Raw genomic sequence first — 44514 nt, forward strand, 5'->3', positions numbered from 1 at the left:
CTCTACGTACAGGTTATTCTATGACACCATCAAAGGGGGTGACTATAGAGCAAGAGAGGCAAACGTTTACAGATTAGCTGAGGTTTCTGCTAATATTATCGACCAGTGTGTTTCTCAGGGAGTTCCTTTCGGCAGAGATTACGGCGGTCAGCTGGATAACCGTTCATTCGGTGGGGTTCAGGTAAAAAGAACTTTCTACGCAAAAGGACAAACAGGTCAGCAGTTATTATTAGGTGCCTATTCTTCAATGAGCCGTCAGATCGGTAAAGGTAGAATTAAAATGTACAACCGTCATGAAATGATGGAACTGGTAATTGTAGACGGAAAAGCAAGAGGTATCATCGCAAGAAACCTTGTAACAGGTGAAATCGAAAGACATTCTGCTCACGCGGTTGTTATTGCTTCCGGAGGTTACGGAAACGTATATTTCCTTTCTACAAACGCAATGGGATCCAACGTTTCTGCAGCATGGAAAATCCACAAAAAAGGAGCCTATTTTGCAAACCCTTGTTACGTACAGATTCACCCGACTTGTATTCCGGTTCACGGAACGCAGCAGTCTAAACTGACTTTGATGTCTGAGTCTCTCAGAAACTCGGGAAGAATCTGGGTTCCTAAGAATATCGAAGATTCTGTAGCCATCAGAGAAGGTAAATTAAGACCTGAAAATATTAAAGAAGAAGATAGAGATTATTATTTAGAGAGAAGATATCCTGCATTCGGAAACTTAGTGCCTAGAGACGTTGCGTCCAGAGCCGGTAAAGAAAGATGTGATGCTGGTTACGGAATCGAGAATAATGATACTAAAGAAGGGGTTTACCTGGATTTCTCTACAGAGATCATTAAAAAAGGTAAAGAAGCCGCTATCGAAAAACATATTCATAATCCTACAGATCAGCAGATCTATGATTTAGGAAAGGCCTGGGTTGAGGAAAAATATGGTAACTTATTCGTAATGTATGAAAAGATTACAGCTGATGATCCTTACAAAACGCCAATGAAAATTTATCCTGCTGTACACTACACAATGGGTGGTGTTTGGGTAGACTATAATTTACAATCTACAATTCCGGGATGTTTCGTAATTGGTGAAGCTAACTTCTCAGATCACGGAGCCAACAGATTGGGAGCTTCTGCTTTGATGCAAGGTTTGGCAGACGGATATTTCGTACTTCCTTATACGATTGCAGATTATCTTTCAGCAGACATCAGAACAGGGACAATTCCTACCGCTTCCGGTGAATTTGATCAGGCTGAAAAAGCAATTAAAGATAAAATAGATTTCTTCTTAAATAATAAAGGAACGCATTCGGTAGATCATTTCCACAAAAAATTAGGACACATCATGTGGAATAAGGTGGGAATGGGAAGAACTCCTGAAGGTTTAAAAGAAGCTATTGCTGAAATTGCTCAGGTGAAAAAAGAATTCTGGGCAGATGTGAAAGTTCCGGGTGATGCAGATGGAATGAACACTGAACTTGAAAAAGCTTTCAGAGTAGCAGATTTCATTGAACTGGGACAATTAATGGCAATTGATGCTCTACACAGAAACGAATCTTGTGGAGGACACTTCAGAGAAGACCATGCTACTCCGGAAGGGGAAGCAGAAAGAGATGATGTTAACTTCAAATATGTGGGAGCGTGGGAATATCAGACAGATGATATTACAACAGAAGTTCTGCATAAAGAAGACCTGATCTACGAAAACATTGAAGTTAAAGCAAGAAGTTACAAATAATCTCCAACCTATAAATAAATAATTATGAGTGCAAAAAAAGGCCTTCATCTTACCTTAAAAATTTGGAGACAAAAAAATAGCAAAACAAAAGGTCAATTCGAGACCTACAAAATATCAGATGTTTCTACAGATTCTTCTTTCCTGGAAATGCTGGATATTTTGAACGAAAATATTATTAACGAAGGAAAAGAACCTATCGCTTTTGACCACGACTGTCGTGAAGGAATCTGCGGAATGTGTTCCCTGTATATCAACGGTAGAGCACACGGTCCGGATACGGGAATTACGACCTGCCAGCTTCACATGAGAATGTTCAAAGACGGTGAAACCATCGTGATTGAACCTTGGAGAAGTGCTGCGTTCCCTGTAATTAAAGACTTAATGGTAGACAGAAGCGCATTTGACCGCGTAATGGCTGCCGGAGGTTTCATTTCCGTAAACACTTCAGGAAATACGCTGGATGCCAACGCAATTCCGGTTCCTAAAGAAGATGCAGACAAGGCAATGGATGCTGCAGCATGTATCGGATGTGGAGCTTGTGTGGCTACCTGTAAAAACGGTTCTGCAATGTTATTCGTTGGAGCTAAAGTGTCTCAGTATGCTCTTTTACCCCAAGGTAGAGTAGAAGCGAAGCGAAGAGTTCTGAACATGGTGAAAGCTATGGACGAAGAAGGATTCGGAAACTGTTCAAACACGGGTGCTTGTGAAGTAGAATGTCCGAAAGGAATTTCTCTGGAAAACATTGCCAGAATGAATAGAGAATATATGGCAGCTCTTGCGGATAGAGGATAAAGCCTGTCTTAAATAAAGAAAAAATCGTCTTCATAATGGAGACGATTTTTTTATGTATGGTACCCGTTTGTTAAATTTTGTTAAGGTATGTACGGGATAGCAGGATGTTTTATTTAATAATTCTATATTTGATGAAATCAGTTTTTTTGAAAAGAAAAAAATAAGACGGTCAGAAGGGGTTCAATCTCCCTTTCAACAGGTTTTATAAAATTTTCAAAAAAAATAAATAGTGTTAATCAACAAGCCGTAAAAAACGTATTTTTGCGTAATATTAAAATTGAAATGAAAAAATATCTTTTATTGTTTATCATCACAGCTTTTGTGATGTCTTGTTCAAAAAAAGTTGAGGTAAAAGGAAAAATTACCGGAAGTTCACCACTTGAAAGAATTGAGTTTGTGGAAGCCTCCGGTGTAGCAACTCTTCCGCTTGCAAATATTGGTTTAGATAAAAACGGAAATTTTACAGGAAGCTTTGAAGCGCCTAAGGATGGAATGTACGTGATCAACTATGCAGGAAAACAAAATCTTATTTATCTGGAAGGCGGACAGAAATTAAATATTTCAGGTAACTCCATGACTTTCCCTAATGAATTTGTAGTGACAGGAGATGCCAAGAAAAATAACGATTTCCTTCAGGCCAGCCAGAAGTTCCTTGGAGAATACGGAAGCAAAATCAATATCCAGCAGCTGATGTCAGGGGATGAAAAAGAATTCCTGAAAAGTGCTCAGAAGATTGAGGCTGATATCAACAAAAATGTAGAAGATGTTGCTCAAAAAAATAACCCTAGCAAAGGGATCCTTGAATGGAAGAAGAACGATGTGAAAGTAACCATCCTTAACCTTCTTGCCAATTATGAAATGACTCAGCGTCAGATGTCCGGAAATCCTTCATTTAAAGTTTCCAAAGCTTTCAAGGATTATGAAACCAAACTGGAAGGAAATAAAGATGAGATGGTAAAAACCATTCCGTTATACAGACAGTACCTGCTTGTAAAACTGAGCCCTGATTTCCAGAAATACGCTGAAGCCAAAACCAAAGGAAAAACGGATGTGATCACTTCTGAAATTTTTGCTCAGTTCCTGAAAGACAAAAAAGATATTTCGCAGACGGCTAAAGATTATCTTCTGGCATTTGTAGTAGCTCAGGATATTCACCCGGGTGCTCCTGCAAAGAATACGGAGAAAGTAAAAAAGATCATTGATACAGATATTAAAGATGCCGGTGTTAAAGCGGATCTTAATAAAATGCAAATCGCAATCAATGGCCTAAAAGTAGGAGATGCAGCTCCTGAAGCAGCATTGGTAAAAGCAGACGGTAAATCTTACCAGCTTTCAGAAAATAAAGGAAAGCCTTATATGTTGTTCTTCTATGCATCATGGAATCCTTACATCAGCGAAGCTACTGTTCCTGTATTGAAAGAAGTGGTGAATTTCTATAAATCAAAAATGAGTTTCGTTTTTGTAAACGTAGATGATACCAAAGATCAGTTCGTAAAAACCAGCAGTGCCTTACTAAAAGGAATTCCTGGAACTAATGTATACGGAGAAAAAGGCCTGGAGTCTGATATCGCTAAAAAATACGGAGTATACGGATTCAAACTTCCTTGCTTTGTGATTGTAGATAAAGACGGTAAAATTGCCAGCAGATCTTTTGTAAATCTTGGTGAGCAGGAAGTGGTAACCATCCTGGATAAGCAAACAGGACTTTCCGCACCGAAAGTACAGCCAAACCCTCAGATGATGCAGCCTGGAATCACTGTTGATCCTTCCGCTCAGCCTGCCAATCCGCAGCCTGCCCCAACAAAATAATAAACTTTAATATAGATGGAAACCTTATCTTCGGATAAGGTTTTTTTTATTGTATTTTTGCAGATTGGAACCGGATGTTTTCCGGCAGATTAGAAAAAATAGAAAATAGAATACACAGATGGAGCTGGAGAGCTTTATTTGTAAAGAAATTGAGTTACGGATGAGAAAAAAGAAGAAAGATATAGTTCTTGAAAATATTAAACTGTTCGGTGCAGGGGCAAAAGGAGTTGCCATAGGAAGAACGGAAGAAGGAAAAACAGTGCTTGTTTCCGGGGCGGTTCCGGGAGATATGGTAAATGCCAGGGTAAAGAAGTCCAAATCCAAATACTACGAAGCTGAAACCGTGGAAGTGGTTGAGAAATCTCCATTCAGGGTAGATCCCAAATGTATTCACTTCGGGACATGCGGCGGATGCAAATGGCAGAACATGAGCTATGAAAAGCAGCTTGATTTCAAACAGGAAGAAGTATATAACAATATCAAAAGAATCGGGGGAATTGATGATTTTGAAACCGTTCCTATTTTAGGCGCTGAAGAACAATATTTCTACAGAAACAAAATGGAATTCTCCTTTTCCAATGCGAGATGGCTTACCCAATACGAAATAAGCTCTGAAGAAAATTTTGGAAGCAAAGACGCCTTAGGTTTCCATATTCCGGGAATGTGGAGCAAAATTCTTGATCTTAAAGAGTGTTTCCTGCAGGAAGATCCTTCCAATGCCATTCGTCTCGCTGTGAAAAATTACGGGGTAGAGCATGGACTGGATTTCTTTGATGTAAGAAACCAGGAAGGCTTTTTGAGAACCCTGATGATGAGACAGAATTCCAAAGGAGAATGGATGGTTCTTTTCCAGCTGTACAGAGAAGAAAAAGAAAACAGGGAGAATCTTTTCAAATTCTTACTGGAGAAATTCCCGCAGATCAAAACACTCGTGTACGCCATCAATCCAAAACAGAACGATTCTATTTATGATCTGGATATCAATGTATATTCCGGTGAAGGATTCCTGATGGAAGAAATGGATGGGCTGAAGTTTAAAATCGGACCGAAATCATTCTTCCAGACCAATTACAAGCAGGCCCTTGAACTGTACAGAAAAACACTTGAATTTGCAGACCTGAAAGGGGATGAAGTGGTATATGACCTTTATACAGGAACCGGAACCATTGCCCAGTATGTCGCAAGAAATGCAAAACAGGTCATCGGGATAGAATCTGTTCAGGAGGCCATAGATGCTGCCATAGAGCATGCCGAACTGAACGGGCTTACCAATACTACCTTCTACTGTGGAGATATGAAAAATGTCTTTAATGATGAATTCCTTGAAAATCATCCTAAAGCAGATGTTCTGATTACCGATCCTCCAAGAGACGGAATGCACCAGAAAGTAGTAGAGCAGATCCTTAAGCTGGCTCCTGAAAAAGTAGTTTACGTAAGCTGTAATTCTGCGACGCAGGCAAGAGATCTCGCTTTGATGAAAGATCATTACACGCTGGTGAAAATCCTTCCGGTAGATATGTTCCCGCAAACCCATCACGTGGAGAATATTGCGCTGCTGATCAAAAAATAATTACTTAAATTTGAAAATACTAATCTGAAAATTTAAATGAAAAGAGTGAAAAACCTGGGTTCTGTACTTGTCCTGTTTGCGTTAGTATGGACGCAAAATCCACTGAAAGGACAGGAAAAAGATGCTGAAGCAGTAAAAACGGATACTGCTAAAGTAAAAAAAGATGACCTTAAAAAACCTGTTATAAAACCTTATAAAGAGGTTATTACCGATAAGGCCGTTTCGGATCAGGGGGTATTCACTGTTCATAAAATTGAAGATAAATATTATTTTGAAATTCCCGACGCAATGTTGAAAAAGGAATTTCTTCTGGTAACGAGACTCACAAAGGCTGCTGCAGGAATGCGTTCAGGAAGCACCGGATATGCCGGGGATCAGATCGGTCAGCAGGTTGTAGCTTTTGAGAAAGGGCCTAAAGATAAAATCCTTTTAAGATCTATTTCATTCGTAGACTATGCAAAAGATTCTACCTCAGATATGTATAATTCCGTGATCAGGAATAATGTGCAGCCTATCATCAAATCTTTTGATGTAAAAACGTATGGAATTAATAAGAAAACATCGGTAATTGATGTTACAGATCTTCTGAATTCCGATAATGAAACGGTTTCTTTCTCGGTAATGTATAAAGATGCATTCAAGGTAGGAACTTTCCAGAAAGATATGTCCTTCGTGAATTTTGTAAAATCCTTCCCGGGAAATATTGAGATCAATACCACCAAAACATTTGCCCGTACATTGGGAAAACCTCTTCCGGGTGCTACTCCCGCAAATACTCCTAAGATCAGCGGAAATTATACCGTGGAAATCAACTCCTCATTTGTGCTCCTTCCGGAAAACAAAATGCAGGCAAGATATTTTGATCCGAGAGTCGGGTATTTCACAGTAGGGTATACGGATTTTGATCTGGATCCTCAGGGGGTAAAAAGAATTTCTTTTGTTAAAAGATGGAGACTGGAACCAAAACCCCAGGACCTCGAAAAATATATAAAAGGAGAACTGGTAGAGCCTGCCAAACCAATCGTTTTCTATATAGATCCGGCCACACCAAAAAAATGGGTTCCTTATCTTATCCAGGGTGTGAATGACTGGCAGAAAGCTTTTGAAAAGGCGGGTTTCAAAAATGCAATTTATGCCAAAGTTCCGGACCCGAAAACAGATACGGAATGGAGCCTGGAAGATGCAAGATATTCGGCTATTGTTTATAAACCGTCAGATGTTCCCAATGCTTCGGGGCCTTCTATTTCAGATCCCAGAACGGGAGAAATTCTGGAAAGCCATATCAACTGGTATCACAACGTTATGATGCTTTTAAGAAACTGGTACTTTGTTCAGGCCTCACCAAACGATGAAAGGGCAAGAAAAGTAAAATTTGATGATAAGCTGATGGGCGAACTGATCCGTTTTGTTTCCTCTCACGAAGTAGGGCATACTTTAGGGTTGAGACATAATTTCGGCTCAAGTTCTACCGTACCTGTTGAAAAGCTGAGAGATAAAAAATGGCTGGAAAAAAATGGTCATACGCCTTCCATCATGGACTATGCAAGATTTAACTATGTGGCACAGCCTGAAGATCACATCGGTGACTCCGGAATCATGCCGAGAATCGGGGACTATGATGACTGGGCAATTGAATGGGGCTATAAGAGGTTCTATGACTACAAAACTCCGGATGCAGAAAAAGAATACCTGAATAAATGGGTTATCAAAAACCTTAAAAACGAAAGACTTTGGTTCGGAACAGAATCCAATCCCTTAGACCCGAGGTCCCAGAGCGAGCAGGTAGGAGATAATGCTATGGCTGCAAGTACCTACGGTATAAAAAACCTGAAGAGAATTTTGGATAACCTTGAAAAATGGACAGACACTCCCAACGAAGATTATGAAAATCTCGGAACAATGTATGATCAGGTAACCCAGCAGTTCAGAAGATATGCCGGACATGTTTCAAAATATATTGGAGGCCAGATGGAAACGCCTAAAACAGCGGAACAGTCAGGACCGGTGTATCAAGCTGTGGCTAAAAAAGATCAGCAGGAAGCGATGAATTTTTTAAATGAGAATATTTTTACCACTCCGCAATGGCTGATCAGAAAAGAAATATTTGAAAAAACAGGGAAAACTCCGGTAAAAACAATTGAAGAAATCCAGAACGCCGTTCTTTCAAGAATCCTTAGCCCTGTTGTGCTGCAGAATATGTATCAGATGGAAGCCGTGGAACAGGATACCTACACATTGGTAAATCTTTTCTCGGATCTGAATAATTACATTATGGTGAGAGAAAATCCTGATGTGTACGGAAGAAGCCTTCAGAGAAATTATGTGGAACAGATGATTAAACTTGTTGATGCAAAATCTCCGGATAAATCAGATGTTTCTGCCATTGTAAGAGGAAACCTGAATGAAATTAAAAATAGCCTTTCAGTAAAAGGGGTTTATAACAAAATGAACAAATACCATTACCAGGAGCTTACTTTTGAAATAGAAAAAGCGCTGGATCCAAAAAAATAAAATATGAAATATTGTACATATATTATAATCGCGTTATGCAGCCTCCTGATGATATGGTCATGTGGCGGAGACGATGATATCTGTGAGAGCGGTGAAGGAACACCCAGGATAAAAGTGGCATTCAAGTCCCAGACAACAGGAAAAGAAGTTACTCTGGATTCTTTATATGTGGCGGTAGATTATGGCTCCGGAAAAGTACAGCTGGGAAAACTTCAGAATATCAATTCCAGGCTGATCCCGTTGAGGGTCGATGATTCCCCTTACACAGACGTTTACTTCAGGTTTGCTGATAAAGGAGTGGAGTCTCACGTACGGGTGGGGTATACCACAAAAACCACCTATGTTTCTCCCGGATGCGGGATCAAGAAAACATACGAGAATTTAAGTTCACAATTAATACAATCTACGCCTGTGATATCAATTGAAGCAGGATTAAACCAAATAGAGAATGAAGACAAGACTAATCTTTTCCTTCTTTTTTAGCATGATAGTCATCCTGGGAATGGCTCAGGAGAAAAAAGAAACGAAAGAATCCAAAAAAGTTCAGGAGAAATACAAGCCTAATTTCATGGTAGGTTTTGATGTTCTCAATGCCGGTGTTTCATTCTTTTCGGACAGGGTGTTGTATCAGGGATTTATTTCTTCTAAGATAAAAGGAAACATTCATGCAGTGGCTGAAGCCGGTTTTGAGAAAAATGTATATCAGAAAAATGGCTATGATGCCAAAGCGAACGGTCCCTTTGTAAAACTGGGTGCATTCTATATGCTGGCAAAAGACCGCGAAAATGAATTCAACGGCTTTTATGCAGGTGGAAAGATAGGAGGTGCATTCTATAATCAGGAATATATGGCTATTCCCGTACGGGGATTTGGAGGAAGTTCTTCTTCCGTTGCATTTCCCTCGTCCTCTCAAACTTCCGCATGGATTGAAGGAACGCTCGGCGGAAGAGTTCAGCTGTTTGAATCTGATTTTTATATAGATGTTAATCTGCAGCCCAAATATCTGGTATATACTTCCAAGCAGGACAATATCACCCCTATGATTGTCCCTGGATTCGGCAGGAGTTCCGGTAAGTTCAATATGGGGTTTGCATGGAACATCGCCTATAAGTTTTAATAAAAATAATGCTGATTTACTGTTAATATAAAACCAGTTTTCATCAGAGAAAAAAAAATACTGACTATTCATCATGAATCCCGGGATCCCTATCCCGGGATTTTTCTGTTATTATTGCAGATTTACAAAATGAAAAAACAGTGTCTATTATTTATTGAAATTTAAAATTTAATGATTTTATTTCAATGAAAATATTATATTTGTGAAATAAATCCAATGTTTGTAAATTGATGAAGAAATTTTTACTTCAGTATTTACTGCATAAAGGTTCGGCACTGTTAGTAAATAACAGGAACTTTATTTAACATTGATGGGAAAGGAAAAGATTTGTTCTGTTCCAAAATAAAAACTGCACTCCTTGGGATTTGTATTTTTATATATTAATATGTGATTATTTTAAAACTTTAACAAAAATATATTCATATTGATATGTTTATACTTGAAAAATTATTAGATTTGTGTAATTATAAAAATATTGCGTATGAATTAAAAACTACTCTTTTCAATACAGACTGACTGTATCAATGGTGTTTCAAAAAAGTGTATTTGAACACCAAAAAAAATAAGAAACACTATACTTACTATCGTTATCATTTAAAATTTGAAAAAATATGAGTGTATTTTTACTCTGTAAGATGGGCAGGCCGTTCCGGATGTTCATTACATTGCTTTGCATGGTCTTTGGGCTGTTTGCACAAGCACAAACAGTTACTATTGGTACCGGAACCAGTACTCAGAGGTATCCTTTGGGTGCTTTTTATGGATTTGAAAGATCCGCATCACTCTATACAGCCGCAGAAATAAATACTCCGGGAGGAGGAGGGGTTGTATCAGTGGCGTGGAATTCTACAGCATCCATGAGCTTTTCCCTTCCGGTAAAAATTTATTTAAAACCCGTACCGGTTGGAACCACCACTATAGCAGCGCAAAGCTGGGCTACCGCAACTACAGGAGCTACTCTTGTATATAGCGGGAATCTTGCCAATCTGCCTACAGGATGGAATACGGTTACGTTACAAAACTATTTCTTTTATAACGGAACAGACAACCTGATGGTGTTGGTGGAAACCAACTATGGCGGAGGCGGAGGCGGTACTTCAGCAGGAAGTGCCATCACTTACTCTAATGCCCCATCACAGCATATGTATTTCCAGCAGGATACCACAGCTCCTACAGACAATGGAACTGTTACTGCAAACAGACCGAATCTTCGGATAACGCTTGCACCGCCACCATCCTGCATACCACCGTCAGGGGTAAGTTCAGGTACGGTAACACCAACAAGTGCCGTAATCAACTGGACTGCACCTTCACCTGCGCCGGCGGGAGGATATGATGTGTATTACAGTACATCTCCAACAGCACCTACCGCAGCTACCACACCATCACAAACGGTGACAACAGGAACTACTGCAACGATTTCTCCACTGGTAGCCAATACCACTTATTATGTATGGGTGAGATCAAGATGTAGTGCAACAGACCAAAGTGCATGGTCAGGTCCTGTTACAATTTTAACAGCTTACTGTACTCCAACCGGAGGTAGCAGTTCAACTTCATATTACCTGAAAACAATTACGACAACAGGGGGTATTTCAAATTTAAATTATACGGCTACGTCTTACAGTGCTTATGTGGATAACACAGCTACTGTCTTTTCAGGCTTGCCTACCAATACCATCACTATGAACTTAGCGGTGGGGACCAGTACATATAACTATTATGTATGGATTGACTGGAACAATAACATGAGCTTTAATGATCCGGGGGAAACTATTCTGGCAACACCTTCCTATGTAACGGCCGGAACAGCTACCATTACCATACCGGCTACACAGCCGCCAGGAAACTACAGGGTGAGAACAGCAACATCATTTATTGGTGCACTTACTAACTGCGGATCGGCTCCTTACGGTAACTTCGTAGATTTTACATTGAATGTTATCGCATTGCAACCATGTTCTACCGCACCTCCAACAGGGCTTAATGTTTCGACCATTACGCCTACAACGGCACAGGTGAACTGGATTCCTTCTACAGGAGCAACCTATGTTCTTCAGTACAGAACACTTCCTACAGGACCATGGATTCCGGTGAATATTACAACACCACTTGCAAGTACGTATACCATAACGGGGCTTACCGAACAAACACAGTACGAATTCCAGATAGCAACCATTTGTGGGGGCACACAAGGGCCATTCTCTACCCCGATGCCGTTTACTACACCAGCTATTGTGTATTGTCCATCAGGATCTACCAGTGCTACAATTGATGGGTTCATCAGTAAGGTTTCGGTAACGCCGAATGCTGCCACTCCAATGACCAGTACTTCAGATTTCAGTAACTATACAGATTATACTACAGATCCTGCGAGACTTGTTACTTTGGTAAGAGGTTTGGCAAATAATACCGTTACTGTTGAAAAAACTTGGCCGGGAACTCAGTGGTCATTCGGAACAGGAGTATGGATTGACTTTAACAGAAACGGAATTTTTGAAGCTTCTGAGCAGGTATTAAACTCACCAAGTAACACAACCACTCCGGTAACAGCTACTTTTGCGGTACCGAATGCTGCGGGTGGTGTGTATACAGGAAACCTTACAACTCGTATGCGTGTAGCATTAAGAGAAAGTGGGTCTCCTACAGCTTGTGGAACTTATACATGGGGAGAAACGGAAGATTATGCTGTGAAGCTTATTGATCAGCCGCCATGTACTACGGCTCCGCCTACAAATATTACCGTATCAAACCTTACGGCTACTACAGCTACAGTATATTGGTGGGGGGCAGCGAATGCTATTTACACCATCAGATGGAAATTAGCATCAGCACCAACGTATACTATTCCTCCTGTTACTTTAGGAGCGGGGGTAACAAGTTATACCATTCCGGGACTTACTGAGCAGACGCAGTATCATGTACAGATTTCCACTACCTGTGGAACAAGTACAGGAGCATATTCTACTGCGACAACATTTACAACTCCGCCATTGACTTATTGTCCGATGACTGGAACAGGAACTAACGACCACATTGCGAATGTAACCGTTACTTCTTCAAACCCAGGGGTGCCTGTAATGAGTAATACGACAGTACAGACTAACTATACCAGCTATACTACACCAGCGACACTGATCACCCTTGATGCAGGTTCTTCAAACAATAAGATCTCTGTAGCAAAAGGATGGACAGGTGCTACGGCCAACGTTGCAGTGTCTGCATGGATTGACTATAACAGAAACGGAGTTTTCGAAACTTCAGAGCAGATTATCAATTCTGCAGCGAATACAGCTACTCCTGTTACAAATAATAACTTCACAGTTCCGGCAACAGCTTATACAGGACCGTTTAATACAACCATGAGAGTTGTTGTTAAGCGTACAAGTGCTCCGGTATTGTGTCAGAACGCAGTGAATGGTGAAGTTGAAGATTATGCTGTAAAAATCAGACCATGTAGTAATGCTACTCCAAACTCACCTACCATTGTACCAACGCATAACTCTGCTACGGTTACTTTGACAGGAGCTGCAACGAATGTGACTTATCTGGTAAGATACAGAGTTCAGACAACTCCTCCGGGAACATGGATTGAAGTATATGCTTCTGCATTGCTGGGTAACCTTCCGCTTGTATTGACAGGTTTAACTCCGGCTACCATTTATGAACTGCAGGTTGCTTCCGTTTGTGGAGACGTGATAGGAGCATTTACACCAATCAAAACATTTGTAACAAGATGTGATCCTACACCTCCGAATGTTACCGTAAGTAATATTACAACAAACTCAGCACTGATTACATGGGCACCGCTTGCGGCAAGCTCCACGTATACACTGGAATGGAGAAAAGTAGGAACAACTACATGGACTCAGGTACCGAACATTGCACCTCCTACCAACACGCACCTGTTAACAGGTCTGGATCCATATACAAAATATGAAGTAAGAGTGGCCAACAAGTGCGTTGGAGAAACTACACTTAACCCGTACTCAAATCCAAAAGTATTTACTACGGAAAGAACATGTGAACTTGCTCCTCCGGGATTAACGATCACTCAGCTTACGCCTACATCGGCTGAAGTTATCTGGGATGGTTTCCCTGGTGCTACTTATATTCTGAGATATAGAAAAGTTGGTATTCCAAGTTGGACGAATGTTCCTTTAACAGTGCCTACTTACACAATTACAGGATTGCTGGAAGAAACGAAATACGAAATGCAGGTAGTGAATATCTGTAACGGTACACCGGGTACATACACGCCTCCGTATTATTTCACAACACCTACTGTAATGCATTGTGCGATGGGAGCTAACAATAATTCGGTAGAGCATATTTCTAAAATAACGGTGGTTCCGAACGGAAGACCTAAAATGGAAAATGCGTCCGGCGCTTCAAAATATACAGATTATACAAATGTTCCGGCTACGTTCATAGAAATGGTTCAGGGATCTACAGGAAATACCTTGACAATTGAAACAAAACTGAACGGAAGTGATCCTGTAGGCGTTGCTGTATGGATTGACTTCAATAGAAACGGATACTTTGACATTGATGAGAGAGTATTCACATCGCCTCCTGGAACAACAAGCCCACTTACCACAACGATCAATGTGCCTACAGATGCTTATGTAAGCATGACTGCTCACAAGTATGTTGTGATGAGAGTAGCGATGATGAAAGGAGGTATTCCGGTAAACTGTATGAATTTTGACAATGGGGAAGTAGAAGATTACTCTATCAGAATTGCTAAACCAGGAATAGCGAATTCTCTTAACCAGACTGATATCATGATTTACCCTAACCCGGTAAGCTCAGTATTGTATGTGAAAAACATTAGCAAAAAAGCTAAGTACAAGATCTACAATTCAGCAGGACAGGTTATTGGTGACGGTATCTTACTGAACAACCAAGTTAATGTGTCTAAATTAATCAACGGAGTTTATGTAATCGATATCGAAGACAATGGTATAACAGTTCAAAAGAAATTTATCAAAGAATAAAATTAAATTTCAAATAGACGAAGCCCTCAGAAATGAGGGCTTTTTTTTGTAATCCAGATTTGTAATCGATAAGAATATGGAATATTTTTAATTAATAATTCATTATTTGTTGAAATTTTTTCAATCAAATTACTCATTAGTTATTTTTTTTAATACGATGCATTTTTTTATTTAGTTGCTAATAAATTATTATAATTTTTTCTTTTCTATTAAAAAATATAGTAGATTTGTGAAATTATTACAAAATATCGAAAAAGTTATGAAAAAAACTTCTATTTCTTTCTTTTTCCTTTGTTTATTTGCAATGATCCATGCCCAATGGACGCCAGCTGTGTTTAATGGAAAAGGGATACATGACGGCTCAAAAACCGATCAGTATTTTTCTTTAAATATTTCGCAGTTAAAATCACAGCTAAGCAAAGCAGAGGAAACAGGTAAAAATGCAAAGCCTGTTATTATCTCCCTTCCCACAAAAGGAGGAAAAATTGAAAAATTTGCAGTCTACAGCTTTCCGGTTGTAGTGAAAGAACTGGCAGACCAGTACCAGCTGGGCTCTTATGTTGGAGTAGGGATAGATGATCCTTCCAAGTACCTAAGATTTAGTCTTGCTCCTAATGATTTTCAATCCATGATTATGCAGGATGGCGGTTATGAATTTATAGAGCCTGCCAATGCTGATAAAACGGTGTACAGGGTACATCCAAAAACCGGTAAAAATAAGACCGGTTTTGTGTGTTCTACTGAAGAAAGTGAAGGCGCCAGACATGATATTGAAGAGCTGAGCCAGCAAGGTAAAGCTTTTTATAATCAGCCGAACGATTTTGCAAAAAATTCGGATAAGAAATACAGAACGCTGAGGTTAGCCCTTTCAGTCTGCGGTGAATATACCCAGTATCATGGGGGGACTGTGGCCGGCGCGCTGGCTGCAATGAATGCAACCCTTACAAGAATCAACGGAGTATATGAAAAAGACTTTGCCCTTCACCTGAACCTCCAGAATTACCCTAGCTTAATTTATACCAATGCTGCTACAGATCCATATTCTGCGACTGAAGGAGGAGTAGCTAACGGGATCACAGGGTGGAACTCTCAGGTGCAGAACGTAATTACTGCAGCAGTGGGAAATGCAAACTATGATATAGGACATTTATTTTCTCCTCCGGGAGCTGGTGGAAATGCCGGATGCATCGGGTGTATCTGCCGGGATAATACGGTACCTACTTCCAATGATAAAGGTTCCGGATGGACATCTCCGGGCGGTAACCCCCCTGTAGGAGATAATTTTGATATAGATTATGTAGCTCATGAAATAGGACACCAGCTTGGAGGTGTTCACAGTTTTTCATATTCTGCTCCTCAGTTAGGCTCCCCTACAAGTGTGGAACCTGGTTCAGGATCAAGTATTATGGGATATGCAGGGATTACGGGACCAACTACGGATGTTCAGCCGCACTCGGATCCCTATTTTAATGTGACCAATATTACAGCTATTCAGGCTAATCTGATTGCTAAAACCTGTGATATAGAAACCGTAATTACTAACAACCCTCCGGTGATAGCACCACTGACTAGTTATAGTATTCCAAAAGGAACAGCCTTCGTCCTTACCGCATCTGCTACGGACGCTGAAAATGATCCTATGACTTTTAACTGGGAAGAAGTAGACATCGCCAATGAGGTGATCAATAATGCTAATTTAGGAAATACAGCTACCGGTCCTTCTTTCAGATCCGTAGCTCCAACTGCGAGCCCTACCCGTTATTTTCCAAGACTGTCTTCCGTATTGGCAGGCGTTTTAAATAATGCAAATGGCCTTTGGGAAGCAGTTTCTACTGTGGCAAGAACAACCAGATTCACGGTTACGGCAAGAGACAATAATCCTAATCCCCAGCAGCAGCAGACACAATCTGCGACCCAGACTATTACAGTAAGAAACGATGGTCCTTTTATCGTAAATCCTACTACGGTTTATAATAATGGACCGACCAATGTAACATGGAATGTGGTGAACACAAATGCTGCTCCTTATAATGCAGCTAATGTAAAAATAGATTTTACTACAGATAACGGTACTACATGGAATGTTGTAGCGGCCTCTACTCCTAATGACGGAAACCAGGCGGTGGATTTCACAGCTTTTCCTTTAACGGTAGGTGGTACTGCTAAAATCAGAGTAAGCGCTATCAATAATGTATTTTACGCCATTGGAACCGCTTCAATAGATATACTTCCCATCTGTACCACTAATGCCCCTGGAGGAATTACAGTGACAGCCATTACACAGACCCAGGCTACGGTAACCTGGAACGCTTCATTTGGTGCAACCTATGTTTTCCAATATCGTATTGCAGGAACAACTGCGTGGACCACTGTAACTCCGGCTCCTACAACAAATACAGTTAATCTTACAGGGCTGTTGGCAGGAACTCATTACGAATTCCAGATTGCTAACGTATGTTCAGGAACGCAGGGTACATTCTCTCCGGTTTCGACTTTTGTAACACTGTATTGTGCAGCTACCTCTACCAATACGGATAATGGATACATTTCCAATGTAACAGTAGCGGGAACCAACTCAAATACCATGAGTAATACCTCTGCGGCTGCCAACTACACAGATTATTCATCTGATGCAGCAAAACTGATCACTTTGGTTCGCGGATCAGCGAATAATAATATTTCGGTGGCTAAATCATGGCCGGCTGCTACCTCCAGTAAAGCGGTAGGGGTCTGGATAGATTTTAACAAGAACGGTACTTTTGAAACCACTGAAAGAATTCTGAACGGAGCCAATAATACAACCACTCCGGTAACAGGAACATTTACGGTACCGGCAACAGCTTATTCAGGGCCTTTGACTACCCGTATGCGTGTTGTACTCAGAGATCAGACGAACCCGGCCGCTTGCGGTAACTTTACTAATGGTGAAGTAGAAGATTATGCAGTGAAGTTAATAGATCAGCCGGCTTGTACTACTGCTGCTCCTGCAAGTATTACCGTGACCAACCTTACCCCTACATCGGCTAATGTTTCATGGATCGCAGCTACCGGTGCAACTTATGTGTTAAGATACAGAAGAGTAGGTACTACAGCCTGGACCACAGTTAACCCCGTTCCTGCTCCGGTAAATAATTACACGATTCCAAACTTAACTGAACAGACCCAATATGAAGTACAGGTAGCCACAATTTGTAACGGAAGCCAGGGAACATTCTCACCTTCCACACAATTTACGACGCCTCCAGTTACTTACTGTCCGATGACAGGTACAGGAACAAACGATCATATTTCGAATGTAACCGTTACTTCTGTAAATCCTGCACTTACCCCAATGAGTAATAACTCGGTACAAAACAATTATACCAGCTATAATACACCGGCTACACTGATTACCCTGGAAATTGGTTCAACAGGTAACAAAATCTCTGTGGCAAAAGGATGGACAGCAGCTACCGCCAATGTGGCAACAAGTGCATGGATTGATTTTAACAGAAACGGAACGTTTGAAACGTCAGAACAGATATTGACTTCTCCAGCGAACACCACAACTCCTGTTACTGCTAATTTTGCAGTTCCTGCAGGAGCTTACAATGGCCCGCTGACTACAACGATGAGAGTTGTGGTGAGACGTACAAGTGCTCCTGTGATGTGCCAGAATGCGGTAAACGGTGAAGTAGAAGATTATGTGGTAAAATTAAAACCATGTAGTACAGATACTCCAACGAATCCTACAATAGGAACCATTACCCATAACTCAGCGATTGTCAACTGGACCAGTGCAACGAATAACCTTACTTATCTTCTACAGTACAGAGTACAGGGAACAACTGCATGGACCTCAGTATACGTTACGGCAGTTCCGTATACATTAACCGGTCTGACTCCTTTTACTACGTATGAAGTACAGATTGCAGCCAACTGCGGAACTTCTGTTGGTAATTTTACGCCAATCAGGGTATTTAAAACCAAATGCGATCCTACAGCTCCGGGTGTTACAGTAACCAATATCACTACGAATTCAGGATTGGTTACCTGGACACCACTGGTAGCAGGATCCTCTTATGTGATGAGATGGAGAAAAGTAGGAGCACCTGCTTGGACTACCGTAAACCTGCCGGCTCCGCCTGCCAATACCTATCCTTTGACCAATCTGGATCCATACACAAAATATGAAGTGCAAGTTGCCAGCCAGTGTACGGGAGAAACGACTCCGAATCCATATTCAAATCCTGTTGTTTTCACAACATTGAGAACATGTGAGCTTGCCCCTCCGGGATTAACGATCAACCAGCTTACACCTACCACTGCAGAAGTAGTATGGGAAGGCTTTCCGGGAGCAACCTATATCCTGAGATACAGAAAAGTAGGTATTCCGGGATGGACGAATATTCCTACAGCAACCAATGCTCACACCATTACAGGGCTATTGGAAGACACGAAATATGAAATGCAGGTAGTGAATATCTGTAACGGTACACCGGGAACATATACGCCTCCGTATTATTTCACGACACCTACTGTGATGCATTGTGCAATGGAAGCTAACAATAATTCGGTAGATCATATTTCTAAAATAACAGTGGTTCCGAACGGAAGACCTAAAATGGAGAATGCTTCAGGAGCTTCGAGGTATACTGATTATACAGGTGTTCCGGCTACGTTCATAGAAATGGTTCAGGGATCTACCGGAAATACCCTTACGATTGAGACGAAGCTGAACGGGAGTGATCCTGCAGGCATTGCCGTATGGATAGATTTCAATAGAAACGGATATTTTGATATTGATGAAAGAGTGTTCACATCGGCTCCGGGTACAACAAGTCCTCTTACAGCAACGATCAATGTACCGACAGATGCTTATGTAAGTATGACTGCCCACAAATATGTTGTAATGAGAGTAGCGATGATGAGAGGCGGCATCCCTGTTAACTGTATGAAGTTTGATAATGGTGAAGTAGAGGATTATTCAATAAGAATTTCTAAACCTGCAACAGCCAATCCGGTTAACCAGACAGATATTATGATTTATCCTAACCCGGTAAGCTCAGTATTGTATGTGAAAAACATCAGCAAAAGAGCTAAGTATAAAATCTACAATGCGGCAGCGCAGATTATTGCTGAAGGTATCCTGCTGAACAACCAGATCAATGTATCTAAATTGATCAATGGGGTTTATGTAATTGATATCGAAGACAATGGAAAATCGGCCCAAAAGAAATTTATCAAAGAATAAGATTTAAATTTCAAATAAAAAAAGCCCTCAGAAATGAGGGCTTTTTTTATCCATTTATATATAGTTTTAAGGTATTTTATTCATTTAATATTCCATATTTGGTGAATTTTTTTAATTATAATATGATTTTATGTTTTATTTTTAATATTTTGTTATTTTTATTGATTATTAATTAAATATTTCGTATTGTTTTAATTATATTTGTCATTCTTATTGTTAAAATAGTGAGATATGTGTAAATAGAATAACGGACTTGTTTAAGGTTCATTATTTTTTAATAGCTCTGTCATTTGATAGTGATCACTTAGGGATATGTGTTTTTTGAAAGTAGTACAATCTTAAATGCAGATGTAATTAGGATATCCATATCCGTAGATCAGGAAGAGAAATAAATAACTGATACAATTTATATAAAAAACTATGACTAAAAACTACTCTTTACTAACCGCATTATTATGCTTTATCCTTATTGGATTCATAACACAATCATGCATTCCCACAGCTTCCCCCTTTCCATATAATGAGAGCTTTGCCACAAGTAACGGTAATTTTAATTTCGTTAATGGAACTCAAACCAATAAATGGTTTTACGGGAATGCATCAGGAAACCCACCTGGTGCCATTTACATATCCAATACCACCGCCACTGCAAATAATTATAATATAGCTGCTGCAAGTATTGTTCATGCACATAAGGATATTATTATTCCTGCAGGAACAACAGTCTGCAGTGTGTCTTTCGATTGGAAAGCGGCTGGGGAAAATGCTCAGGATTATTTAAGAATCTGGCTTGTTCCTACTACCTTCACTCCTGTGGCAGGAACACAAATTACTGCAGCAGCAGGAAGAATAAGAATAGGGACTGATTATAATCAGCAGGGTAACTGGCAGACTTATATCAATAACAACGTTAATTTAAGCAGTTTTGCAGGAGGCAATATGCGTCTGGTATTTGAATGGACCAATAATGCCGGTAATGGTACCCAGCCGCCTGCTACTGTAGATAATATTAAAATCAATGCCTGTTTTCCACCAACGGGCTTATCAGTACCTGTTGTCACACCTACCACCGCAAAACTTAACTGGACAGCGCCTGCCCAAGTACCGGGTAATGGATACGAATATTACCTTAGTACTACAAATACTCCTCCTAACAATACAACAGCTGCAACAGGAACTGCCAATGCAGCAGGAGCTTCACCTACTATCTCAGCAAGTTTATCACAACTGTCTGTAAACACTACTTACTTCTGGTGGGTACGTTCTGTTTGCAGCGCGGCGGATAAAAGTGTCTGGGTACCTGGACCTATGTTTAAAACGGGAATTTGCAGTACAGCTACGTCTGTAGTATCAATAACTAGTATTACACATAATTCAGCTGCTGTAACCTGGCCCCTGAATAATGGAGCGGATTCCTATGAGATAAGGTACAGAGCGGTAGGTACAACAGCCTGGACCACTACAAACCAACCGGTAGCACAACCCCCGGCAACCACCAATAGTATTAATCTAACCAACTTATCGCCGGATACTTTATATGAAGTAGAAGTAGCTGTTGTATGTGATGGTATAAGAGGAACCTATTCCCATACTGAATTTACAACGCAATGTGACCCTGCACCTCCCAATGTAACCATAAGTGCTATTACGGCCAATTCAGCTTTAATAGCCTGGTCGCCGATAGCTGCGAATCTCACCTATAAATTAAGATGGAGAGAGGTAGGAACCACTGTTTGGAACCAGGTTAATTTACCTGTTCCTCCGGCAAATACCTTTACGCTTACCGGTCTTGCTGCTAATAAGACCTATGAAGTTCAGGTAGCCAGCCAGTGTCCTCCTGAAACATATTCGAATCCAAAAGTATTTACAACGGAAAGAACATGCGACCAGCCCCCTTCAGGGCTGACGATGGTACAGCTTCTGCCGACATCAGCACAAATCACCTGGGATCCTTTTCCCGGTGCCACCTATGTGCTGAGGTACAGAAAAGTAGGTATTCCAAGCTGGACACAAATTCAGGTACCAACCAATGTCTATACCTTAACGGGATTATTAGAACTCACAAAATATGAACTTCAGGTGGCTAATATCTGTAATGGAGTATATGGCAGCTTTACACCTCCTTACTTTTTCACTACCCCAACAGTAGAGTATTGTGACATGACTTCTGAAAGTTCAACCGGCGAACATATCGCAAAAGTGACCGTTAAACCAAACGGAAGACCGGTTATGGAAAATGCTTCGGCAGCAACAGTTTATTCAGACTATACGGAAGTTCCGAAGACATTGATAGAACTGGTCCAGGGTTCTGTGGGTAATGAAATCATCATTGAAAAAAAATGGACAGGTACGAATTATTCCGAAGGAGTAGCAGTGTGGATAGATTTCAACAGAGACGGAGAATTCGATATTGATGAAAGAATATTGGCTTCAGGTCCGAATATGGATACGCCTGTAAAAGGAACATTCAATGTACCGGCCAATGCCTTTGTAAGCATGACTGATGGTAAGTATGTAGTGATGAGAGTTGCCATGAGAAGAGGTGATATTCCGGTAACGTGTACGGATTTTAAGGAGGGAGAAGTGGAAGATTATAAAGTGAGAATCTTTAAAAACGCTGTTTATAACCCGGTGAATCAGGGTGACTTCCTGTTTTATCCAAATCCGGTAAGCACCATTCTCAATGTGAAAAATATCAGTAAAACTGCCAATTATAAGCTGTATCACTTTGGTAAGCTGATAGCAAGTGGAGTAATTTTAAATAATAAGCTGGATGTGAGCCAGCTGGTGAGTGGAGTATATGTGCTGGATATCCAGGACCAGGGGAATTCCATTCAGGGGAAATTCATCAAAAGATAAATTTTAAATTCCAATAGACGAAGAGACTGTCCCAAAGTGGCAGTCTCTTTTATTTTGAAATGTGGCAATAAAAATCCCCGTCAGAGTTGTTTCTGAAGGGGATTTCTTTTATTCGATACTGAAGATAATCTGTTCGGTTTGTTCCTTAAGATCATCTAAGTTGGTGTTATTGTAGATAATACAGTCTGCCAGTTTGATCTTATCCTTTTCAGGCATCTGCTTTTCCATGACGGCCTCTACTTCCCGGTAGGTTTTTCCGTCCCGGTCCATCACCCTTTTCGCTCTGATATTATCTTCGGCGGTCACCAGGAGTGATTTGTAGCATTGTCTGTTCAGTCTTAATTCAAATAACAAAGCCGTTTCTTTAAAGACTAAATATTTGGTTTGTTTTTTCAGCCATTCTTCAAAATCAACCTTTACGGCAGGATGAATGATTTCGTTTAATTCATGAAGCAGTTCTTTGTTACTGAAAACTTTTTCAGCCACGAATTTCCTGTCATACATGCTATTTTCATCATAAGCTTCATTCCCTAACAAGGCTTTGATCTTTGTCTTTAAATCTTCGCTCTCATTCACAATGGCTTTTGCCCTGTCATCAGAATAATAAACCGGAAATCCGAACTCTTCAATGAAGCGGGCTACGGTAGTTTTTCCTGAACCAATTCCTCCGGTAAGTCCGATGATCTTGGGTGCGGGTTCCGGATCTGCCTTCTGTATTTCTGAATGTAATTCTTCCATAAACTAAAAATTAATATCCAAAAACATCATTAAAACTATGGATCTCGTCCAGCCTTACCCCTTTTTCAGTCATTTTAAGACTGGCCAGTTCGTTGTGGGCATCATGCTCAAAAAACAGAAGGTATTCATTGTCTACACACTGTTTCAGGAATTTTCCTTTCTCCTCCATGGTCAGCAGAGGTCTGGTGTCATATCCCATCACATACACCTGGTTGATGTGTCCCGCAGTAGGAATAAGATCCGCAGCAAATACAATCGTTTTTTCCTGGTACTGGATCACCGGAAGCATCTGTTTTTCCGTATGTCCGTCTACAAAGATGACATCCATTTTCAGGTCAGGTGCAAAACCGTAATTTCCTGTAGCGGGAAGCGGTAAGAAGTTCAGTTGCCCACTTTCCTGCATCGGAAGGATATTCTCTTTCAAAAAGCTTGCTTTCTCTCTTGGATTAGGCTCTGTAGCCCATTTCCAGTGGTTTTCATTCGTCCAGAACTGTGCATTTTTAAAGGCTGGTCTGTATCCTGTCTTGTCATCATTCCATTCAATAGCTCCTCCGCAATGGTCAAAGTGAAGATGTGTAAGGAATACATCTGTGATATCCTCTTTTACAAAACCGAATTTCTTTAAATTTTTATCAAGGCTGTCATCTCCCCAAAGAGAATAATGACCAAAGAATTTATCATCCTGTTTGTTGCCAAGACCGCAATCTACAAGGATCAGCTTCTTGCCGTCTTCTATAAGCAGGGATCGGGTTCCCAGTTCAATCAGGTTTCTTTCGTCTGCAGGATTGGTTTTTTCCCACAGACTCTTTGGGACGACTCCAAACATGGCACCGCCATCCAGCTTAAATTTTCCACACTGTATTGGATATAGTTTCATATATATTTTGATTATTTTTTCTTAATTAATTTCATTTTCTCCGCAATTTTTCTCCCATTCTCACCTGTCTGTTTCAGTTCCGAGATGATATTCTCATAATCATGCTCCTTTCTGTTCTGCGAAAGCTTCTGTTTGATGAAGATCTCCGTTGGAATCACTTTCAGCCCGAAAGCACCTTTCATTTCCTTTTCAACGAATTCTTTCCCCATATCCTTCACCATCACCGGACATTTCTGAAAACTTTCATACTTCGCGGTTAGTTTTTCCAGATGTTTGTAAAGTTCATCATGAGTCATCAGCTGTACTTTACCATGAATCTGTACCGCTTCATAATTCCAGGTTGAAACATTGATATGATCATACCAGCTGCTGGAAATATAAGCATGGGCTCCCAGGAAATCACAGAGTACTTCATCTCCGTCTTTTAAAAGTCTGGCCTGGGGATTTGCTTTTGAAATATGAGTTTCAATATATTTATTTTCCGGATCATCTTCATTAAGCATCATCATGGAGTGGGTAGCCCTTATTTTTTCGTCTGAAGAAATAAGTAATGCAAAAGCATTTTCCCTGATGATTTCCCTCATCAGATCATAATCTTCACTTCTGTATAATTTCGGAACAAACATAGACGGCTAAAATAATTCTCCCGGATTCTTAGGTCGGGATATTTTTAAGTGCTGGTAAGCCTTATCGGTAACTTCTCTTCCTCTTGGCGTTCGGATAATGAATCCCTCCTGAATCAGAAACGGTTCGTAAACCTCTTCCAGCGTTTCAGGGTTCTCAGCAATGGAAGTGGCCAGTGCAGAAATTCCTACCGGCTTTCCTTTGAAGTTTTCAATCATGACGCGCATGATTTTATTGTCCATTTCATCTAAACCAAATTCATCCACGTTAAGAGAATCCAGCGCATATTTTGTAATCTTGATCTCAATCTCCCCATTGCCTTTGATCTCTGCAAAATCCCGGACCCTTCTTAATAAAGCGTTGGCAATTCTCGGCGTTCCACGGCTTCTTCTGGCAATTTCTATTGCAGCATCTTCATAAATTTTACAGCCTAAAACCCTGGAACTTCTCTGGATGATCATGGATAAAAGCTCAACCGAATAATATTCAAGCCTGCTCTGGATCCCAAATCTTGCCAGCATCGGTTTGGTTAGCATTCCGCTTCTTGTGGTAGCACCTACCAGCGTAAAAGGGTTGAGGCCGATCTGTACGCTTCTTGCGTTGGGACCGGTTTCCAGCATAATATCGATCTTGTAATCTTCCATGGCAGAATACAGGTATTCTTCCACTACCGGAGACAAACGGTGGATTTCATCAATAAAAAGCACATCATTTTCCTCCAGATTCGTCAGCAGGCCTGCCAGACTTCCCGGTTTATCCAAAACTGGGCCGGAAGTGATCTTACAGCTTACGCCAAGTTCATTGGCAATGATGTTGGCTAAAGTGGTTTTACCCAGACCCGGCGGACCATGCAGAAGCACATGATCAAGAGCTCCACCACGTCTTTTGGCAGCACTGACAAAAACTTCAAGGTTTTCCAAAGTTTTTCTCTGTCCCGCAAAGTCTTTAAAACTCTGGGGACGGATCTGCTCCTCCTGCATCAGTTCTTCGTGTGAGTAGTTTTCCTTATCTGGATGTAAAAAATCTGGCATTAATTCATTTCATTTCCCTCAAAGATAGCAAATTTAGACTAAGGTTGAGGCTTAGACTGAGAAATTTCAGCGATTGAAAAAGCAGATCAAGGCTGAGGTTAAGATTAAGGTTGAGGATGAAGTTAAGGCTAAGATTGGAAGTCAGAATGCTTATGGTTTACGGGATTGATATATTTTAAGTATTTTTGAGAGGAAAAATTATTATACAATAAGCTGAGGCTTTAATCTTAGATCAATGAAATTAATAGGACCTTTTAAACAGATCGTAACCCTTTCTAATCTTCCGCTGAGAGGAAAGCTTTCTGATGAGCAGTTACAAATTATCGCAGACGGAGGAATTGTAGTAAATGATGGAAAAATACATGGCGTTGGAGACTTTGATGCCCTGAAATCCGGACATGAAAATATTGAAATTGAAGCTATTGAAGGCGAGCAGATTGCACTCCCCGGATTTGTAGATGCCCATACCCACATCTGTTTTGGAGGAAACCGTGCCAATGATTTTGCTATGCGTAATGCAGGGAAAACCTATCTGGAAATTGCAGAAAGCGGCGGCGGAATATGGAGTTCCGTACAGCATACAAGAAATGCTTCAGAAGAAGAATTATTAAAAACACTGGTAGAAAGAATTGGCTTCCTGGTCTCATTGGGAATCACCACGATTGAAATAAAAAGCGGGTACGGCCTGGATGTAGAAAACGAGCTGAAAATGCTCAGAATTATCAAAAAAGCCCAGGATCATACAACAGCCAGACTGGTTCCTACATGTCTTTCTGCGCACCTGAAGCCTAGGGATTTTGAAGGAAGCAATCAGGAATATTTGGATTATATTCTGGCCGAAATTTTACCGAAAGTAAAAGAAGAAAAATTGGCGGATCGGGTAGATATATTTATTGAAAAATCTGCTTTCCAGCCTGAAGAAAGCAGAGACTTTCTTCTTAAAACTAAGGATTTAGGTTTTGATATTACGGTTCATGCAGACCAGTTTACTCCGGGAAGCTCAAGGATCGCAGTGGAGGTTGGGGCCAAATCTGCCGACCATCTGGAAGCTACTGTTGACGAAGATATTGAATTTTTAGCCCAGTCAGATACAGTGGCTACAGCACTTCCGGGAGCAAGTTTAGGACTTGGAGAAAAATTTACACCTGCCCGGAAACTGCTGGATGCCGGAGCTATTGTGGCTATTGCGAGCGACTGGAACCCGGGATCAGCTCCTATGGGAAATTTAATTACCCAGGCTTCTATCCTGGCAACATTTGAAAAATTAACAACTGCTGAGGTATTGGCCGGAATCACTTTCCGTGCAGCTTATGCCCTTGGCCTTGAAGATATCGGAAAACTCGAACAGGGTAAAAAGGCAGACTTTGTGACTTTTAAAACCAATAATTTCCAGAATGTTCTTTACAAGCAGGGAAGTCTTGGTGCAGAAAATGTGTATATCGGAGGAAATTTAATTAAGTAAACATGCAAACTTCAGGCAGTACAAATCCGGAAAAAGAAACCATGACTTATAAAGATTTCTGGGATTGGTTTTTAACAAAGGAAAAAACATTTCTTGAAGTAGTCAGAAACAGGGAAAATATTGAAGATCAGTTTTTTGATATAATAGCTCCTGAGTTGGCGAAGATCAACAGCGGTTACTACTTTCTGTCCGGAATGCGTGATGAAGATACTGCTGAACTTATCATTACTGTAGAAGGAGATGTGAAAAAAATAGTTTTTGCGGAAGAACTTATCGCTGCTGCCCCGGAGATGGATCATTGGAAATTTACAGCCCTGAAACCGGAAACCCAGATACAAAATGTAGGCGTCAGAATCGGGAGCAGTGAGTTTACCAAAGATAATATTTACTTCTATTCCAACGAAATAGAAGGATATCCGGATGAGATTGATCTTGCATTTGTTTATGAAGATTTCAATGAGGAAAGCAGGAGTGCGGCCACCACAGGAATCTGCATTTTTCTGGATAATTTCCTGGGCGAATTGAATTTTGCCACCCAGATCGATACCTTCACCATTATCGGTAAAAGTGAGGCACAGAAAGAACTTGTTCCGATAGAAAAACTAAAAGAATTCCTCCTCTGGCGCGAACGGGAGTTTACAGAAAAGTATAAAGACCAACAGATTCTGGTCGGTGATGATCAGTTTTCTCTTTTTGAAGGAACACTGGAAAACGGGATGCCTCTGATGGCTACAGTTAATGTTTCTTTGCTGAATTATGAGGCAAAAGCATCCTACCCATGGATTTCGGTTCTTAAGATTTCATATGACGGAAGCCACAATGAGGGTTTTCCCGGAGAAAAAGATTACAACGCAATGAATGCCATTGAAGACCAGGCAGTAGAAATTCTCAGTCCTGAAGGTGGAAATTTGTACATTGGTCGGGAAACAGCCGACCATTGTAAAAGCATTTATTTTGCCAGCAAAGATTTCAGACAGCCCTCAAAAGTTTTTGATCAGCTCATCAGAGAAAATCCTCAATATAAAATTTCACTCGAAATTTATAAAGATAAATACTGGCAAATCTTTGAACATTATAATGTAAATTAGAGCATGTTTTAGTTTAGCGGGGCTGATGAATTTGACGCTTTACCAGCCTTAGGTTTTATTTTTTTATTTAAGTTTCCTTATCTTGTGCCCCCGTTACTGTTCAGTCTCTGAATAAAACAGTAACTTTCTATAGTTCTTAAGTACACGCCTTGATAAGGAAAATAAAGCAGTCATATTATTCTTTGAGTACTTCTACCAGGGCTATGCCAGGTGTCTGTTAATATTAAAATACGAAAAAATAAAGGTGATGAAATCTAAAAATCTAAAGTCTACATTCAACAAAGGTGTTACTGTTCCAAGTCTCATTTTTATTATCGGAACATGTTTTCTTTCGGCGCTGTATCCTAAACCCACGGAAAAGATTCTGAACGAGATTAAGCAGTTTATATTTGTTAATCTGAACTGGATCTACGTTTGGGCGGTCACTTTGTTTGTGATCTTTTTGGTGTACCTGCTGTTCAGTAAATATGCGAATATAAAATTGGGGGCTAATGACAGTAAGCCGGAATATTCTTTTTTTTCCTGGATTTCGATGCTGTTTGCGGCCGGGATGGGAATTGGGTTGATTTATTTTAGTGTGGCAGAACCTATACAGCACTATTCGTCTGAAGTTTTTGCAGATAATCATTACGTGAGCAGAGCCAAGCAGGCGCAATTATATACTTTTTTTCACTGGGGAATTCATGCCTGGGCTATTTACGGTGTTGTAGGGCTTTCCTTATCTTACTTTGCCTACCGGTACAGACTGCCCCTTTCCTTACGAAGCTGTTTTTATCCACTTCTGAAAGATAAGATTAACGGCAGGTGGGGAAATGCTATTGATGTATTTGCATTATGCTGCACTTTTTTCGGACTGACCACAACTTTGGGATTTGGAGTCGTACAGATCAGTTCCGGATTGAATATACTTCATATCACCCCGGAAAACAGCTTTACCAATCAGGTGATTATTGTGATCAGCCTTATTTCGCTTTCTGTTTTTTCTGCGATTAGCGGAGTCAATAAAGGCGTAAAGATTTTAAGCAATATTAATATCATGAGTGTCATTGTCCTATTACTTTTTGTATTGGTACTGGGACCTACAGTCTATCTCATAGGAAGCTTTACCGAGGGATTAGGGAACTATATTAATAATTTTTTCAATCTTACGTTTAATACCCATGTTTATGAAAAGAATGCATTACCCTGGTTTTATGACTGGACTATTCTCTACTGGGCCTGGTGGATTTCATGGTCACCATATGTAGGATTATTTATTGCACGGATTTCTAAAGGAAGAACCATCAGAGAATTTATTCTGGCAGTCTTAGTCCTTCCTACCTTATTCAATTTTATCTGGATGTCCGTATTCGGGAACAGTGCCATTTGGTTCGATTTCAATGTTGCCCAGGGAAAACTAAGTGAGCTAGCATCCGATCCTGATGCATTGATGTTCCGGTTTTTAGAATATATGCCTTTGTCGGCACTCACGGGATATTTTGTTATTGCCATCATTATCATTTTCTTTGTGACCTCTGCTGATTCCGGAATATTTGTTATGAATAGTATCGCGACAAAAAATGCCACCAAATCTCCCAAATGGCAAATTATATTCTGGGGTATTTTACTTGCTGTGCTTTCGCTTTTATTATTAAATGCCGGAGGATTAAAAGCGCTTCAGAGTATGACTTTAATTACGGCGTTACCCTTTTCAATCATAGTACTTTTGTTTATTGTGAGTCTCATGAAGGGATTAATTATTGATCAGAAATATTACGATACCAGTTTTTCCGCGTCAACCGTTCCTTGGTCAGGTGAATTTTGGAAAGAACGGTTAAAAAATATTGTTTCCTTTAAAGATAATTCTTCGGTAGATCATTTTATCAAGGTCAAAACTACAGAAGCCTTTACAGATCTGCAGCAGGAATTTGCAGCCAACGGAATTGAGGCAAAAATAAATCATTACGAAAGTCCAGTCAGAACGGAAATAGAAATCCACCAGGGCGTAGTCAATAATTTTATCTATGGAGTGGAAAATAAAGTGAAAACTGTCTCTGAATATATCATCAATGAAGAAAATCTTCCAGATCTGGATGACAATAAAACGCACTATCCAAGATCCTATTTCGGAGATGGAAGAGAAGGTTATGATGTACAGTACTTTACAAAAAATGAATTGATTTCCGATGTTCTCAAACATTATGAGCGTTTCCTGGAAATTGTTTCGGAAGAGCGCAACGAAATGTTCATCAGCAGCAATGCCAATCAGAAAAAAGAATGATCTGAAAATAATACTGGATTGAATGACAGGTGTCATCATGTACCGAATGCGGGAGCGTTTTAATATGTAAACAATATTATTTAGATTTACCGGATAAAACGATGTCATTAAAATTTAATTTGAATTCTATGTTTCAGGATATTTGGCAAGGCAGATTAGACGGGGAAGAGCTTCTTTTCCACAGAATATTTCAGAGAGTTAAAGAAGAACAGCATTACGATACTATTGAAGCAGGCGATTTTGTGCTGCATGGTTTTGCGGTAGATGAGGGCGTGAGAAGAAATAAAGGCCGGCAGGGAGCCAAAGACGCTCCTAATGTGATCCGGAAAAATATGTCTAATTTCCCGGTGATCCGCCCTGATTTTTCCCTGCTGGATTTTGGAAATGTAACCTGTGAAGACGGTGACCTGGAGAGCACGCAGAACAGTCTTGCTAAAAAAGTATCGAAAGTACTTTTAAAGGGAGGAAAATCAATTGTTCTGGGTGGAGGCCATGAAGTAACCTATGCCCATTATTTAGGCGTAAAAACGGCGTTTCCGGAACAGAAGATCGGTATTATCAATATCGATGCCCACTTTGATAACAGACAGCCGGAAGAAGGGATAGGAGCCAGCTCCGGAACAGGTTTCTGGCAGATTGCGCAGGAAGGAGAGATGAACTCACTGCACATCGGGATCCAGAGAAATTCCAATACCCTTAAATTATTTGATACCGCCCACCAATACGGGATGAAATATATTCTCGCAGATGAACTTTTCTTTGAAAATCTTCCCTCTGTTTACCAACGGATTGATGAACTGACAGAGTCTGTGGATGTGCTTTATCTTACCATCTGTATGGATGTTTTCAATGCTTCGGTTGCTCCGGGAGTTTCAGCAGCTGCTTACAACGGAATTTTTGCAGATACTCCTTTCATGCATTTTTACAGGCATATCCTGAAAAGTGAAAAATTACTGGCTCTGGATGCAGCAGAAGTGAATCCTTCCCTTGATATTCAGGACAGAACCGCGAGACTTGCTGCATGCCTTGTGAATGAGTGGTTTATGATTTAACAGGAAATTATATGATTTTAATAGAGAAAAATCATTGTTTTAATTAGCCTTAAGGAATAAAATTTGTTACTTTCACGGTGCTTTTAGAATAAAGGCATTCATAAATTCATTTTGTGAATTTAAAACAGAAATTATATTATGGAACAGTTAATTGAAAATAAGCTTATTAAAGCAGATAAGACATTTTCAGAATGGAGAAAAGTACCGTTTGAAGAAAGGCAGAAGCTGATTGCAAAAGCGGCGGAAATTTTAAAAAATAATTCAGAAAAATTCGGCAGGATCATAACGACAGAAATGAATAAACCTGTTTCAGAATCGATTGCTGAGGTGGAAAAATGCGCTTTAATGATGAATTATTATGCAGATGCCGACAATATTTTAAAGCCTGAAAAAGTGGAATCTGAATTTTCCTATTCTGAAGTTCATTATGTTCCGAAAGGTGTTATTTTAGGAGTAATGCCCTGGAATTTTCCTTTCTGGCAGGTATTGAGATTTGCTGTTCCTGCAATTCTGGCCGGAAATACAGTGGTTTTGAAACATGCATCCATTTGTTTCGGTAGCGGAAATGCAATCGAGAGTGTTCTTTTGGAAGCCGGTTTTCCGGAAGGTGTTTTCCAGAATCTGGAAGTAGGGCACAAGGTTGTGAAAGAAATTCTTGAGCATGATGCAGTAAAAGGAGTAAGCCTTACCGGAAGTGGAAAAGCAGGTGGAGAAGTGGCTTCTATTGCCGGTTTAAATATCAAAAAATCTTTACTGGAATTAGGCGGAAGTGACGCTTTTATTATTTTTGACGATGCAGATTTAGACGAAGCTGCAAAAGCAGGTGTGAAATCCAGACTTCAGAATTGCGGACAGACCTGTACAGCAGCCAAAAGATTTATTATTGACGAAAAAATTGAAGATGAATTTTTACCGAAATTCATTGAAGAATATAAAACCTATGAAGTTGGAGATCCTTTAAACAAGGAAACTAAACTGGCAGGAATGGCAAGACCGGATCTCGCTGATGAGCTGGAAGCTCAGTTCAACCGTGCCCTGGAAAATGGCGCTGAGATTATTATACCGTTGGAGAGAATTTCTGACAATGAATTTAAACCCGGTTTAATCAGGGTTCAGGAAGGAAATCCTATTTTAAAGGAAGAGCTTTTCGGGCCGCTTGGAATGATTATGATCGCTAAAAGTGATGAAGAAGCTTTACAAATGGCAAATGATATTCCTTTTGGTCTTTCCAATTCCGTTTGGACAAAAAATACAGACCGTCAGCTGTTCTTTATCGAAAACCTGGAATCAGGAACAGTCAATATCAACAGAATGACCAGTTCTGATCCGCGTTTTCCATTCGGTGGAAGCAAGGCTTCAGGCTATGGAACGGAGCTGTCTTTGCTGGCTTTAAAGGAGTTTGTAACGGCAAGAACGATTGTAGGGAACTAGTTGTGCGTTATATTGTAAAATGTACAATGTACAATGTATTCATGTAGACTTGCAGTCATTAAAATAAAAAACTCCCGGAAAAATTTGTTTCCGGGAGTTTTTGTATGATTGAGAAAGAGTAATTTCGCCTATTCGCCTATTCGCCTATTCGCCTATTCGCCTATTCGCCTATTCGCCTATTCGCCTATTCGCCTTTTAGCAATTTTGCCCTTTCGCCTTATTATTATACTGTCGTCAATCTCAGCGTATTTGTTTTCCCTCCTTCATAAGATGGAGTTGCATTGATGTTGATTACAAAGTCTCCGCTTTCAATATAGCCGTGGTTGTGCGTCAGCATATTCACCTGGATGATTGTTTCATCAGTAGATTTTTTCATGTCATAGTAGTAGGCATGAACTCCCCAAAGAAGATTCAGCATGGTGATTACCCTTCGGTTTCCACTGTAAACGATGATGTGGGAATTTGGTCTGTGAGCAGCAAGCTGGAATGCAGTATATCCTGAATGCGTCAGGGTAACAATTGCAGAAACATTGGTTGTTTTGGCAATTCTTACAGCAGCAAGACAAACCCTGTTCGTGATGAACCTTTCATCGATGCAGTTATAATCTTTTTCGATCGGCTCGTTTTTATGCTGATAAAAATGAGTTTTCTCGATATTCTGTACAATTTTGGCCATATTTTCAACCACCTGAACGGGATATCTTCCTACAGAGGTTTCTCCCGAAAGCATTACGGCATCAGCACCATCCAATACGGAGTTGGCAACGTCATTCACCTCTGCTCTCGTTGGCGTAAGGCTGTTGATCATGGTTTCCATCATCTGGGTAGCAATAATCACCGGTTTTGAATAGAATCTGGCTTTTTCTACCAGGTTTTTCTGGATAGCAGGAACCTCTTCCATCGGAACTTCCACACCAAGGTCACCACGGGCAACCATCAATCCGTCGCATTCCAGTAAAATTTCGTCAATATTTTTAACGCCCTCAGGCTTTTCAATCTTGGCAATGATCGGAGTTTTGAATTTTCCGTTCGGATGGCTTTCGATCAGCTTTTTAAGGTCGATGATATCCTGCGCATGACGTACGAAAGAAAGTGCGATCCAGTCAACCTCCATGTCAAGCATGAAATTGGCATCCTGAACATCTTTTTCCGTAAGAGCCGGAAGAGATACCACGGTGTTTGGAAGGTTGACCCCTTTTTTGGAGCTTAGAGGCCCCCCTTGAATGGTTTTTGCTTTTACAGTATCCGTTCCATTGGTCTCCGTAACTTCCAGTACCAGTTTTCCATCATCAATAAGGATTCTTTCCCCTACCTTTACATCCTGAGGAAACTGCTGGTAAGTCATATATACTTTGGTAGAATCACCTTCCATTTTCTCATTGGTAAACGTAAGGATATCTCCCGGGTTCAGGTAAGAACCTTCTTTTACGACACCTACTCTCAGTTTCGGGCCCTGAAGGTCTCCCAGGATCCCTACAGAAAAGCCGAATTCCTTATTCAGCTCTCTGATAATTTCAATATTATTCCGAACCAAGTCGTAGTCTGCATGTGAAAAATTTATTCTGAAAATATCAACACCCGCTTTCATGAGTCCTAACATTACCTCCTTCGACGAAGAAGCAGGTCCTAGTGTTGCAATAATTTTTGTCTTCTTTAAATACTTATTCATAATACTGGATAATTTGATAAAGTTCCTCTTCGGAACTCAGTGTATAATCTTGTATCGGAAACACAAGATTTTCCGGGAGCAAAATTACGGAAAAATCAGGAATCTCTTCCGATGTATGCAGAATATATTCTACATCTGCCTGATTATTTAATAAAAATTTAATGTTTTCTTCTTCTGTGAACAGCTCGGTCTGCAGTTTTTTTTGCTTACTTTCCGAAGATCTGTTGGAAATAAAGGTAAAACATGTTTTTGTAGATTTGTGGTAAGCCTCAAATCTGGGAAAAAAATAGTCATAATAAGCCCCGTGAATAATCACATCTTTTTTTCTGGAAAAGGAAAGGCCGTTGATTTGATTTATTTTGTAGAAAAACTCATGAGCGGGTATATCTTTTGCTAATCTTACCAATCCTATGGCAACATCTTCAAATTCTATATCATCCAGATCATAAAGTTTTTGAATTTCCAAGTATGTTTTCTTTTTTGTTTAAAATATAAAATGCCCGTTGAGCTGCTTTTTCTTCTGACTTTTTCTTGGAAGTCTCTGTCGCATTGGCGATCTTTTCTTCTCCCAGCCAGACATGGCACCTGAACACAACCGATTTATTGGCCTGGACTTCCTCGCAGGTCTCATATTTTATATTTACTTTTTTCTTCTGGCTCCATTCAAGCAGAAGACCTTTGTAGCTTACAATTTTATTCTCAAGCTTATTAATTTCGGTAGGCGTAAGCAGTCTTTCCAGAATGATCTTTTTACAGGCATCATAATGGAAATCCAGATAAACAGCACCGATAAGTGCCTCAAATAAATTTCCTGAAATGTTTTCACCCAATGCCGCGGATCCCTGCTTCTGCAAAAGATCGATAAGCTTCAGGTCTTCACCTAATTTATTAAGATTCTTCCTATTAACAATTTTAGATTTCATCTGGGTCAGATATCCCTCATTAGCCTGAGGATAGGTCTGAAACAGATGACAGGAAATAATTGTACCCAAAACAGAATCTCCCAAAAATTCAAGTCTTTCATAATTGCTGTCTTGATTTTTAGAAGAACTTTTTAAAGAAAAAGCCTCACGGTAAAGAGCAACATTCTGAACCTCTGCACCTAATATTTTTTTCAATTCGGTGCTAAGGAAGTAGTCTCTCTCCGTTAATTTTCTTTTTCTTTGTCTGAGAAGGAATTTAGAAAAGTATTTCTGTAACTCCATTCATTGAATTTAGATTTTCTTAAATAGAACGCAGGCGTTGTGCCCGCCAAATCCAAAAGTATTGCTCATGGCTACTTTTACATCTTTTTTAACAGCGGTATTGAATGTGAAATTCAGTCTGCTGTCAATATTTTCATCATCAGTAAAATGGTTGATGGTAGGCGGAACCATACCATGAATAATGGTTCCCAATGCAGCGATAGCTTCAATAACTCCGGCTGCTCCCAGAAGGTGGCCTGTCATTGATTTTGTAGAATTGATCTGAATGTCATAAGCATGCTCGCCCAATAATTTCGAAATTGCGTTGGATTCTGCAATATCTCCTAATGGAGTAGAGGTACCATGCATGTTGATATGGTCTACTTCATCAGCAGTTAATCCTGCGTCTTCCAGACAGTTTTTCATTACGAGATAAGCACCTAAGCCTTCAGGATGCGGGGCAGTCATGTGATGCGCATCTGCACTCATACCACCACCTTTTAATTCTGCATAAATGGTAGCACCACGTTTTACCGCGTGCTCGTATTCTTCAAGGATGATACATCCTGCACCTTCACCTAATACAAAGCCATCTCTGTCTTTATCAAAAGGTCTTGAAGCGGTTTTAGGATCATCATTTCTTGTAGAAAGTGCCATCATCGCATTAAATCCACCGACACCACTTGCTGTAACGGCGGCTTCAGAACCTCCGCATACAATCACGTCAGCTTTTCCAAGCTGGATAATCATTTTGGAATCTATCAGAGCATTGGCTGAGGATGCACAGGCAGATACCGTAGTATAGTTCGGCCCGTGGAAACCGTACTCAATGGAGATATGTCCCGGAGTGATATCCGCAATCATTTTTGGAATAAAGAACGGGTTGAATCTCGGAATTTCCGTATTGGCCCATCCTAAAACTTCAGTTTCGAAAGTTTCCAGACCTCCGATTCCTGACCCCCAAATTACCCCAACTCTGTTTTTATCCACATTGTCTTCGATAATTCTGGAGTGTGTTACCGCTTCTCTTGCGGCTACAAGCCCAAGCTGCGTGTTCCGGTCCATTTTCTTTGCTTCTTTCTTATCGAAATGCTGCAACGGATCGAAACCTTTCACTTCACAAGCGAACTTCGTTTTAAAGTTTGTGGCATCAAAAAGAGTAATCGGAGCAGCACCGCTCTCACCTTTAAGAAGATTTTCCCAGTATTCTTTTGCATTATTTCCAATCGGTGTTATTGCGCCAAAACCGGTTACAACTACTCTTTTTAATTCCATAAACTTTTAAAATTTTCTTTTTGTTGAAGAATATTATTTATTTACTACTTCTTCGATGTAAGCGATAGCGTGACCTACAGTAGTAATTTTTTCAGCCTGATCATCAGGGATTTGAATGTTGAATTCTTTTTCAAATTCCATGATTAACTCAACTGTATCCAATGAGTCAGCTCCTAAATCGTTAGTGAAGCTAGCTTCAGGAGTTACTTCTGTTTCTTCAACGTCAAGCTTATCAGCGATGATAGCTTTTACTCTTGATGCAATGTCTGACATAGTAAATTATTTTTTTAATTGTTAGATGCTGCAAATATATAAAATTCTTCACGATAAAACATTTTTTTAGTCTTTTTTGTGGGTAGACTATACTGATTTTGGTATGAAAAGTTTTAGTGTTTTAGTTTTCAGGCATTTATGTGAAGTAGATAAAACCTATCCAAAAAGGTCATCCTGAGCCGATTAATATTTTGTCTGCATATTATGATAAATAATAAGGATGATGCCATGATCCTTATAGGTTGAATTTGGTTCTGCAGCATTTCTGAGCTTTGCAACAAAGTATAGTTGAGCTGTCCGGCAAAACGTTTCCCTAAAAATTTTGGGAACTTTGTCCCATACAATTAAGATAAATAATATGAAACGTATAGACAAAGCCTACATCAACGGGAAGTTTACAGAACTGAACGGAACAGAAGTGTTTAATCTGATTAACCCCTCTACCCATGAAAAAATAGGGGAAGTGGTTTTAGGAAATGAAACCGATACGCAGAAAGCAGTTGAAGCTGCTAAGAGAGCATTGAGAACTTTTTCAAAAACAAGTATTGAAGACCGCATTGAAATTCTTGAAAATTTAAAAAAAGCTGTAGAAAACAGGGAGCACGAATTAATCGAAACCATGATCCTGGAATACGGTGGTACCCGCCAGTTTTGCACTATGAGTTTCAGGAATATGGCAGGTTCTTTTGAACATATGATTGAAACATTACGCCATTTTGAATTTGAGAGAAAATCCGGGAATACCCTTGTACAGATGACGCCGGTTGGGGTAGTAGGGATTATTACTCCTTGGAATTCCAGCAACAGCTTTATATGTAATAAATTTGCTACAGCAGTGGCTGCCGGATGTACCGTAGTGGTGAAGCCGAGCGAAATGAGCGCACTTCAGACGCAGCTTATTATAGAGTGCTTCCATGAAGCCGGACTGCCTGACGGAGTTTTCAATGTGGTAAACGGCCTTGGAAGCGTGGTAGGAAATGAAATCGTAAACCATCCGGATGTGGCTAAAATATCATTTACCGGTTCTACCCAAACAGGAAAAATGATTGCTAAAGGTGCTGTAGAAGGGATGAAAAGAGTAACCCTGGAGCTAGGAGGAAAATCACCGAATATCATTCTGGATGATGCGGATTTTGAACAGGCAATTCCTCAGGCGCTTTTTGGTGCTTATATGAATAGTGGACAGGCCTGTATTGCGCCAACACGTCTTTTGGTCCCTCAATCCAGGCTGGAAGAAGTTAACCGGCTGGTGAAAGAAGCAGCGCTTCAGGTTGTGGTAGGACATCCTTCGAATGAAAATACGAATGTAGGTCCAATGGTTTCAGAAAAGCAATACGAACGAGTGCAGGCTTATATTCAGATTGGCGTGGATGAAGGAGCGGAATTGCTGGTCGGCGGAACCGGAAAGCCCGAAGGTCTTGAAAATGGAAATTTTGTGAAAGCTACGGTTTTTACTAATGTCCGAAACGATATGCGCATTGCACAGGAGGAAATTTTCGGACCGGTACTTTCTATTATCGCTTACGAGGATGAAGAGGATGCCATTACCATTGCCAATGATACTTCATACGGCCTGGCAGCTTACATAACTTCTGCAGACGAAAACCGTGCATTGAAAGTGGCTTCCAGGATTGAAGCGGGCAGGGTTTGTATTAACGGGTTTAAGCATGATCCGCTGGCACCGTTCGGGGGATTTAAGCAATCCGGTATTGGAAGGGAATTCGGAGTGTATGGTTTGGAAGAATATTTGGAACCGAAATCAATTTTGATTTAAACAAACATAAAAAATACTATATTGAACAGTCAAGTCAAAAGGTTTTTGGCTTGGCTTTAATTCATAATCAGAATGTCTGAAAATATCAACTACATCAATTACTCCTGTTATTTCACCACGTTCCGTGAAGGTGAGCAGTTTGCTTCTTACAATTCCTTGTCGATGGTGATCTCCGGGGAAATGGAGCTTAATGACGGCGTTCAGCGGAAAATATTTCGAAGTGGTGATGTGTATCTGGTGAGGAAGAACCAGCTGATAAAATTTCTGAAAAAGCCGGGAGAAGAATCTGAATTTAAATCTTTATCTATCAGGTTTGATGATGAAATGCTGAAAAAGATGAGTACGGATGAAAATTTTGTTCTTCATGAGCGGATGAAATCACCGGCTTTTATCGAGCTATCCGGAATACAGCATCTGAAATATTTCATGGAATCTTTGTTGCAATATCAGGACCTCCTGGAAAATAAATCTCCCGAACTGGCATTATTAAAGCAAAAAGAAGCTCTGATCCTTTTATTTGGATATGATCCGTCACTGAAGAACATCCTTTATGATATCTCTGCTCCTTATAAAATAGATCTAGAAGGATTTATGCTCAGAAATTATCATTTCAATGTGAAGCTCGACCGCTTTGCTTATCTCACGGGAAGAAGTCTTGCTGCTTTTAAACGGGATTTTGAAAAAATATTCGGAACCTCACCCCGGAAATGGCTTTTGGAAAAAAGGTTACAGGAAGCGCATTATCTTTTAGAAAATGGGAAGAAATCATCTGATATTTATCTGGATCTGGGCTTTGAGGATTTGTCACATTTTTCATATGCTTTTAAAAAGCAATATGGTTTGCCGCCCACAAGGCTTTTACTATAGGAAATGCATAAACTTTTGGAGTTATCATTTCCTGTACTCTTTAACTTTAAGAGTATGGAAAAGATCTTTTGTATTTATTGTTAAATTATATAAAACTATGCCGGGAAAAATTTTTTCCATTTGGCAATGGTATTCCTGCTCAGCTTAAATTTTCTGGATACCTCAGAATTATTTAATTTTTCCTTTTTCTGGTAATTCAGGATCTTTCTTATGGAATGTACATCATAAGAGCGATGTTTGTGATTAAATTCTTGGGTGTCTTTTTCTTGTGAATCAAAAATAATACTGTTAATCTGAATGATATCCAAAACATCCAGCTGTGGTTTATTTAAAATATTACAACATAAACCTCTTTTTTGAGGATATTTCTGGTCAATGATGTCATTGTATATACGTTTATAATCAGGATTCGATTTTTCCATAAATTTGCGTTTGTATTGATCTAAGCCATTGCCCATATCTTCTTTCAATTCACTCTAAGGCGGCATGATCTTTTTTCTAAGATTTATATTTAAACAAATTATTCTATTTATTGCTGTATTTGCTTATCCATTTATATAATGTGGTTTTTGGAATTTTATAATCATTGATGATATCCTGCTTCGTCTTGGCTCCGGTTTTTAAAAGTTCCAGGATGAAATAGATTACTTCAGTGGTATAAATGTTTTTGCGAAACTCAGGTAGCGCCGTTACCTTCTTTTTTGTTTCCGGTTTTTCTGCCAATGGAGGTGCATACAGGATCAGATGTTGAGAATACAATCTGAAAAAATCATATTTCAAAAGTTTGCTCCAGCGAAGAAGGACACCCGTATCCATATGTTCGCATAAATACATTTTTTCAATTTCTTCCTCTGTTTTATTTAAAAAATTACAAATTCTAAGAATGTCAATTTGATCTTCGATTACTTTTTGTCTGATCAGTTCCCCAATAGAAATGGTTTTAAAATTATTCTGCATAAGCTGGCTCACTATAAAAATCAATGTTAGTCACTACCATATGAAAATGATAGAGAGCAAAGTAATATCAATACTTTAAAGTTTGAAGAATTTTACCGTTAACGAAGTGTTAATGAATTTTATTTTTTAGATATAAAATTGTTAATTATTACTTGTTTAGTGTTCTTGTTTTCAGTTTATTATGATTTTTAATGAGTTGCAAACAGGCTGTGATAGAATTGTAGTGCCTGGTTTACAGGATTTGATATTTTTGTGGCTAATGTTTTTCTTATATTATCTATTTGCTATTGAAAAGAACTTCTATCTCGATTAAAATTGAAAAGATAAAAGAAAATCTAAAGCTGCTAAGTTTAAAAAGATGAAGATTAATAGAATAAAAGTGATGCTTATTTTTTTAAAACGATTTTTTGTGTAAATACAATAAAAAAACCACTTTTAAGTCTTTAAAAGTGGTTTTTATGTGGAGTTGGAGGGATTCGAACCCTCGTCCAAACAAGCAATACATAAGCTTTCTACATGCTTATTCTACTATTGGTTTTCGACTGGAGGCAGAGAGCAGACACCCAACTTCCAGCTTATCTTCTGAGGTTTTCGAGTTTCAGCCAAAGCATCTGAAACCTTATTTCCGCATTCCTATATCCCAGAATCAAACGCCGCAGAACAGAGCATTTGTGGAATATCTTGCTTCCCTACTGAAATCTTCGGGAAAACGCTTGATCTACTATACTTCGATATTAAGCTGCAAGAGCGAACTCTTCGTTGCCAGTTAAAATTTTGTAGCAAGGGATTATAGAGATCGCGCTACGGTTCTCTGCATGCTTACTTACCCATTGGTCTTGCTGTCGAAACCAGTCAACCCCATGAATAAAGTGAATGCAAAGATACGATTTTTTGTTCAAATATGGTTAATATCACTTCTGGCTTTTCGAATTATACTGATGAAAGTATTTTTCAAATGGGAGATCACAAAAAACTGCCGGCAAAATCCTGCCGGCAGATGAAGATGATTAGTCTCTGTTTTTCAATAAGATCCATCCGGAGGTTTCTACCGGCTTTTTGGTGATCTTATCTTCCCAGAATAATCTGTACCAATAGGTGTCAGAAGAGAGTGGACTGCCCAGGTATTTTCCGTCCCATATCGGAGTTTTTGTGCTGATCTTGAAAATGTTTTTTCCGTATTTATCAAAAATACTTCCCTGGAAATTTCCATATTTACTGATCTCGCTGAAATTAATCACGTCATTTTTACCATCATTGTTCGGAGTGATCACGTTGGACATAAAGAAGGTATAATACGTTGTGGTTGTTACGCATGAAGTGTTGGTGTTTCTTACTTTAATAGAATACTGGGTATTTCTCATCACATTGGTAAATATATGGGAGGGCTGCCAGATGATTCCGCCGTCAATAGAATATTCTGCGGGAACACTTCCGTTATTTTTTATAGTAATGGTTAATGTATTGTCTTTATAAATAATACCCAGGATTTCAGGTTGGGCAATATATTTTACCTTGGCGGTAAATGTTTTTGAGCAGCCTCCATTACTGATGGTAACTGAGTAAGTTCCTTCAAGCTCTGCATTAATGGTAGGTGTGGTTGCGCCTGTATTCCATAAATATGTGTAACCGGGACCAGTTCCGGCATCCAGAATACCTTTATCACCTTTACAGATTTCAATATCCTGTAAGGGGGAAACTATTTCAGGGACTACTTTAATGGTGATGGTTGCTGGTGTCTGGGCAGGGCATCCATTAGCTCCGGTCCCCGTTACAGTGTAAGTTGTGGTTGCCGTAGGCGAAACCATTTGGGTATTTCCATTGCCTGTAAGTCCGGTCCAGTTATACGTAGCAGCTCCGTTCGCAGTAAGAATAACAGATTCCCCAAGGCAGATCGAAGTTTTAGGTGCTGAAACTGTAATTGTTGGCGGAGTGATGTTTTTTATGACGGTTACCGAAGCCTGCCCGGTACATCCGGAAGGTGTGGCACTCGTGATGGTAAGGGTATAGGTTCCCCCATTATTCACGGTTGGGGTCAAAGTATTGGCTCCTGAAACAATAAATCCTCCACCGGTAGCTGTCCAGAGGAAAGTAGCTCCGGGTTGATATACAGAAGCTGTGGCATTGAGTGTAACCTGGGAATTATTACAGTTGATCTGTGCAGGGGGAGCAATATTTACAATGATTGCATTGTCCATTGCTACGGTTACAGACTTTTGATATTGGCAGCCCGACGAAGTAATGGCAGTCACTGTATAAGTTCCCGGGGCATTAACCGTATTGATTGCTCCATTTACACCGTTGGACCAAGTATAAGTATTTCCTGCACTTTGTGAAGAAGCCGTTAATACCGTTGAAGATCCCTGACAGAATATAAGATTCCCAGATATCTGTACATCCGGATTACTTTCTGCTAAAATAGTAATCGATGCCGGGCTTCCTGTACAGCTTCCAGCCGTATTGGTCAGGGTATATGTTCCCGGCGCTGTTACGGTGATAGATGGTGTGGTGGCTCCCGTAGACCATGTGTTGCCGGTTGGGCTGCCCGATGTAAGGGTAACACTTCCCCCATAACATATCGTATTGGAAGATGCCGTAATGGTGGGGGAGGCAGATTGTGTAATATTCAATTGCAGTTGGGCAATTTTAAAACACGTCGCCGATTTTACCCTTACATATATTATAGCATTTCCCGAGCTGTAAGCAGCAGGATTCGCAATGGTATTCCCGTTTCCTGCCATAGCATCCGCCTGATTCACATAATAATCAAAGCTGATATTTGCAGTTGTGCTGATATTGGATTGTGCCGAGGTAAGATCAAAAACAGCGGTTGCGGTATTTGAACATTGGCTTAAGCTTGAATTCTGAATCGCAGGAACATTTCCCTGCGTCACCGTTACAGATTTTGTATACAGACAGTTGGCCGGTGTTTTCACCGTAACCGTATACGTTCCCGGCGTTGAAACTGCAATGCTGTTCCCGGTTACACCCGTAGACCATGTGTAGGTATTTCCGGTTCCGGTTGAAGAAGCAATAAGTTGTGTGCTTGCCGGGTCACAAAGTATTAAATTCCCCGATATCTGTACATCCGGATTACTTTCAGCTGAAATAGTAATCGATGCCGGGCTTCCTGTACAGCTTCCAGCCGTATTGGTCAGGGTATAGGTTCCTGGCGCTGTTACGGTGATAGACGGTGTGGTGGCTCCTGTAGACCAGGTGTTGCCGGTTGGGCTGCCTGATGTAAGGGTAACACTTCCTCCATAACATATCGTATTGGAAGATGCCGTAATGGTAGGGGAGGCAGATTGTGTGATATTCAATTGCAG

Annotated in this window: 29 protein-coding genes and 1 other RNA gene (1 of these 30 running past the window's edge); 17 read left to right on the forward strand and 13 right to left on the reverse strand. The window is 40.0% G+C overall.

Annotation, left to right across the window (positions count from 1 at the left end):
* The 10 genes from B7E04_RS00765 to B7E04_RS00810 all read left to right on the forward strand — a co-directional run.
* A protein-coding gene (locus tag B7E04_RS00765; protein ID WP_080776703.1) for a fumarate reductase/succinate dehydrogenase flavoprotein subunit crosses the window boundary here: on the forward strand, positions 1-1738 show its 3' portion. Its footprint begins 275 nt before the window's first position; the window shows 1738 of its 2013 coding nt (coding positions 276-2013); the start codon falls outside the window, past its left edge; it ends in the stop codon at positions 1736-1738.
* A gap of 24 nt (positions 1739-1762) precedes the next feature.
* Positions 1763-2530: a succinate dehydrogenase/fumarate reductase iron-sulfur subunit gene (locus B7E04_RS00770; protein WP_039365171.1), complete on the forward strand. Its 768-nt coding sequence runs from the start codon at positions 1763-1765 to the stop codon at positions 2528-2530.
* Positions 2531-2812: 282 nt separating this feature from the next.
* Complete coding sequence (locus B7E04_RS00775; protein ID WP_080776704.1) at positions 2813-4339, forward strand: TlpA family protein disulfide reductase; 1527 nt, start codon at positions 2813-2815, stop codon at positions 4337-4339.
* Positions 4340-4499: 160 nt separating this feature from the next.
* Positions 4500-5909, forward strand: a complete 1410-nt coding sequence (gene rlmD, locus B7E04_RS00780; RefSeq protein WP_080776705.1) for a 23S rRNA (uracil(1939)-C(5))-methyltransferase RlmD — start codon at positions 4500-4502, stop codon at positions 5907-5909.
* Between the two features lie 36 nt (positions 5910-5945).
* Entirely contained in the window at positions 5946-8420 is a 2475-nt protein-coding gene (locus tag B7E04_RS00785; protein ID WP_080776706.1) for a zinc-dependent metalloprotease, read from the forward strand.
* 3 nt (positions 8421-8423) lie between these two features.
* Positions 8424-8903 carry a DUF6452 family protein gene (locus B7E04_RS00790; RefSeq protein WP_080776707.1) on the forward strand — a complete coding sequence of 160 codons (480 nt, stop codon included), beginning with the start codon at positions 8424-8426 and terminating at the stop codon, positions 8901-8903.
* Complete coding sequence (locus B7E04_RS00795; protein WP_080776708.1) at positions 8869-9537, forward strand: DUF6048 family protein; 669 nt, start codon at positions 8869-8871, stop codon at positions 9535-9537. Before B7E04_RS00790 ends, B7E04_RS00795 begins: the two co-directional genes overlap by 35 nt.
* A gap of 611 nt (positions 9538-10148) precedes the next feature.
* Positions 10149-14537, forward strand: coding sequence for a GEVED domain-containing protein (locus B7E04_RS00800; RefSeq protein WP_080776709.1), 4389 nt, complete (start codon positions 10149-10151; stop codon positions 14535-14537).
* Positions 14538-14796: 259 nt separating this feature from the next.
* On the forward strand, positions 14797-19770 hold the full coding sequence (locus B7E04_RS00805; RefSeq protein ID WP_080776710.1) for a GEVED domain-containing protein: 4974 nt from the start codon (positions 14797-14799) through the stop codon (positions 19768-19770).
* A gap of 420 nt (positions 19771-20190) precedes the next feature.
* The gene (locus tag B7E04_RS00810; protein WP_080776711.1) at positions 20191-22629 is read left to right on the forward strand and encodes a fibronectin type III domain-containing protein; all 2439 of its coding nucleotides are present in this window, start codon (positions 20191-20193) and stop codon (positions 22627-22629) included.
* Positions 22630-22737: 108 nt separating this feature from the next.
* Here B7E04_RS00810 and coaE read toward each other — a convergent pair whose 3' ends face one another.
* The 4 genes from coaE to ruvB are packed head-to-tail and all read right to left on the reverse strand — an operon-like array spanning position 22738 to position 25899.
* The gene (gene coaE, locus B7E04_RS00815; protein ID WP_080776712.1) at positions 22738-23367 is read right to left on the reverse strand and encodes a dephospho-CoA kinase; all 630 of its coding nucleotides are present in this window, start codon (positions 23365-23367) and stop codon (positions 22738-22740) included.
* 10 nt (positions 23368-23377) lie between these two features.
* Complete coding sequence (locus B7E04_RS00820) at positions 23378-24244, reverse strand: MBL fold metallo-hydrolase (protein WP_080776713.1); 867 nt, start codon at positions 24242-24244, stop codon at positions 23378-23380.
* An 11-nt stretch (positions 24245-24255) separates the two neighbouring features.
* Positions 24256-24870 carry an FMN-binding negative transcriptional regulator gene (locus B7E04_RS00825; protein WP_080776714.1) on the reverse strand — a complete coding sequence of 205 codons (615 nt, stop codon included), beginning with the start codon at positions 24868-24870 and terminating at the stop codon, positions 24256-24258.
* 6 nt (positions 24871-24876) lie between these two features.
* Complete coding sequence (gene ruvB / locus B7E04_RS00830) at positions 24877-25899, reverse strand: Holliday junction branch migration DNA helicase RuvB (protein WP_080776715.1); 1023 nt, start codon at positions 25897-25899, stop codon at positions 24877-24879.
* Positions 25900-26134: 235 nt separating this feature from the next.
* Here ruvB and hutI point away from each other — a divergent pair, with 235 nt between their 5' ends.
* From hutI to B7E04_RS00855, 5 genes are all read left to right on the forward strand, one after another.
* A complete protein-coding gene (gene hutI / locus B7E04_RS00835) occupies positions 26135-27361 on the forward strand; it encodes an imidazolonepropionase (RefSeq protein WP_080776716.1) in 1227 nt (408 codons plus the stop codon).
* Positions 27362-27363: 2 nt separating this feature from the next.
* A complete protein-coding gene (locus B7E04_RS00840) occupies positions 27364-28449 on the forward strand; it encodes a DUF695 domain-containing protein (protein WP_080776717.1) in 1086 nt (361 codons plus the stop codon).
* A 247-nt stretch (positions 28450-28696) separates the two neighbouring features.
* Positions 28697-30709, forward strand: coding sequence for a BCCT family transporter (locus tag B7E04_RS00845; RefSeq protein WP_080776718.1), 2013 nt, complete (start codon positions 28697-28699; stop codon positions 30707-30709).
* Between the two features lie 128 nt (positions 30710-30837).
* Positions 30838-31761 carry a formimidoylglutamase gene (gene hutG / locus B7E04_RS00850; RefSeq protein ID WP_080776719.1) on the forward strand — a complete coding sequence of 308 codons (924 nt, stop codon included), beginning with the start codon at positions 30838-30840 and terminating at the stop codon, positions 31759-31761.
* 138 nt (positions 31762-31899) lie between these two features.
* Complete coding sequence (locus B7E04_RS00855; protein WP_080776720.1) at positions 31900-33192, forward strand: aldehyde dehydrogenase family protein; 1293 nt, start codon at positions 31900-31902, stop codon at positions 33190-33192.
* 223 nt (positions 33193-33415) lie between these two features.
* Here the strand turns inward: B7E04_RS00855 and pyk are convergent, their stop codons facing one another.
* The 5 genes from pyk to B7E04_RS00880 are packed head-to-tail and all read right to left on the reverse strand — an operon-like array spanning position 33416 to position 37593.
* The gene (gene pyk / locus B7E04_RS00860; protein ID WP_080776721.1) at positions 33416-34861 is read right to left on the reverse strand and encodes a pyruvate kinase; all 1446 of its coding nucleotides are present in this window, start codon (positions 34859-34861) and stop codon (positions 33416-33418) included.
* Positions 34854-35327: an IPExxxVDY family protein gene (locus B7E04_RS00865; protein ID WP_062650176.1), complete on the reverse strand. Its 474-nt coding sequence runs from the start codon at positions 35325-35327 to the stop codon at positions 34854-34856. Before B7E04_RS00865 ends, pyk begins: the two co-directional genes overlap by 8 nt.
* A complete protein-coding gene (gene rnc / locus B7E04_RS00870) occupies positions 35305-36066 on the reverse strand; it encodes a ribonuclease III (protein ID WP_080776722.1) in 762 nt (253 codons plus the stop codon). The genes B7E04_RS00865 and rnc overlap by 23 nt, the downstream gene beginning before the upstream one ends.
* Before the next feature lie 9 nt (positions 36067-36075).
* Positions 36076-37320, reverse strand: coding sequence for a beta-ketoacyl-ACP synthase II (gene fabF / locus B7E04_RS00875; protein ID WP_062650172.1), 1245 nt, complete (start codon positions 37318-37320; stop codon positions 36076-36078).
* A gap of 33 nt (positions 37321-37353) precedes the next feature.
* Positions 37354-37593, reverse strand: coding sequence for an acyl carrier protein (locus B7E04_RS00880; RefSeq protein ID WP_002976354.1), 240 nt, complete (start codon positions 37591-37593; stop codon positions 37354-37356).
* A gap of 358 nt (positions 37594-37951) precedes the next feature.
* On the opposite strand from B7E04_RS00880, the gene B7E04_RS00885 reads away from it, so the two are divergent.
* Both B7E04_RS00885 and B7E04_RS00890 read left to right on the forward strand, forming a co-directional pair.
* The gene (locus B7E04_RS00885) at positions 37952-39367 is read left to right on the forward strand and encodes an aldehyde dehydrogenase family protein (RefSeq protein ID WP_139785301.1); all 1416 of its coding nucleotides are present in this window, start codon (positions 37952-37954) and stop codon (positions 39365-39367) included.
* A gap of 72 nt (positions 39368-39439) precedes the next feature.
* Positions 39440-40234: a helix-turn-helix domain-containing protein gene (locus tag B7E04_RS00890; RefSeq protein WP_080776723.1), complete on the forward strand. Its 795-nt coding sequence runs from the start codon at positions 39440-39442 to the stop codon at positions 40232-40234.
* Positions 40235-40329: 95 nt separating this feature from the next.
* On the opposite strand, the gene B7E04_RS00895 is transcribed toward B7E04_RS00890, so the two are convergent.
* The 4 genes from B7E04_RS00895 to B7E04_RS00910 form a co-directional block, all read right to left on the reverse strand.
* Complete coding sequence (locus B7E04_RS00895) at positions 40330-40656, reverse strand: transposase (protein WP_080776920.1); 327 nt, start codon at positions 40654-40656, stop codon at positions 40330-40332.
* Positions 40657-40759: 103 nt separating this feature from the next.
* Positions 40760-41191, reverse strand: a complete 432-nt coding sequence (locus tag B7E04_RS00900) for a transposase (protein WP_080776724.1) — start codon at positions 41189-41191, stop codon at positions 40760-40762.
* A 458-nt stretch (positions 41192-41649) separates the two neighbouring features.
* Positions 41650-42051: a transfer-messenger RNA gene (ssrA, locus tag B7E04_RS00905) on the reverse strand.
* A gap of 147 nt (positions 42052-42198) precedes the next feature.
* The coding region (locus tag B7E04_RS00910; RefSeq protein ID WP_165439388.1) for a T9SS type B sorting domain-containing protein at positions 42199-44514 on the reverse strand (2316 nt) is incomplete at its 5' end.

Source organism: Chryseobacterium phocaeense (assembly GCF_900169075.1).
In the GTDB taxonomy this organism is placed as follows: Bacteria; Bacteroidota; Bacteroidia; order Flavobacteriales; family Weeksellaceae; genus Chryseobacterium; species Chryseobacterium phocaeense.

Bases quoted from the DNA above. Each gene is read 5' to 3' on its own strand.
- B7E04_RS00770 (WP_039365171.1), top strand. From the start codon at position 1,763: ATGAGTGCAAAAAAAGGCCTTCATCTTACCTTAAAAATTTGGAGACAA.
- B7E04_RS00775 (WP_080776704.1), top strand. From the start codon at position 2,813: ATGAAAAAATATCTTTTATTGTTTATCATCACAGCTTTTGTGATGTCT.
- rlmD (WP_080776705.1), top strand. From the start codon at position 4,500: ATGAGAAAAAAGAAGAAAGATATAGTTCTTGAAAATATTAAACTGTTC.
- B7E04_RS00785 (WP_080776706.1), top strand. From the start codon at position 5,946: ATGAAAAGAGTGAAAAACCTGGGTTCTGTACTTGTCCTGTTTGCGTTA.
- B7E04_RS00790 (WP_080776707.1), top strand. From the start codon at position 8,424: ATGAAATATTGTACATATATTATAATCGCGTTATGCAGCCTCCTGATG.
- B7E04_RS00795 (WP_080776708.1), top strand. From the start codon at position 8,869: ATGAAGACAAGACTAATCTTTTCCTTCTTTTTTAGCATGATAGTCATC.
- B7E04_RS00800 (WP_080776709.1), top strand. From the start codon at position 10,149: ATGAGTGTATTTTTACTCTGTAAGATGGGCAGGCCGTTCCGGATGTTC.
- B7E04_RS00805 (WP_080776710.1), top strand. From the start codon at position 14,797: ATGAAAAAAACTTCTATTTCTTTCTTTTTCCTTTGTTTATTTGCAATG.
- B7E04_RS00810 (WP_080776711.1), top strand. From the start codon at position 20,191: ATGACTAAAAACTACTCTTTACTAACCGCATTATTATGCTTTATCCTT.
- coaE (WP_080776712.1), bottom strand. From the start codon at position 23,367: ATGGAAGAATTACATTCAGAAATACAGAAGGCAGATCCGGAACCCGCA.
- B7E04_RS00820 (WP_080776713.1), bottom strand. From the start codon at position 24,244: ATGAAACTATATCCAATACAGTGTGGAAAATTTAAGCTGGATGGCGGT.
- B7E04_RS00825 (WP_080776714.1), bottom strand. From the start codon at position 24,870: ATGTTTGTTCCGAAATTATACAGAAGTGAAGATTATGATCTGATGAGG.
- ruvB (WP_080776715.1), bottom strand. From the start codon at position 25,899: ATGCCAGATTTTTTACATCCAGATAAGGAAAACTACTCACACGAAGAA.
- hutI (WP_080776716.1), top strand. From the start codon at position 26,135: ATGAAATTAATAGGACCTTTTAAACAGATCGTAACCCTTTCTAATCTT.
- B7E04_RS00840 (WP_080776717.1), top strand. From the start codon at position 27,364: ATGCAAACTTCAGGCAGTACAAATCCGGAAAAAGAAACCATGACTTAT.
- B7E04_RS00845 (WP_080776718.1), top strand. From the start codon at position 28,697: ATGAAATCTAAAAATCTAAAGTCTACATTCAACAAAGGTGTTACTGTT.
- hutG (WP_080776719.1), top strand. From the start codon at position 30,838: ATGTTTCAGGATATTTGGCAAGGCAGATTAGACGGGGAAGAGCTTCTT.
- B7E04_RS00855 (WP_080776720.1), top strand. From the start codon at position 31,900: ATGGAACAGTTAATTGAAAATAAGCTTATTAAAGCAGATAAGACATTT.
- pyk (WP_080776721.1), bottom strand. From the start codon at position 34,861: ATGAATAAGTATTTAAAGAAGACAAAAATTATTGCAACACTAGGACCT.
- rnc (WP_080776722.1), bottom strand. From the start codon at position 36,066: ATGGAGTTACAGAAATACTTTTCTAAATTCCTTCTCAGACAAAGAAAA.
- fabF (WP_062650172.1), bottom strand. From the start codon at position 37,320: ATGGAATTAAAAAGAGTAGTTGTAACCGGTTTTGGCGCAATAACACCG.
- B7E04_RS00880 (WP_002976354.1), bottom strand. From the start codon at position 37,593: ATGTCAGACATTGCATCAAGAGTAAAAGCTATCATCGCTGATAAGCTT.
- B7E04_RS00885 (WP_139785301.1), top strand. From the start codon at position 37,952: ATGAAACGTATAGACAAAGCCTACATCAACGGGAAGTTTACAGAACTG.
- B7E04_RS00890 (WP_080776723.1), top strand. From the start codon at position 39,440: ATGTCTGAAAATATCAACTACATCAATTACTCCTGTTATTTCACCACG.
- B7E04_RS00895 (WP_080776920.1), bottom strand. From the start codon at position 40,656: ATGGAAAAATCGAATCCTGATTATAAACGTATATACAATGACATCATT.
- B7E04_RS00900 (WP_080776724.1), bottom strand. From the start codon at position 41,191: ATGCAGAATAATTTTAAAACCATTTCTATTGGGGAACTGATCAGACAA.